We start from the raw sequence: 49,446 nt of genomic DNA, 5'->3' as shown, positions 1-49,446 counted from the left end.
TGGTCACTTCATCAGACATTGATATCAAAAATTGTTTTTGATGCTCGATGCTGTGAGTGCCCACACAGATTGCTTGATTCAAATTGTTAAAGAGCATCACGCTTATCGCGTTGAGGTGGCGCATCTTACGCTCCTCACTTCGAAAGTCAAGCGGTTGTTTTCGCTTTTCTTTCGGCGCTGACTTCACGAGGAAGCTGGCTCATCAGGTTGGCGTGGTCCGCCGTGCTGGTAGGGGCGCATTATAGGGAGCCGCGCAGCGATGACAAGGGATTTTTGCAAAAATGCGTTAGTTTGCTGAAAAAGCAGGCTCAAGCCTCTAAAACAAGGGCTTCAGCCTGCTTTCACGCCGCTTTTTTGCTCAATTCTTCGCTTTGCGCCTGGATATAGTTGACCCAGCTGGTCGCTCGCTGCTGCCAGTTATCCTGTTGTTGCAGTTCACGGGCCAGTTCCAGCGCCTGGGCATACTGCTCTTTATTGAGGTGCGCCTGCACCAGCAGCGCCTTGGCCCTGTTGCCTTGCTCTCCCTTCACCGACTTGATGGCCGCGAGCTGGGTCATGGCCGCATCCGTTCTACCTTGTTGCAACAACAGTTCGGCGGCGCGCATGGCCGCCTTGGGGTGAGCATGTTCCCGGGCAAGCAGTTGCCAGCTGTCGACGGCCTTCGGCCACTCGCGCGCCCCTTCCCACAATTGGGCCAGCAGTTGGCGGTTCTCGGCGTTCGGCCTCATCTGCCCCTTGGCCATGGCAGACTCCAGCAGACGGGCACCGCGATAGGGCAGTCCCTGCCAGGCATAAAGACGGATCAGCTGGTTGCGGGCAGCGGCATCGTCCATCAGTTGACGGTCGATGGCGGTTTGCAGCAGTGCCAGCGCCTGATCGCCGCGCTTGGCGGAGAGGTTGAGCGACACAGCCTGCTGCCACCACTTGCTCTCTTTCGGCTCGTAGCTGATCAGCTCTTCGGCCTGATCGGCCGCCACACCGTAGCGCTGCAGTGCGGTAAGGGCGGAGAGACGAATGATAGCGGCCTGCTTCTGCCAGCTCTTCTTCAACAGTTGTTCACTCTGACTGGCCGCCTCACCATACTGCTTGTTGTGGTAATAGAGGCCGGCCAGACGCAGGCGCAAGGCATCGTCAGCCTGGATGGCCAAAGCCGCCTTGTAGCTGGCGATGGCGCCGGCCCAGTTGGATTGCTGGGCCTGGATGTCGCCGCGCAGCCGCAGCAGTTGCAACTGTTGTTGCTCGGGCCACTCCTTATAGGCCAGGGCCTGCTCCACGTAGCGACTCGCCTGCGCGGTCTGCTGCAAGTTGGCGGCCAGGGATGCCTGCAACTGCGCCAGCCAGGCACGCTCAGCCTCGCTATTTGGTTTGAGGCCGGATGCCTTACTCTGGGCCTGTTGCCACTGGCCGGACTGATAGAGCTTCATCACGGGCTCCAGCTGGCGGGAGAAATGAGGGCTCACCTCCATCGCCAGACAGGCTTGGCTGACCAGGGCCAGCACACAGATCCAGATCCGCAACATGGTTATGACTCCAGTTTGAATTTGAGCGTGATGACTTGCACCAGCTTGTCGGTGGCGCCCGGTCTCGGCTGGTAGCGCCATTTGTTAATCGCCTGAATGGCCGCCCGCTCGAACTGACGCTTCGGCTTGGCCTCGACCACCTCCACATCCTGCACCCGGCCGTCTGCATCGACGCTGAAGCGCAAGGTCACCGACCCTTCGATGCCGGCCTGCTGGGCTCGATAGGGATAGACCGGCTCGATCCGCTGCAGCGGCATCAACATGTCGCCGGCACCGATCCCGACACCCTGCTGCTGGCCGTGGAAGTTGCCGCTCGCGACCGGGGTAGGGCTGGTCGCAACGCCAGGGGCATAGACCTGCACCGCACTGAGGCTGGAGACCAGATCCAGGCTCGGCTGCACCGAGGGCAGCGGGGCCGCCGCAGGCATAGGCAGCGGTGTCGAGGCCAGCGCGGCAGGCGGCTCCGGCAAGGGTTCCGGCTCCTGGGGTACCGGGCGCTCGCGCACCAGCACTTCAGTCACCTCGTTCTGCATATTGATGACGATGGATTTCTGCTCGGCGCTCGCCTTCTCCCCTCTGGGCGGCTCCACCAGGGTGGCCATGAACAGCAGGATCCCCAGACTGAGGGCAATCCCCAGTCCCAGGCTCATCAGCTTGTATTTCATTTCGTGGCCACCGCCACGGCGATGTTGGCGATGCCTGCCGCCTTGGCTTCATCCATCACCCGTACCACCTTGCCGTGGGGCACCCGCTCGTCGGCCTGGATCACCAGACTGGCATCAGGCTGTTCCGCCAGCAGGCGGGCGACGCTGGCCTGCACCCGCTCCACGTCGATCTGCTTGCGGTCGAGGAAGATCTGCCCCTGAGCGCCGATCGCCAGCATGATGCTGGAGGACTTCTGCGCCTTGGCCTGACTGGCCTGGGGCCTGTGCACCTCGAGCCCGGCTTCGCGCACGAAGGAGGTGGTGACAATAAAGAAGATCAACATGATGAAGACGATATCCAGCATGGGGGTCATGTCGATCTGCACTTCATCGCGCTGGCGTTTGGATTGCCGTCTCATTGCATTACCTTCTCTTCTCGCAGGCCGTCCCGGGTCTTGGCCAGCGCGCGCTTGGCCTGGCTCTCGAGTCGGCTGAGTAACAACACGCCGGAGAGAGCGACCACCATGCCAGCCATGGTAGGGATGGTGGCGCGGGAGATCCCACCCGCCATGCTCTCCGGGTTAAAGCGGTTGGCCGCGGCCAACGCATCGAATACGCCTATCATGCCGGTCACTGTACCCAGCAACCCCAGCATGGGGCAGAGCACCACCAGGGTGCGGATGAAGATCAGATGACGGTTGAGCTCAAGCTCGGCCTCGGCCAGCCAGCGCCCGCGAATCGCGCGAGCGTGCCAGCTGTGGCGCTCGCTGCGGGCCTGCCAGCGGCCAAGCAGCTGACGCTGCAACGGTGCAAACCCCAGGTTGAGGTAGAGCAGCCGCTCGATCATCAGAATCCACATCAGCACCAGCAAGGCCAGAATGACCCAGAGCACCGGGCCGCCACGGCCCATGAAACTCTGCAGCTGTTGCCAGATGTCGAGCATCATGCCACCCGCTCCATCCCGTCACGGTTGCTCTCGGCCCGCTCGGCCAAAATGCCGGCCACCTGCTGCTCCAGTACGTTGGAGAGTTCGGTGAAGCGGGATTGCAGCAGGCTGTGGGCCAGGATAAGCGGAATGGCCGCCACCAGACCCTGTACCGTGGTGACCAGCGCCATGGAGATGCCGCCCGCCATGATCTTGGGATCGCCGGTGCCGAACTGGGTGATGGCCTGGAAGGTGCCGATCATCCCGGTCACGGTACCGAGCAGGCCCAGCATGGGGGCAATGGCCGCGATCACCTTGACCATACCGATACCGCGCTCCATGCGAGGGGTCTCCTGCAGGATCGCCTCGTCGAGACGCAGCTCGAGGGTCTCCATACTCAGCTCGGGATGCTTGTCAGCCACCGTCAGCACCCGACCGAGGGCGTTGTCGGCATGATATTCGCCGCTCTTGAGCTGGCGACGAACCCGACCCAGTTCGCGGGAGAGGCTCCACAGCCGAACCCCGGCGATCCCCAGGCCGATGGCGGCCAGCAGCACGATAATGGCGCCAACCTGGCCGCCCTGCTGGACTTGCTGCCAGAAGGTGGGGGCTTGTGCCAGCATATCCAGCAGGGTGCCGTGGGAGGGATCCAGCGGCAGCGCTTCCCCCTCCTGACCCTGATAGGCGGCCGCAGCGGAGAGCACGCTGCCGGGCAGACCCAGCACCGGGCTCAGGCCTTCGGCGGTTGGCTGCAGGAACCCCTGCTCGCCAAACAGCACGAAGCTGCCGATCCGGGTCAACGTCTGCTCGCTGGCAGCCCCCTGGGCATCCAGCACCTTGCCGTCGAACTGGGCAACCCGGCCCGATTCACGGATCTCCTGCAGCAGGGTGGCGGGCAGCAGGGCGAGGGCGGCGCGATCCGGCACCTGCTTCTCCTGCGCCATGGCCTTGAGCGGGGCGAGGCGCTCGGGGTACTGGCCCTCGACGGCGGATTCGCTCAGCAGCTTGACCGCATCGCTGGCCCCCTGACGGGTCACCGCGAAGATCTCGTTCATGTCGCCGGAGGCCTGCTCCCACTGAGCATTGAGCTCCACCAGCTGCTTCTCGTTGCCGGCAAACTCGGCCGCCAGCTGCTTGCTCAGGCGCTGGGCCGCAGCCAGTTTGGCACGGGCACTGTTCAGCTCCTTGGAGACAGACGCCAGATCCTGCTGGGCCTGCTGCTCACGAGCCTGCTCCTGCTGCCGCCAGGCTTCATCGGCAACGGCAGTGGTGATGCCTAGGGAGAGGGCAATGGCGAGGGGGAACCACTTCATGGTGACGCTCATGACTGGGCCTCCTGACCACGGCTGACGGAAAGGGGGACATTCAACAACTGGGGAACCTTCTTGTCGGCAGCCATCTCCAGCGCCTCGGCAATGGGAGAGAGCCACTGGCTGTCGAGGGGCTGCCACTGCTTGCTCTGCGCAGACCAGCGCCAGGCCAGGGAGCGGTCGGCGGTCATCGCCAGCAGGGAGACCCGGCCCACCGCCAGCACATCGACCCGGCGCGGTGCGCCATCCAGCGCCAGCTCGGCAGAGTAGCTATCCAACCGGCTGCCGTATTCGGCTTCGATTTGGTAGGCCTGCAGCAGCTGGCGGAACTTCTCCGCCTCGCTCACGTCGGCTCGGGCCAGGGTCGCTTTCAACTGTTCAACCCGCGCCAGGCGATCTTCCTTGCGCAGCGGCATGTCATTTTGTACCAGCTGCTCCAGATCGGCCTGCATCTGCAGCATCAGCGGGATCAGGCCCTGCCGCGTCTCCTGTACCGCCTCCAGCTGCTGGCTCAGCTTGCCAAGCTCATTCTGCTGATCGGCCACCAGAGACTGCATGTAGCGGTTGTAGGCTTCCAGATCGCGCAGTTGCAGCTGGGCATTTTGCAGCTCCAGCCGGGCGGCAACGGCTGCATCGGCGGCTTTTTCCACGCGCTGCTGGGAGGCTTTCCCGGCGGCGATGCTGTTTTTCAGTGCCGGTGCGACCAACTCGTCGGCGCCAGCAGCGAAGTGGACTGACAGTGGCAACAAGGCCAAACCCCAAAACTTATTCATGATATAAATCTTAACAATGATAACTATTCTCATTGTCTCAAAGAGTCGGGCCAGTGGCAATCAGATGATTTTCTTGGCCTGTGGCCGAAAAAACAGGATACTTTTTAGACAAGCACGGGAATTACTGGCGTTGTTAGTCACAACACCATTCTAAATAACTAAAAAATGTCTTTTCGATCAGGATGATGAGTGGTCGAAAAAGGAGAGTTACATGTTTAACGATGCGATCTGGGAACACATAGATCGGTTCACCAAGGCCAAGAAAACGAGCGATATCCAGCAGCAACTGGAGCGCTTCAGCCATCAGATGGGCTTTGATTACTTCCGGCTGCTGATCATTTTTCCCATCAGCATGCAAAAGTCCCATGTGGCCTTGTTCAACAACTGTCCCACCAGCTGGTTTGACGCCTATTCGGAGCGCCACTACCTGACCCAGGATCCGGTCGTCTTCCTGGGGCTGAAGCAGACCCAGCCCATCTTCTGGAACAAGCTCGATTGCGATTCTCCCTGGTTGCCCAGTGCCAGCCGGGAGGTGATGAATCTGGCCGCCGACTTCGGGGTGAGAAACGGCGTCTCCTTCCCGCTCCACACCCCGCAGGGGGAGCACGGCATCCTCTCCTTCATCAGCAAGGAGAAGTCCAATTCTGAACTGATGTTTGAAAACGCTCCCACACTGTCGTTTTGCGCCAGTTATATCTTCGGTGCGGCGCTGCAGTTGATAAAGCGCAGACCCGAGCTGATGAAGCACCTTACCGAGCTGTCGGACCGGGAGAAGGAGTGCCTGTTCTGGGCCAGCGAGGGCAAGACCTCCTGGGAGATCGCCACCATCCTCGGCATCAGCGAGCGTACCGTGAACTTCCACCTCAATCAGGTCACCAACAAGACTGACTCCAAGAACCGCAACCAGGCGATCGCCAAGAGCATCTCCAGCGGCATCATAGTGCCCTCTCTGGACGACGTGACCATCACCAACCTGCGGCTGTCATAACGGCCACTCGATCAGACAAACAAAAAGAGCCGCAATGCGGCTCTTCTTCATTTCCGGCGACGGCTTATTCCACGGTCACGGATTTTGCCAGGTTGCGCGGCTGATCCACGTCGGTGCCCTTGATGAGGGCGACATGGTAGGAAAGCAGTTGCAACGGCACGGTGTAGACGATGGGCGCGATCACCTCTTCCACGTGGTTAAGGCTCATCACCCGCATGGTCTCGTCGCTCTTGAAGCCGGCATCCGCATCGGCGAACACATAGAGGATACCGCCACGGGCGCGCACCTCTTCCACGTTGGACTTGAGCTTCTCCAGCAGGTCGTTGTTCGGCGCCACGACTATGATGGGCATCTCGGCATCGATCAGCGCCAGCGGGCCGTGCTTGAGCTCACCGGCGGCATAGGCCTCGGCGTGGATATAGGAGATCTCTTTGAGCTTGAGCGCCCCCTCCATGGCGATGGGGTACTGGCTGCCGCGACCGAGGAACAGGCTGTGGTGCTTGTCGGCAAACTCTTCGGCCAGGGTCTCGATCTGCTTGGCCAGCGCCAGGCCTTCCTTGATGCGCAGCGGCAGGGCCTGCAACGCCTTGACCAGCTCGGCCTCGGCGGCGGCACTCAGGTTGCCACGGCAGTGACCGACCGAGGCCACCAGCATCAGCAGACCGGCCAGTTGGGTGGTGAACGCCTTGGTGGAGGCGACGCCTATCTCGGCACCGGCCCGGGTCATGAAGGCCAGGTCGGATTCGCGCACCAGGGAGGAACCCGGCACGTTGCAGATGGCCAGGGAGCTCATGTAGCCGGACTCCTTGGCTAGGCGCAGAGCCGCCAGGGTGTCGGCAGTCTCGCCGCTCTGGGACAGGGTCACCAGCAGGCTGTTGGGGCGCACCACGGACTTGCGATAGCGGAACTCGGAGGCGATCTCCACGTCGCAGGAGACACCGGCGATCTCCTCGAACCAGTAGCGGGCCACCATGCCGGAGTTGTAGGAGGTGCCGCAGGCCACGATCTGCACGTGCTCGACCTTGTCGAAGATGGCGCGGGCGCCGTTGCCGAAGGACTCGACCACCACGTGATCCGAACCCAGACGACCTTCCAGGGTATTGGTGATGGCCTTGGGCTGCTCGTAGATCTCTTTCAGCATGTAGTGGCGGTATTCGCCCTTGTCACCGGCATCGTGGGAGAGCTCGGACTCCAGCTCCTCACGCACCACGGCCTCGCCCTGGGTATCGAAGACATGCACGTCGCGACGGGTCACCTCGGCCACGTCCCCCTCTTCCAGGAAGATGAAGCGACGGGTCACCGGCAGCAACGCCATCTGGTCGGAGGCGATGAAGTTCTCGCCGATGCCGCGGCCGATCACCAGGGGGGAGCCGGATCGGGCCACCACCAGGCGGCTGTCGTCGCGGCTGTCCATCACGACGGTGCCGTAGGCGCCGCGCAGCTGCTTCACCGCAATCTGCATGGCGGCCAGCAGGCTAGGGGCGCTCTTCAGCTCGTGATGCACCAGATGGGCGATCACCTCGGTGTCGGTGTCGGAGCTGAACACATAGCCCAGCGCCTTCAACTCTTCCCGCAGCTCTTCGTGGTTCTCGATGATGCCGTTGTGTACCACCACGATATGCTCGGAGACGTGGGGGTGGGCGTTGCGCTCGGACGGCTCGCCGTGGGTCGCCCAGCGGGTGTGGGCGATGCCGGTGCCGCCGTGCACGGACTGCTCTTCGAGCGCCTTGGCCAGCTCGGCCACCTTGCCCAGACGGCGAACCCGCTGCAGCGGTCTATCGGCGCTGAACACGGCCACCCCGGCGGAGTCATAACCGCGGTATTCCAGACGGCGCAGGCCCTCTACCAGGATTTCAGCCACATCACGTTGGGCGACGGCCCCGACGATGCCACACATAGACTTCTCCTTGAGACGTAAGACGTTAATTCGATTGAATAATGGACGGTTCTGTTCACAGGGCCACGGGGGCGCAAATCAGCTGGATCCCCCTGGCCCGGATCTGTTCTCTGGCCGCACTGGCCAGCCCCTCGTCGGTCACCAGGGTATGGATACCGGACCAGGGCAGTTCGAGGTTCGGGATCTTGCGGCCGATCTTCTCCGACTCCACCATGACGATGACCTCCCGCGACACCTCGGCCATGACCCGGGAGAGACCCACCAGCTCGTTGAAGGTGGTGGTGCCTCGCTCAGGGTCTATGCCGTCGGCGCCGATGAACAGCTGGTCGAAGTCATAGGAGCGCAGCACCTGCTCCGCCACCTGGCCCTGGAAGGATTCGGAGTGGGGATCCCAGGTGCCGCCGGTCATCAGCAGGGTGGGTTCGTTCTCCAGCTCCCGCAGGGCGCCAGCCACGTTGAGGGAGTTGGTCATGACGATAAGGCCGCGCTTGCTGCCCAGCATGGGGATCATGGCGCTGGTGGTGCTGCCGCTGTCGATGATGATGCGATTGTGATCGCGGATCCGCTCGGCGGCGGCGCGGGCAATGGCCAGCTTTCGTTTCGAAACCTGATCCGGGTTGCTGTCCACCACCATCTCGCTGGGCAGGGGAACGGCACCGCCGTAGCGACGCAGCAACAGGCCACCGGTCTCCAGCACCGCCAGATCCTTGCGGATGGTCACTTCCGAGGTGGAGAAGTGTTTGGCCAGGGCGTCGACACTGACTTCACCCTGTTCCTGTACCAGGCTCACTATGGTGTGGCGACGCTGTTGAGTGTTGCGTTTGGTCATCATTAAGTTTCGATTCGAAAGAATGGCGAAATATTAATGCCTTTTCGGGAAAAATCAAACGGCAAATAGGATCCGATTTGCTTCGATGCCAGAATGGGCAAGCCGATTTGCGACGAGGACGCCATGCAAAAACGACTCATCTGGCTGGTGGAAGACGAGACCAGCATTGCCGACACCCTGATCTACGCCCTGCAGACCGACGGTTTCGAGGTGGAGTGGTTCCCCCTCGGACAGCCGTTGCTGGCGCGACTGGAACAGACGCAACCCGACTTCCTCATTCTGGATGTGGGACTGCCGGACATCAGCGGTTTCGAGCTGTGCAAGCAGGTGCGGACCCTGACCGACACGCCCCTGATGTTTCTCACCGCCCGCAGCGAGGAGATAGACAGGCTGATCGGGCTGGAAATAGGGGCAGACGACTATGTGGCCAAGCCCTTCTCGCCCCGCGAGGTGTGCGCCAGGGTGCGGGTGATACTGCGCCGCAGCCAGCCCAGCGCTCCCCAACCGAGCCAGCTGCTGGTGCTGGATGAGGAGCGGGCCCGCATCTGCTTCCATGGCCAGCCGCTGGCGCTCACTCGCTACGAATACCTGCTGCTCAAGACCCTGATGCTGGCGCCGGGCCGGGTCTATTCTCGCCAGCAGCTGATGGAGCTGGTGTGGAGCGGGGCGGAGGAGAGCCTGGATCGCACCGTGGACACCCATATCAAGACCATTCGCGCCAAGCTGCGGGAGCGGGACCCTGACGCCAACCTGATCCTGACCCACCGCGGGCTGGGCTACAGCCTGGAGCTGGCATGAACTCAGGGTGGCCGGGCACCGGCAGGGGGATGAGATGAGAATCGGATTGCAACTGCTGTGCGGCCTGGTGCTGATCTTCGCCCTGGCCGCCTGGTTCGTGCTGGAGATCTTCGTCGAGGAGATCAAACCAGGGGTGCGCAGCGCCACCGAAGATACCCTGGTCGACATGGCCCAGATGCTGGCGCCGCTGGCACTGGACGACATGCAGGAAGGGAAGATGGCGGATGGCAGGCTGGCCAGCGCCTTCGCCCGCCTCAACCAGAGCCCCATCAACGCCCTGATCGACGGTCACCTCAAGCAGCAGGCGGAGTACCGCATCTATGTGGTCGACCGCTGGGGCAAGGTGGTCTACGACTCGGACGGGGTGGATCTCGGCAAGGACTACTCGCGCTGGAACGACGTCTATCTGACCCTGCGGGGCGAATATGGCGCCCGCAGCACCCGCAGCGATCCCGACGACCCCGCCAGCTCGGTGATGCACGTGGCCGCCCCGCTGCGGGAAGGGGAGGTGATCCTCGGCTCCCTCACCGTCGCCAAACCCAACCGCACCCTGCTGCCCATGATAGAGCGCAGCGAACACCAGCTGCTGCAGGGGGCGGCCCTGCTGCTGTTCATCTCGCTGCTCATCGGCGCCCTGCTGGTGTGGTGGCTCAACCGCGCCATCGGCAAGCTGGTGCACTACGCCGATGCGGTCAGCCAGGGTCAGCCCGCCAGCCTGCCGCGCCTCTACAGCCCGGAGCTGGATCGACTCGGCCGCTCCCTGGAAACCATGCGTCGCCAGTTGGACGGCAAGGCCTATATCGAAGCCTATGTCCACAGCCTGACCCACGAACTCAAGAGCCCGCTGGCCGCCATTCGCGGGGCAGGGGAAATACTGACTGAGGCCCCGCCGCTAGACGTCGCAAAGCGCTTTATCGGCAACATCAATCTGGAGACGGCCCGCATGCAGCAGCTGATCGAGCGGATGCTGCAACTGGCCAGACTGGAATCTGGGCAGGGGCTGGACAGGCAGGCCATCGAGCCGGCCAAGCTGGGCAGACGGGTGCTCGACGCCCGCCAGATAGTCGCAGCCCGTCGCCATGTGGCCCTGACGGCAGAGCTAGCCGACGCCCCCAGGCAGAAGTGGGATCCCCTGCTGGTGGAGCAGGCCCTCGGCAACCTGCTGGACAACGCCCTCGACTTCTCACCCGCCGGGGGTCAGATCCGGCTGAGCGGCGCCATGGAGCAGGGGGGCTACTGCTTCCGGGTGCGGGATCAGGGACCAGGCATTCCCGACTTTGCGCTGCCCAGGATTTTCGAGCGCTTCTATTCGCTGCCCAGACCCGACAAGGGCAAGAGCAGCGGCCTCGGGCTCAGCTTCGCCACTGAGGTGGCGCGCCAGCACGGCGGCCGGCTGACCCTTGCCAACCAGCCGGACGGCGGCGTGCTGGCAGAGCTCTGGCTGCCCGGCAACTGAGGGCTCTTCACACTGAGCACACAGAGCCTGGCTAAGCTGCGCCTCCTCGATGACGACCTTCCCCGTCGATGCGCATTCCCATGAATCAAGGAGAGAGTGATGCCCCGTATGCTGTTGTCCGGCCTGCTTGCCGCCGGCCTCTTCTGTGCCCTGCCCGCCAGCGCCGCCTCTGGTTGCATGCTGTTTGCCGATGCCACCGGCAAACCCCTCAGCACCCAGGGGGAGTGTGCCGCCCAGTTGACCCCGGCCTCCACCTTCAAGATCCCGCTAGCCCTGATGGGCTATGACAGCGGCTTCCTGGTGGATGAGCAACTGCCGGCCCTGCCATTCAAACCCGGTGACCCTGACTTCCTGCCGGAGTGGAAGCAGACCATCACCCCAAGCAGCTGGATGCAATTCTCGGTCATCTGGTACTCACAGCGCCTCACCGAGTGGCTGGGAGAGGCGCGCTTCCAGCACTATGTCGACCGCTTCGACTACGGCAACCGGGATCTCTCGGGCAACCCGGGCAAGCACGACGGTCTGACCCAGGCCTGGCTCAGCTCCAGCCTCGCCATCAGCCCCCAAGAGCAGGCCCGCTTCCTCGGCAAGATGGTGAGCGGCAAGCTGCCGGTCTCCGCCCAGACCCTGCGCCACACCGCCAACCTGATGCGTCAGCCCGACATCGACGGTTGGCAGATCCACGGCAAGACCGGCATGGGTTACCCCAAGCTGCTGGATGGCAGTCTGGACAGGGAGCAGCAGATCGGCTGGTTCGTCGGCTGGGCCAGCAAGCAGGACAAGAAGCTCATCTTCGTCCACACCGTCATCCAGAAGCCGGGCAAACAGTTTGCCTCCCTGAAGGCCAGGGACGAGATATTTGCCGCCCTGCCGGTCGAGCTGAAGAAGTTGTAATGCCAACAAGAACCGGCGCCTGGCGCCGGTTTTTTTACCCCCTTCACCACCCCTTCACACAGCCCCATCTTCCCTTCACCCGACCCCGGCACACTCCTCTTCAACCACAAGGAGATGAGTCATGGTCAAACAGATTTTCAACCACAAGATCTTTCTGCTGCTGTTGCTCAGCCTGCTGCTGATGGTGCCGGTGCAATCCATCATGGAGCTGAACCGGGAGCGCCAGGCTTATCGCTCAGAAGCCATCCAGCAAATAATGGCCAGCACCAGCGGGCACCAGCGCCTGATAGGTCCCATCGTAGTACAGCCGTACACAAGCGGGCACATCCTGAACGATGGTAAGGAATCCCGGCGAGAAGTGGAAACCCTCTATCGCTACCTCCTACCGGAACAGCTGGATGCTACTGTCGACATGGAAGTTACTCCGCGCAAACTGGGGATTTACCAAGCCCAACCATATCAGGCCAACGTCACTCTGACCGGTCAATTACCTTCGCTCCCTGATTGGCAGCCTCCGCGCAACAGCCTACCCGGCCAACCCTATCTCAGCCTGGTCGTCTCCGATGCCCGCGGCATCACCCAGATCCCGGCCATCACCCTCGCCAACGAACCACTGGCCGTCATCCCAGGAGCCCGCCTTGGCACCTTGTCCGGCGTGCATGTCCCGCTGACGACCAAACAACAGCAAGGAGGGCGTTTCGAGGTAAGGTTTTCCCTGCAGGGCATGGAGAAATTCTCCCTGATCCCGATAGGCCGTGACAGCAAACTGACCCTCTCTGGTAACTGGCCTCATCCCAATTTTCTCGGTGACTTCCTGCCGACCAGCCGCAAGGTACAAGAGAAAGGATTCAACGCTCACTGGCAGACCAGCTGGTTTGCCACTGATATGGAAAACCAGTTCCACGACTCAATCTTCGGGCCCTCAGAAAAGCTGCCTAGTTTCAGCGTCAGCCTGGTGCAACCGGTGGATCACTATCAGCTTAACGAGCGGGCCGCCAAGTATGCCCTGCTGTTCATCGGCCTCACCTTCCTCAGCTTCTTCATGTTCGAGCTGCTCAGGGGGCTGCGGGTGCACCCGATTCAGTACGCCCTGGTGGGCATGGGGCTGGCCATCTTCTATCTGGTGCTGCTGGCCCTGACCGAGCATCTGGGCTTTGCCTGGGCCTATCTGATTGCCGCCCTGGCCAGCGTGGCCCTCAACGGCTTCTACCTGAGCTATGTCTTGGGCGGCCCGAAACAGGGCATGGGATTCTCAGCCCTGCTCGGGCTGGTCTACGCCATCCTGTTCGGCTTGCTGCAGGCCGAGGAGACAGCCCTGCTGCTCGGCGCCCTGCTGCTGTTCGCCATACTGGCGCTTGTCATGGTGCTGACCCGCAAGCTGGACTGGTACCGGGTGATGAGCCGCCCGGACGACCAAATCCCCGCAGCTGAACAGGCAGACTGAAAACAAAACCGGCGCCCTCGGGCGCCGGTTTGCATTTCATTGATCGGGCATCACTTCTTCTTGACCGGGCGAGCCCAGTTCTGGATGTGACGCTGGGGCACCCGGGTGATCACCAGCTCGTTCTCCGCCACGTCCTTGGTGATGGTCGAACCCGCCCCCAGGGTCGCCCCCTTGCCGATGCGCACCGGCGCCACCAGCTGGGTATCGGAGCCGACAAAGACGTCGTCCTCGATGATGGTCTGGAACTTGTTCACCCCGTCGTAGTTGCAGGTGATGGTGCCGGCACCGATATTCACCTTGGCACCGATCTCCGCATCCCCCAGATAGGTGAGGTGACCGCACTTGGAGCCCACCCCGAGGCGCGCCTTCTTCATCTCGACGAAGTTGCCGACGTGGGCATCCTGCTCCAGCACGGCGCCCGGGCGCAGACGGGTGAAGGGACCGACCGAGCACTGATCCGCGATCTGTGCCCCTTCGATGACGGAGTAGGGTTTCACCTCGGTGTGGTCGCCGATCACGCAATCCTTCAGCACGGCTCCGGCCCCGATGCGCACATGGTTGCCGAGCTTGACCTTGCCTTCGATGATGACGTTGACGTCGATCACCACCTCTTCCCCGATCTCCAGGGTGCCCCGCAGATCGAAACGGGCGGGGTCGATCAGGGTGGCGCCGGCGATCATCAGCTTCTCGGCCTGCATCTGCTGGTAGCTGCGTTCGAGCTGGGCCAGCTGCACCCGGTTGTTGGCCCCTTCCACTTCCATGGCGCTGTCCGGGTGGACGGCGGCGATGGGGCAGCCATCTCCATGGGCCATGGCAATCACGTCAGTCAGATAGAACTCCCCCTGGGCATTCTTGTTGTCTAGGCGCGACAGCCAGCTGCGCAGCTGGCCGCCGTTCGCCACCAGCACGCCGGTGTTCACCTCGCGGATGGCGAGCTGCTCGGCGTTGGCATCCTTCTGCTCGACAATGCCGACCACCTGACCATGTTCCCGCACGATGCGGCCATAGCCGGTGGGGTTGTCCAGCACCACGGTCAGCAGCGCCATGCCGTCGTCGGCCTTGGCGGCCAGCAACCGTTGCAGGGTCTCGGGCTGGATCAGCGGAGTATCGCCGTAGAGCACCAGCACGTCGTCTTGGTCATGCCAGAACGGGATGGCTTGGGCGACGGCATGGCCGGTCCCCAGCTGCTGTGCCTGCAGTACCCAGTTCAGGTCGGATGCCTGGATCCGCTCCTTCAGCAGCTCGGCACCGTGGCCATAGACCAGATGCAGCTGTTCGGCGCCGATCTGGCGAGCGGTATCGATCACATGGGAGACCATGGGCTTGTTGGCCACGGGGTGCAGCACCTTGGGGAGAACAGAACGCATACGAGTACCTTTACCCGCAGCCAGGATCACGACATTGAGAGACATAGCTAGCCTTTGAAACAGGTGGAAATGCTGGGCGGAGTCTATCCAACGGGCAAAAAAAAAGCGACCCGAAGGTCGCTTTTTGCATCACCGTGATTAGCGGTAATTCTTTTTGACGATATCGATAACCCGCAGCTGGGCCATTGCTTTGGCCAGCTCGGCAGATGCCTGAGCGTAGTCGATATCACCATGGGAGCTGTTGATCCGCTCTTCGGCGCGACGCTTGGCTTCCTGGGCTTTCGCCTCATCCAGGTCGTCGGCGCGAATGGCGGTATCGGCCAGCACGGTCACGGCTTCGGGTTGTACTTCCAGCATGCCGCCGGAGATGTACAGCACCTCTTCGCTACCATTTTGCTTGATCAAGCGGACCAGGCCCGGCTTGATGGCAGTCAGCAACGGAGCATGACCGTGGCGGAGACCCAGCTCACCTTCGGAGCCTGATACCTGGGCAGATTGCACCCGACCGGAAAACAGTTTCCCTTCGGCGCTCACCACATCCAGGTGAAAGGAGATCATCTCAGCCATGGGCCCTCCTATCGAGGCTTACAGTTTCTTGGACTTCTCGACGACTTCGTCGATGCCGCCAACCATGTAGAACGCCTGCTCGGGCAGATCGTCGTACTCGCCCTTCAGGATGCCCTGGAAGCCACGGATGGTTTCCTTCAGCGGCACGTACTTGCCCGGAGAACCGGTAAATACTTCGGCCACGAAGAACGGCTGGGACAGGAAACGCTCGATCTTACGGGCACGGGCTACGGTCAGTTTGTCTTCTTCTGACAGTTCATCCATACCCAGGATGGCGATGATGTCCTTCAGCTCCTTGTAGCGCTGCAGCACGGTCTGAACGCCACGAGCGGTCTCGTAGTGCTCCTTGCCTACCACCAGCGGATCCAGCTGACGGGAGGTGGAGTCCAGCGGGTCAACGGCCGGGTAGATACCCAATGCCGCGATCTGACGGGACAGTACGACGGTCGCATCCAGGTGGGCGAAGGTGGTCGCCGGAGACGGGTCGGTCAAGTCATCCGCAGGGACGTAAACGGCCTGTACGGAGGTGATGGAACCGGTCTTGGTGGAGGTGATGCGCTCTTGCAGAACACCCATCTCCTCGGCCAGGGTCGGCTGGTAACCTACTGCGGAAGGCATACGGCCCAGCAGTGCGGATACTTCGGTACCGGCCAGGGTGTAACGGTAGATGTTGTCCACGAAGAACAGCACGTCACGACCTTCGTCACGGAACTTCTCGGCCATGGTCAGGCCGGTCAGCGCCACGCGCAGACGGTTTCCGGGCGGCTCGTTCATCTGACCGTAAACCAGAGATACCTTGTCCAGTACGTTGGACTCCATCATCTCGTGGTAGAAGTCGTTACCCTCACGGGTACGCTCACCTACACCGGCGAACACGGAGTAACCGCTGTGCTCGATCGCGATGTTACGGATCAGCTCCATCATGTTGACGGTCTTGCCTACACCGGCGCCGCCGAACAGACCAACCTTACCACCCTTGGCGAACGGACATACCAGGTCGATAACCTTGATGCCGGTCTCCAGCAGCTCGGTGCTGTTGGACTGATCTTCGTAGCTGGGGGCTTCACGGTGGATGGACCAACGCTCTTCTTCGCCGATCGGGCCCTTCTCGTCGATGGGATCGCCCAGTACGTTCATGATACGGCCCAGGGTCGAGGTACCGACCGGTACCTGGATGGCCTTGCCGCTGTTAACTACTTCCAACCCACGACGCAGACCGTCGGAGGAACCCATGGTGATGCAACGCACGACGCCGCCGCCGATCTGTTGCTGAACTTCCAGTACCAGACCCTGGCCTTGGCCTTCGCTGACAACCTTCAGTGCATCGTACACCTGGGGCACGGCATTCTGCGGGAACTCGATGTCCACCACAGCGCCGATGATTTGGACGATGAAACCGTTACTCATGTCAAATCCTCTAAACCTTTGATAACCCTTGCCTTACACCGCGGCAGCACCGGAAACGATCTCAGTGAGCTCCTGGGTAATACTGGCCTGACGGGCCTTGTTGTATACCAGTTGCAGATCGTTAATCAGGTTGCCGGCGTTGTCAGTCGCGGCTTGCATGGCAACCATTCGGGCTGCCTGTTCACTTGCCAAGTTTTCAACCACACCCTGGTAGACCTGGGACTCGACGTAGCGAATCAGCAGGGTATCCAGCAGTTGCTTGGGATCCGGCTCATAGAGGTAATCCCAGTGGTGTTTCTTGGCGAGCTTGCTGTCTTCAGTTACGGGCAAAGGCAGCAGTTGATCGACTTTTGGTTGCTGAACCATGGTGTTGACGAACTTGTTGTACACCAGATACAGCCTGTCAATCTCACCGTTGTCGTAAGCCTTCAGCATGACCTTGACTGAACCAATCAGGTCATTGACGCTCGGGTTGTCACCCAGTCCGGAGACATGGGCTTTCACCTTGGCGCCGTGCCGTTCAAAGAAGTTGGAGGCCTTGTTACCGATCAGTGCCAGGTCAACCTTGGCACCGTTCGCGCTCCATTGCTTCATATCGTTGAGGGCAGCCTTGAACAGGTTGATGTTCAAACCACCACACAGGCCACGGTCGGTGGAGACGACGATGTAACCCACTCGCTTCACCTCACGTTCCATGAGGTAGGGGTGCTTGTATTCCAAGTTCCCCTGGGCGATATGGCCGATCACCTTGCGCATGGTTTCAGCGTACGGACGGCTGGCAGACATGCGTTCCTGCGCACGGCGCATCTTGCTCGCTGCCACCATTTCCATAGCGCTGGTGATCTTCTGAGTGTTCTTCACACTCCCGATCTTGTTACGTATCTCTTTTGCGCCGGCCATCTCTTCTCTCCATCAGGTGGCAGCTTGCGCTGCCACACACGCTTACCAGGTCTGGGTTGCCTTGAAGTCATCCAGCAACGCAGTCAGCTTGCCAACGATCGCATCGTTGTAGTCAGCCTTGGCATTGATTTCAGCCATCAGCTCACCATGCTGGGTATTGGCGTAAGAGAGCAGAGCGGCTTCGAAGTCGACGATCTTGCTCAGTTCGACATCGGCGAGATAACCCTTCTCGGCGGCGAACAGCACCAGGGATTGCTGGGCCACGCTCATCGGAGAGTACTGCTTCTGCTTCATCAGCTCGGTCACTTTCTGACCGTGATCCAGCTGCTTGCGGGTCGCATCGTCCAGATCGGAGGAGAACTGGGCGAAGGCCGCCAGCTCGCGGTACTGGGCCAGCGCGGTACGGATACCACCGGACAGCTTCTTGACGATCTTGGTCTGAGCCGCACCACCCACACGGGATACGGAAATACCCGGGTCAACCGCCGGACGGATGCCGGAGTTGAACAGCTGGGAGGTCAGGAAGATCTGGCCGTCGGTGATGGAGATCACGTTGGTCGGAACGAACGCGGAGACGTCGCCGGCCTGGGTTTCGATGATCGGCAGGGCGGTCAGAGAACCGGTCTGGCCTTTCACGGCACCCTTGGTGAACTTCTCGACGTACTCGGCGTTCACGCGAGCGGCACGCTCGAGCAGACGGGAGTGCAGATAGAAGACGTCGCCCGGGTAGGCTTCGCGTCCTGGCGGACGGCGCAGCAGCAGGGAGATCTGGCGATAGGCAACGGCCTGCTTGGACAGGTCATCATAGATGATCAGTGCGTCTTCGCCGCGGTCACGGAAGTACTCACCCATGGAGCAACCGGCATAGGGAGCCAGGTACTGCAGGGCGGCGGCTTCGGAGGCAGAGGCGACGACGACGATGGTGTTGGCCAGGGCACCGTGCTCTTCCAGCTTGCGCACCACGTTGGCGATGGTGGAGGCCTTCTGGCCGATCGCAACGTAGACGCACTTAATGCCGGAGTCTTTCTGGTTGATGATGGTGTCGATGGCGATGGCGGTCTTACCTACCTGACGGTCACCGATGATCAGCTCACGCTGGCCACGACCGATGGGGATCATGGCATCGATGGCTTTCAGACCGGTCTGGACTGGCTGGTCAACAGACTTACGCTCGATAACGCCCGGGGCGATCACTTCGATCGGCGAGTAGCCGTCGTGTTCTACCGGACCCTTACCGTCGATCGGCTGACCCAGGGTGTTGACCACCCGGCCCAACAGACCACGACCGACCGGCACTTCCAGAATACGGCCGGTCCCCTTTACCTTCATCCCTTCCGCCAGGTTGGCATAGGGACCCATGACAACGGCACCAACGGAGTCACGCTCCAGGTTCAATGCCAGAGCGAAGCGGTTGCCCGGCAGCTCGATCATCTCACCCTGCATGGCATCGGCCAGACCGTGGATACGAATGATACCGTCACTCACAGAGACGATGGTACCCTCGTTACGCGCTTCGCTTTTGACATCAAACTGCGCAATGCGCTGCTTGATCAGCTCGGCGATTTCAGTGGAATTCAGTTGCATGCTCTAATACCCCAATCAAGATTGCAGCGCATCGGCCATGCGATCCAGCTTACCGCGGACCGTGCCGTCGATAACGAGATCACCGGCCTTGATGAGCACCCCGGCCATCAAGGACGCATCTGTGCTGCAATTCAGCTTCACTTTGCGCGCGAGACGTTGTTCCAGAGAAGCCTGAATATTGGCTTTCTGCTGGTCGGTCAGTTCGATCGCCGAAATCACGTCAGCCTGAACTTCTTTGTCCAGTTCAGCCTTGAGCGCGACGAATTCGGCAACGACCGCCGGCAGCACACCCAAGCGACCATTCTCGGCCATCACCCGGATCAGGTTCTGACCGTGCTCGTTGAGCTGCTCACCGCAGACACCGACAAACAGGTTTGCCAGTTCTTCGGCAGCCACGGAGCCGTTTACCAGGTTGTGGATGGTCTCGTTCTCTGCCACCTGAGCGGCGAAATCGAGCATCTCCAGCCATTGGTCAACCGCCTTGTGCTCAACGGCAAACTCGAAAGCAGCCTTGGCGTAGGGGCGAGCGATTGTAGTCAGTTCAGACATAGCCCCGTTCCCGTTACAGTTCTGCTACCAGTTTGTCGACGATGTCGCTGTTGGCAGCCTGGTCGATTTGGCGTGCCAGGATCTTCTCTGCACCCGCGATGGCAAGAGCAGCAACCTGCTTGCGCAGTTCTTCTTTGGCACGATGACGTTCAGCTTCGATCTCTGCACGGCCCTGAGCCAGGATTTTTTCCCGCTCTGCTTGAGCTCCGACAGCGGCCTCGTCAATGATCTGGGCTTTGCGTTTGTTGGCCTGATCGATGATTTCAGCAGCCTGAAGCTTGGCTTCTTTCAGCTGATCGGTGGCGTTGGCCTTGGCCAGCTCCAGATCTTTCTTGGCACGCTCTGCAGAAGAGAGGCCGTCAGCGATTTCTTTCTGACGGGCTTCGATGGCAGCCATCAGCGGCGGCCATACGTACTTCATGCAAAACACTACGAAGATGAAAAAAGCAACTGCTTGGCCGAGGAGGGTGGCGTTGATATTCACAGCCGATGTCCTCTTTAGTTAGTTAATGGGTTCTGCGTGAGTCGAGACGACTTAGGCAACCGCAAACATCACGTACAGACCCAGACCAACGGCGATCATCGGGATCGCATCCACCAGACCCATCACGATGAAGAACTGGGTACGCAGAACAGGGATCAGGTCAGGTTGGCGAGCCGCACCTTCCAGGAACTTGCCACCCAGGATACCGATACCGATGGAGGCGCCGATAGCCGCCAGACCCATCATCATTGCAGCAGCGATGTACAGCAGGTCCATGTTCAAGTTTTCCATGAGGATCTCCATTTATTTAGATGTAATTGATTGTATAAAAAGGATTATTTGAGTTGCATCAACCATGGTCTTCCTGCGCCATCGACAGATAGACGATGGTCAGAACCATGAAGATAAACGCCTGCAAAGTGATGATCAGGATGTGGAAGATTGCCCAAGGCACGGACAGGATCCACTGTGACCACCAGGGTAACAAACCCGCAATCAGGATGAAGATCAGTTCGCCAGCATACATGTTGCCGAACAGTCGCAGACCCAATGAAACAGGCTTGGAAATCAACGTGACGGTTTCAAGGATGAAGTTAACCGGGATGGCAGCAGGGTGGTTGAAAGGCTGAAGCGTCAGCTCCTTCACGAACCCGCTGATACCCTTGACCTTGATGCTGTAGTACAGGATCAAGAAGAACACGCCCAAAGCCATGGACATGGTGATGTTAACGTCAGCAGAGGGAACCACACGCAGATAGGGAACACCCATCAACTGTGCAGCGTGAGGGATAAAGTCAACGGGGATCAGGTCCATGAAGTTCATCAGGAAGATCCACACGAACACCGTCAGAGCCAAAGGCGCGATGACCTTGTTGCGACCATGAAAGATGTCTTTGACGTTACCATTCACAAACTCGACCAGCATCTCCACAAAGCACTGAAGCTTACCGGGCACACCGCTGGTGGCCTTGACGGCAACCTTGCGGAACAACCAGATAAACAGGGCGCCTAGCACGACGGAAAATATCATGGAATCGATATTCACCGTCCAGAACCCGGACCCTACTTGCAGATGGGTCAGGTGGTGGGAGATATATCCCTGAGGAGTCAGGACTTCTCCGGTTGCAGACATGAGTTTTCCTAATAGTGGTTGTTAAGCGTGAATGAAACTATCCACTGTACAACGAGGGCGAGGATATAAGTGGCGAAGAACGAGACGGTGTCGACCTCGATCCCGGCGCCAAACATCAGGGCGAAAAGTCCTGTTGTAGTAATGAGCTTAATCCCTGCCCCACCATAAAAGTCCCGCAAGACCAGGCCCACGCTCTCTTTCGTCACCTTGCGGCGCAGAACCCAGAGCGTGAACAGGGCCTGAGGAACCCAGTACATCCCCCCTCCGTAGAGAGAGGATTGTCCGGCAAAGACCCCCTTCTGATAAAACCAGACGGAGCCGATTGCCAGGATCAGGATGAGCTGACAAACGAGCATAGCCAAGGCCAGCGTCAAACCTTCCAAGGCTATTTTCTGCTTCACCAACCTACCCCTGAACATTACAGAACTGTAAAAAATCGGGATCCGAAGACCCCAGGTTCACAGCTCGAAAAGCCGGTCAAATTATACCCGTGGAGACGGCTATTGCAACATGGCAAAAATCCTTAATTTTTGCGGCTTTCCGCGCGAAATTAAGGTTATGTTCATAACGAAAGGAATGGATGTTTTATTACTACAAAAAGCGTAAAAATCACGATTCTGACAGGCCAAAATAGCCCAATACCCGGTCCAAATCCGCTAAGTTATCGTAACTAATTACTAACTTGCCGCTATCTTTTTTGCCCGGCTGAAGTTGCACCTGATTGCCAATTTTTTCTGAAATCTGGCGCTCGAGATAACCAAACTGGGGATCGCGGACATGCTCGATCCTGGTTTTTGCCGGTTCCAGCGCTTTTTGCACCAGCTTCTCGGTATCTCGCACTGTCAGCCCCTTCTGGGACACCAGTTTGGCCAGCTCGGACTGGGCCGGGCCGCTCAGGGCCAGCAGGGCACGGGCATGGCCCATGTCGAGATCGCCATGCTCCACGAAGCGCTTCACGTCCTCGTTGAGCTGGTTGAGGCGCAACAGGTTGGTCACCGTGGTGCGGGACTTGCCCACCGCATCGGCCACCTGCTGATGGGTCAGTTCGAACTCGGTCAGCAGGCGCTGCAGGGCGACCGCCTCCTCGATGGCGTTGAGATCCTCGCGCTGGATGTTCTCGATCAGCGCGATGGCGACAGCCGCCTCGTCAGGCACCTCCTTGACCAGGCAGGGTACCACCTCGAGCCGGGCCAGCTGGGAGGCACGCCAGCGCCGTTCACCGGCGATGATCTCGAATCGGTTCTCGCCGATGGAGCGTACCACTATGGGCTGAATCACACCTTGCGCACGGATGGAGTTGGCCAGATCCTCCAGCGCATCCTGTGACATGTCCTTGCGGGGCTGGTACTTGCCGGACTGCAGCCACTCCACCGGAAGCTTGCGCAGCTCGCCCTGATTGGCGGGGGCCATGGCTTGTTCGGTACGCTGGTCGCTCATCACCTGTTTCTGGCGGGCGGCCGTGCTGGTGCTGAGCAGGGCGTCCAGCCCCTTGCCCAACCCACGTTTCTTCGGCGTCATAGGCTCTCTCGATCTGCGGTGATCGGCTGGAATTCCTGCTCCTGGCGACGCAGGATCTCGCCAGCCAGGGCCAGATAGGCCTTGGCTCCCACCGATGATTTGTCATAGTGCATGGCCGGAGCGCCAAAGCTCGGCGCCTCCGCCAGTCTTACGTTGCGGGGGATGATGGTGCGGTAGACCTTGTCCCCGAAATGCTGTTTCAGCTGATCGGACACATCATTGGCCAGCCGGTTGCGGTGATCGAACATGGTGCGCAGCACCCCCTCGATCTTCAGCTCCGGATTGACCACGGCTGCCAGCTTGCTGATGGTGTCCACCAGGGCGGTGAGCCCTTCCAGCGCATAGTATTCGCACTGCATGGGTACCAGCACGGAGTCGGCGGCGGCCATGGCGTTGACGGTCAGCATGTTGAGAGAGGGCGGACAGTCGATGAAGACGTAGTCGTACTTGTCCCGGACCGAGGCCAAGGCGTTGCGCAGGCGGATCTCGCGGGCAAAGAACTCCATCAGGCGGATTTCTGCCGCGGTCACGTCGGCGTTGGCGGCGATCAGGTGATAGCCTCCCGAGGTCTCGGGGATGATCACCTCGCCGATGGGGGCATCTTCGATCAGCAGTTCATAGGCGGTGCGTTCGACATCGTACTTGTCGACACCGCTGCCCATGGTGGCATTGCCCTGCGGATCCAGATCGATCACCAGCACCTTGCGCCGGGTGGCGGCCATGGAGGCGGCCAGATTCACACAGGTGGTGGTTTTACCCACTCCACCCTTCTGGTTGGCTATGGCAATGACTTTTCCCACACTGTCCCCTAAATGAATGCGGCGGCCCTATTCGGGCTGGATGGCTTTAAACTCCAGCAGATGGCGCTCGCCTTCCAGTTCCGGCACCACCAGCTTGTGGGTGGCGACCAGACGAATGCTGGCAGGCAACTGTGCCAGTTCCTGCTCGGGGTACTGTCCCTTGAGCGCCAGGAAGCTGCCCTCGGGTGACGGCAGATGATGGCACCAGCTCAGCATGTCCTCCAGGGAGGCGAAGGCCCGGCTCAGTACACCATCAAACCCCGTCTCGGGTTGATACTCCTCCACCCGAGATTTGACAGGGGTCACATTGGTCAACCCCAGCTCCAGGATCACCTGGCGGATGAAGTTGATCCGCTTGCCCAGGCTGTCGAGCAGCACGAACTGCTTGTCCGGATTGATGATGGCCAGCGGCAGGCCGGGCAGGCCCGGGCCGGTGCCCACATCGATGAAACGCTTACCCTGCAGGTGAGGGCTCACCACCAGGCTGTCGAGGATATGCTTGACCAGCATGGCGTCCGGATCTCGCACCGAGGTGAGATTGTAAGCCTTGTTCCACTTGTGCAGCAACTCGACCAACTGCACCAACTGGGTCTTCTGGGTATCGGTGATAACAATGCCGGCCTGCATGAGCAGGCCGTTCAATCTTTCCAGCTTGTTTTCCAACGGGGAATTCCTCAGGCGGTTTTACGCAGCAGGCCGTGTTTCTTCAGGTGTACCAGCAGGATGGAGATGGCGGCCGGGGTGATGCCGGAGATGCGGGAAGCCTGACCTATGGTTTCTGGCTTGGCATCGTTCAGCTTGGCAATCACCTCGTTGGAGAGACCGTTCACGTCGCGGTAGTTCATGTCCAGCGGCAGCAGGGTGTTCTCGTTGCGCAGCTGCTTCTCCACCTCGTCGTGCTGACGCTCGATGTAACCGGCGTACTTGATCTGGATCTCCACCTGGTCGGCGGCGGCGGCGTCTGCCAGGGCAGGGCCCACACCCTCGATGGCCATCAAGGCATCGTAAGTCACTTCGGGGCGACGCAGCAGCTCTTCCAGGCTCTGCTCCCGGGTCAGCGGGGTGTTGACCAGGGCGTTGACGGCCTCCAGAGACGGATGCTGCGGGTGGATCCAGGTCGAGCGCATGCGCTGACGCTCCTGCTCCACCTGTTCCACCTTGGCATTGAACAGGCTCCAGCGATGATCGTCCACCAGACCCAGCTCGCGACCGATGGCAGTCAGGCGCAGATCGGCGTTGTCTTCCCGCAGCAGCAGACGGTATTCGGCGCGGCTGGTGAACATGCGGTAAGGCTCGCGGGTTCCCAGGGTGGAGAGGTCGTCCATCATCACGCCCATGTAGGCCTGATCCCGGCGTGGGTGCCAGGCATCCTTGCCCTGGGCGCGCAGACCGGCGTTCAGACCGGCCATCAGCCCCTGGGCGGCAGCCTCTTCATAGCCTGTGGTGCCGTTGATCTGACCGGCGAAGAACAGGTTCTCGATGCACTTGCTCTCCATGTTGGCCTTGAGATCCCGCGGATCGAAGAAGTCGTACTCGATGGCGTAGCCAGGGCGGGTGATGTGGGCGTTCTCGAAGCCACGGATCGAGCGGACGATCTGCACCTGCACGTCGAACGGCAAGCTGGTGGAGATCCCGTTCGGGTAGAGCTCGTGGGTGGTGAGGCCTTCCGGCTCGACGAAGATCTGGTGCGCCGTCTTGTCGGCAAAGCGGGTGATCTTGTCCTCGATCGACGGACAGTAGCGCGGACCAATGCCTTCGATCACCCCGGCGTACATGGGGCTGCGATCCAGGTTGTTGCGGATCACCTCGTGGGTCTGCTCGTTGGTATGGGTCACGTAGCAGGGCACCTGGCGCGGATGCTGGCTGGCGTTGCCGATGAAGGAGAAAACAGGGCGAGGATCGTCGCCATGCTGCTCCTGCATCACGGAAAAATCGACGGTGCGGGCATCGATGCGCGGCGGCGTGCCCGTCTTGAGACGATCGATGCGCAGCGGCATTTCACGCAGGCGCTGGGCCAGGGCGATCGAGGGTGGATCCCCGGCGCGACCACCCTTGAAGTTTTCCATCCCGATGTGGATCAGGCCGTTCAGGAAGGTGCCGACGGTCAGCACCACAGTCTTGCCACCGATGCGGATCCCGCTCTGGGTAACGACACCGGCCACCCGATCCCCATCCATGATGAGATCGTCGCAGGCCTGCTGGAAGATCTTCAGGTTCGGGTAGTTCTCCAGCGTCTGGCGCACCACCGCCTTGTAGAGCAGGCGATCCGCCTGGGCACGGGTAGCCCGTACGGCAGGCCCCTTGGAAGAGTTGAGCGTGCGGAACTGGATCCCGCCGAGATCGATGGCCTGGGCCATGACTCCACCGAGGGCATCCACTTCCTTGACCAGGTGTCCCTTGCCGATCCCGCCGATCGCCGGATTGCAGGACATATGCCCCAGCGTGTCTATGTTGTGGGTCAGCAACAGGGTGTTGAGGCCCATACGGGCAGCTGCTGTCGCTGCTTCTGTGCCTGCGTGACCGCCACCGACGACGATCACATCAAATTGTTCATGGTATTGCATTGGGGATCACCTTGATCTGCACGCCTGAAGATCGTTGTTTGCCTGGTCTGAAGGGCGGATCATTCTATCTGTTTAGCATCCGGAGGGGAACGTCTACTTCAGGATCAGTATGGATCAGGGATCCGCTAAATAGATCTTAAGGATCTTTAGATCGATCTTTTATTGGATCTCTTATTAGGATCCGACACTTCTGTTGATAAGCCATTTTTGATCATAAAGATCATTCGCTTAAAGCCGATCGCTGCTTGTGGAAAAGCTTGGATCCTGGAGGGGCGAACGGGGGGATAACCCTGGTTTTTATACACAGGAGCACGTCACATGGGATCTAATACATGAATAACTATAGGTTTTGCAGAGCTTTGCACCGTAGTTATGCACATTTATCCGGAGTGTTGTGGGTGACGAGCCGGAACAACTTCTCCGGATCCCCCTGTTAATAACCTGGTGGATAGGGATCTGGGGATAAAGGGGAAGATCGGGGGGGGTGAGACCGGATCTCCCGCCCCCTGATCAGGCGATCGAGGCCATCCAGTCGTGGATCCAGGCTTCGGCGGCGTCTTCCGGGATCTCGTGCTGGGTCACGTCTATCTCCAGACGATCCCCGATCCGGCTTGCTCCGCACTCGGCCAGCAGCCGATCCAGCGTCTTGCCGCCCTGGCAGAAGGTGTCATAGCTGCGATCCCCCAGGGCGATCACCCCATATTTCAAGGCGCTGAGATCCGGGCGCTGGTCCGCAAGATCCTTAGCGAAGGGTTGCAGATTGTCGGGCACGTCGCCGGCACCGTGGGTGGAGGTGATCACCAGCAGTATGGCCTCGGGCTCGGCCAGGATCTCGGCCAGGCTGGCCGGGTTGTGGATTTCGGCTTGGTGGCCCGCCTGTTCCAGCAGGCTGGCCACATGATCTGCGACATATTCGGAGGCCCCCAGCATGGAGCCGACGACGAGGTTGAGTTTGGCCATGGAATGATCCTGATGTCATCGAAAGAGTGAAGAGCAGGGATCTTACCGCCAAAGCATGTGGATAAATATGGATAAAGCTTGGGGATAAGGATCCTTCACTATTTTTATGGCAGAGGCCGCCCTCACCATCTTTTTCATCTTCCCCTGTGTTCCCTTCTTTTGACCACCCTCCTGAATGAGTCTTTCTGCCGGAAAAGTCGTCCGTTGATACAGCAGGTAACAATAGAGATGCAAATGATTAGCAATTATTGAATCGATTCGATCATGGCTCCTGTAGTAGCATTGTGCCGCTTTATTCGCCTAAGGAGTCGGGCAGACCGGCCGCATTGGGCACCCATAATAAGAAACCAAAATATAACTCATTGATATTTGAGACACTTATATGATTGCGCAAAGAAATACCCAGAATGCAGTGATGCGAAAGAAGGGGGCCCAACTGTTGCCGCTCTCCTGCCTGCTGGCGAGCCTGCCGGTGCTGGCTGCCGAACCGGCGGACAAAGAGCTGCCCAAGGCGGCTGAAACCATGGTGGTCACCGGCACCGCCATGAAGGTCGAAGTGCCCATGGCCGAGACCCCGCGCGCCGTCTCCGTGGTCAATCGCGAGGAGCTGGATCAGCACGCCGTGCAGCAGCTCGACGAGTCCGTTCGCTATCGCTCCGGTGTGCTCACCGGCCTCTATGGCTCGGACAACAACACCGACTGGTTCAAGGTGCGTGGCTTCGATGCCGCCCAATACCTCGATGGCAACCGCCTGTTCGGCACCGGCTACTATGTCTGGACCCCGGAGCCTTTCGGTCTGGAAAGCGTGGAACTGCTGAAAGGCCCGGCCTCCATCCTCTACGGCGAGGCGCCTCCCGGCGGTGTGATCAACGCCATCAGCAAGCGTCCCACCGCGACCCCGCAAGGGTTGGTCAATCTGCAACTGGGCAACCGGGATCTGCGTCAGGTCGGGGTCGACTTCTCCGACGATCTGACCGACGACAGCCGCTATCGCATGGTTGCGCTCTATAAGGAGCGCGACGGCGTGCTCGATGGCACCTACAACGAGCGCGCCTACCTGGCGCCGAGCGTGACCCTGGACATCTCGGATCGCACCAGCCTCACCCTGCTGGCCAGCTTCCTGCACGACGAAGGGGTGCCCACCAACGGTTTCTTCCCCGTCTATGGCACCCTGAACACCTCGGGCGGCCAGATCGATCCCGGCACCAACCTGAGTCAGCCGGATTACGATCGCAACCGCAACACCCAGATCTCCACCGGTTACGAGCTGGCCCACCAGTTCAACCAGACCTGGGAGTTCAAACAGAACGTCCGCTTCAACTACAACGATCTGCTGCTGCGCCAGACCTATATCTTCCCGACTTACGAAGGCACCACCGCCTACCGTGGTCTGGTCTACCGTGACGGCGACACCAAGAGCGCCACCATGGACAACCAGATGGTGGGTTACTGGAACACGGATCGCACCGAGCAGACTCTGCTGCTGGGGATCGATCTGCAGCGTCACGTGAACGAAGGGGTCGAGGCCGACAACTACGGCATGGGAGCCATCGATACCATGAACCCGGATTACAGCGGCTTCCCCGGTTTCGACGAGTCCACCGCCACCTATCAGAAGAACACCAAGGGTCAGAGCGGCCTCTACGCCCAGCACCAGATCCGCTGGGACGATCGCTGGTTGCTGACCGCCGGCGGCCGCTTCGACTATGTGGAGACCCACAACATCAGCGAAGCCACCAGCAAGAACGAGAAACAGTACGATGACAACCTCTCGCTCTCCGGCAGCCTGATGTACCTGGCCGACAACGGCCTCTCCCCGTACTTTGCCTATGCCGAGTCGTTCGAGGTGTTGCCGGGCATAGACCCGAACACCAAGAACTCCTACAAGCCGCTGGAAGGCAAGCTGTATGAGACAGGCATCAAGTACGCACCCAGCTTCCTCGATGGTTACATCAACCTGGCGCTGTTCGATCTGGAGCAGACCAACTCGCTCGTCTCTACCGGCTCCGGCCAGCAGACCCAGGCTGGCGAAGTGACCTCCCAGGGCGTCGAACTGGAAGGGAGCGTGCAGGCCACCGAGGCGCTGCGTCTGACCGCGGCTTATACCTACACCGATGCCAAGACCAACGACACCGGCAACGGTGATCGTCGCGCCAGCCTGATCCCGCGTCACCAGGCCTCCTTCTGGGGCAACTACAAGGTGCAGCAGGGGCCTGTCTCCGGGCTGGAAGTCGGTACCGGGGTGCGTTACATCGGCTCCAGCGTCGGCATAGGTGCCGTGGATGCGGACTACAACCCCATCTACGGTTCGGCCCAGGTGCCGGCCCAGACGGTGTGGGATGCGATGATCGGGTATGACTTCGCCAAGAACTGGCGTGCCCAGGTCAACGTCAACAACCTGCTGAACGACACCTATGTGGCGAGCTGTGATTACTACTGCTACTACGGTGAGCCGCGCAGCATAGTCGGCTCCGTCAACTACCGCTGGTAAGATCCAGGCCGGGCGGGAGCCTCAAGCTCCCGCCCTCCTTCTTTTTGTATACAGGCCTGTCATGGAACTCTTGTCACTGGTTTACCGCCAATACCGTTGGCCCTTCATCGCCATTACCCTGCTCAGTCTGCTCAGTGCGGTGAGTGGGATAGGTGTTATCGCCTTTATCAATCAATCGCTTATAGAATCAGTTGGAGAGCCGTTGCCGGTGCTTGGCCAGCTGATCGGCCTCATTCTGCTGCTGCTGGTCATTACCCTGGGCTCCCAGCTGGCCCTGACCACCCTCGGCCACCACTTCGTCTATCACCTGCGCGGCCGCCTGCTCAAGCAGCTGCTGGACACCGACGTCGCCCGCATTCGCCAGATAGGGCAGGGGCCGCTGCTGGCCTCCCTCTCCAGCGACATCGGCCAGATCACCATCGCCTTCGTGCGCCTGCCGGAGCTGGTGCAGGGGCTGGTGCTGACTCTGGGCTCCATCATCTACCTCGGCATGCTCTCTCCCGCCCTGCTCGGTGTCACCGCGCTCTGGGTCACGGTGACCATGGTGGTGGGCTGGCTGCTGGTGAACCATGTCTATCGCCACCTGTCCCACATGCGTCAGGCCGAAGACCGGCTCTATCAGAACTACCAGTCCATCATCGCCGGCAGCAAGGAGCTGGCGCTCAACCGCGAGCGGGCCCATTTCGTCTACCACCGGCTCTATGAACAGAACGCTCAGGACTATCGCCAGCACATCATTCGTGCCGATACCTATCACCTGAGCGCGGTGAACTGGTCGAACATCATGATGCTGGGGGCCATTGGTCTGGTGTTCTTCCTGGCCAATGGGCTGGGCTGGGCCAACACCAATGTGGCCGCCACCTTCGCCCTGACCCTGCTGTTCCTGCGCACTCCGCTGCTGCAGGGCATCGGCGCCCTGCCGACCCTGATCGCCGCCCAGGTGGCGTTCGACAAGATAGCGACCCTGACATTGGCCTCGCCGGATCCCGCCTTCCCGCTGCCGCCGGCCCCCCGTGCCTGGCAGCGGATCCAGCTGGAGGAGGTGAGCTTTCACTATCAGGGGGAGGGCGGCTTCGCCGTGGGGCCGATCAACCTCACCATCGAGAAGGGGGAGCAGATCTTCATCATCGGGGGCAACGGCTCCGGCAAGTCGACCCTGGCCATGCTGTTGACCGGCCTCTATCAGCCGGTCTCTGGTCGGATCCTGCTGGATGGTGAACCCCTCGCCGATCGCAACGCCTACCTAGCGCTGTTCTCCGCCATCTTCACCGACTATCACCTGTTCCAGCACCTGCTGGGGCCTGAGCCGAAAGAAGCCCTGATTGAAGAGTGGCTGGAGCGGTTGCAGATGGGTAGCAAGCTCGCCATCGAGGAGGGCTTCATCGCCGACATCGATCTCTCCCAGGGGCAGCGCAAGCGGGTCGCCCTGCTGCTGGCGCTGGCGGAGCAGCGGGAGGTGATGCTGTTTGACGAGTGGGCGGCGGATCAGGATCCCCAGTTCCGCCGCATCTTCTATCAGGTGCTGTTGCCGCGCCTGAAGGAGATGGGCAAGACGGTGATCGCCATCAGCCACGACGATCTCTACTTCTCCCTGGCGGATCGCCTGCTGGAGATGCGTCAGGGCCGGCTCACCGAGCTGACCGGCGAGCGGCGCGAGCAGGTGAGCCGGGATGCGGTCGCCCATCTGGATACGGATTTGAATGCAGAGGTGCCGGTCTGAATCCGGCCAACAGGAACCCTTTATGTTTGAGATGAAAGCCGCCAGTTTCACGGTCAACGACCGTCAGCTGCTGCACCCCACCAGCCTGCGCTTCGAGCAGGGTCAGGTCTATGGTCTCATCGGCCACAACGGCTCGGGCAAGTCCACCCTGCTCAAGCTGCTGGCCCGCCAGCAGCCCCTGAGCGATGGGGAGATCCGGTTCGACGACAAGCCGCTGCAGGAGTGGGGCAACCGGGACTTCGCCCGCCAGGTGGCCTATCTGCCTCAGCATCTGCCAAGCGCCGAGAACCTGCTCGGCCGCGAGCTGGTGGAGATGGGGCGCTACCCCTGGCGCGGCCTGTTGGGCCGGATGGGAGCGGAAGATCACCGCCAGGTTGAACGGGCCATCGCGCTGACCCATACCGAACGCTTTGCCGACCGGCTGGTGGATACCCTCTCCGGCGGCGAGCGGGGGAGGGTCTGGCTCGCCATGCTGCTGGCCCAGGGGAGTCGCTTCATCCTGCTGGACGAGCCGCTGGCCGCCCTGGACGTGGCCCATCAGGTGGAGGTGCTCACCCTCGTCAAGCAGTTGAGTCGCCAGCTCAACCTGGGGGTCATCATCGTCATCCACGACATCAACATGGCCTCCCGCTTCTGCGACAGGCTGGTGGCGCTGCACGGCGGCCGCCTGCTGACCCACGGCGTGCCAGACGACATCATGACCGGCGAAACCCTGCACGCCATCTACGGCATCCCCATGGAGGTCATTCGCCACCCGGCCCATGACCATGCCATCGCCATCGTCTAGCGGGGCCACCTCGATGCGTTTATTGAAGAAGACGGGCTGGTTCTGCTGCCTGCTGACCCCCCTGCTGTTGCAGGCCGAGCCAGCGCAGCCTGCCGCTGCAGACCTCCCTCAAGCCGAAGTTGTGAAGTCGGTACCCCGCATTGCCACCATCGACTGGACGGTGGCGGAGATCTTGCTGGCCCTGGGCGTGGCGCCGCTGGCCATGGGGGATGTGGAGTCTTATCGCGCCTGGGTGGGGGAGCCGACGCTGCCGGCGGAGGTGGTGGATATCGGCCTGCGGATGCAACCCAATCGCGAGCTGCTGGCGGAGCTCAAACCCGACCTCATCCTCATCTCGCCGCTGATGGCATCCCTTGAATCCACCCTGTCCCGCATCGCCCCGGTGCAATCCATCGCACTCTACGAGCCGGATGCGGATCTGTGGCAGCGGCTGTACGAGGCGACCCTGACCATAGCCGCCCTGGTGAACAAAACCGCCGAGGCCGAGCGACAGCTCGCCGCGCTGGAGCGGGATCTGGCACGGATGAAGGGACAACTGCCGACCGATCTTCCCCCCTTGTTGGTGGTGCAGTTTATCGACGAGCGCCATGTGCGGGTATTTGGCCGCCACAGCCTGTTCGAGGCGGTGATGGAGCGGCTCGGCCTGCGCAACGCCTGGCTGGGGGAGACCAACGCCTGGGGCTTCGCCGTAGTCAGCCTGGAGCAGTTCCTGGCCCTGCCAGAGGCCCGGCTGGTGGTGGTCGACCCCATCCCGGTGGGGGTGAGCGAGCGGCTGCAGGAGCCGGGTCTCTGGCAGCATCTGCCGTTGGTGAAGCAGGGCAAGGTGCTGCACCTGCCCGCCGTCTGGAGTTTCGGCGGTCTGCTCGCCGCCCGCCGTTTCGCGGATCTGCTGAGCGGGGCCCTGCAAGGGGAGATACCCTCCGATCCGGCAAGCCATGTGACCGCCGAGGGGGCCACCCGATGAACCAGCTTCTTCCCGCCTCCCTGCTGCGCCCCGGCCTGGCCCTGTTGTTGCTCATCGGCGTGCTGGCCGGCCGGGATCTGGCCCACCAGCTACCGGACGTCTCCTGGTGGCAGGCCCTGTTCTCGCCGCAACTGGAGGATGCCCGTCAGGCGGTGATCCACTTCAGCTGGTTGCCGCGTCTCGCCATCTGCCTGCTGGCCGGTGCCGCCCTCGGCCTTGCCGGTACCCTGCTGCAGCAGGTGCTGCGCAACCCCCTCGCGTCCCCCACAACCCTGGGGGTGGCCTCTGGCGCCCAGTTGGCGCTGATGGTGGTGACCCTGTTTGTCCCCTCCTGGCTGCTGATCGGGCGGGAGTGGATCGCCATGGCGGGGGGGAGCCTCGCCATGGGGCTGGTGTTCGCCCTGGCCTGGCGCCGTCAGCTCAACCCGGTGGTCATCGTGTTCGCGGGCCTGGTGATCAACCTCTATCTGGCGGCCATCAGCCTGGGGCTCTTGCTGTTCTTCCAGGAGGAGCTCAAGGGCCTGCTGGTATGGGGCAGCGGCTCATTGGCTCAGACCAGCTGGAGCGGGGTCGGCTACCTGTTGCCACGGCTGCTGGTGGCCAGCGTACTGGCGGCGCTGCTGGCCCGTCCCCTGGCAGTGCTGGAGCTGGACGATGCCAGCGCCCGCAGCCTGGGGGTCTCCCTCAAGCACCTGAGATTCGCCGGCCTCGGCCTCGCGGTCTTCGTCACCGCCTGCGTGGTGAGCGTAGTGGGGCTGGTCGGTTTCATCGGCCTGGCGGCCCCCGTCATGGTGCGCATGCTGGGGGTGAGGCGGCTCGGCCTACGCCTGCTGTGGGCACCGGTGCTGGGGGCCCTGCTGCTGGCGGCCACCGATCTGCTGCTGCAATCCCTGACCCGCTTCTGGCCCGTGCTGATCCCGACCGGTGCCATGACGGCCCTGCTGGGGGCGCCGCTGCTGCTCTGGCTGATCCCGCGCCTCACCCTCAAGTCCACTCCCAGGGCGTCCGCCGGGCTGGTGGTGGCACGTCACCCTGCGCCTGCACGCCTTGTCGGCCTGATGTTGATGGGGCTGGTATTGGCGGTAGTTGCGTCCCTGCTGTTCGGGCAGGGGATGCACGGCTGGGGCTGGCCGAGTTGGCTCAGGTGGGAAGCCCAGCTGGAGTGGCGATTGCCGCGCACCCTGGCGGCAGGGGCGGCCGGCGTGCTGCTGGCGCTGGCGGGCACCCTGCTGCAGCGGGTCAGCAACAACCCCATGGCGAGCCCTGAGCTGCTGGGGGTGAGCGGTGGCACCTTTATGGGGGTCATTGCCGCCGCATTATTGCTGCCTGCGCTGCCGCTGCCCATGATGCTGCTGGGAGGCGTGCTGGGGGCCTTTGGCTGCCTGCTGCTCTTGGTGCTGATCAACCGCAAGCACGGTTTTCAGCCGGAGCGGATCCTGCTGTCCGGCATCGCCATCACGGCGCTGTTCGAGCCGCTGCAGGCCATAGCGCTGGCCAACGGCGATCCGCGGGTGCAGCAGCTGCTCTCCTGGATGTCCGGCTCCACCTATTACGTTACCCAGCCGGTGGCCATGGCGCTGGCTGTGCTGGCGCTGCTGATGCTGGCGGCCTGTCTGCTGGTGAGCCGCTGGCTGGATCTGATGCCCATGGGGCCGGCGGTGGCGACGGCGCTCGGCATCCGCCTGAGCCGCGCCCAGCTCGTCATCCTGCTGCTGGTGGCCGTGCTCACCGCCAGCGCCACCATGGTGATAGGGCCGCTCTCCTTCGCCGGCCTGCTGGCGCCCCACATGGCCAAGCTGATGGGGCTAGTGCGGGCGCGCTGGCACCTGCTCGGGGCGGCCGGTTGCGGCGCCCTGCTGATGGTGCTGGCGGACTGGGTAGGCCAGCAAGTGCTGTTCCCGCAGGAGGTGCCGGTCGGCCTAGTCTCCACCCTGTTAGGGGGCGCTTACTTCATGTGGTGCCTGCGCCGGCTGTAGCTTTCAGATCGAAAAATGCGCAATGAAAAGCCCGGGATCATCCCGGGCTTTTCATTGCCTGCCGTGCGGCGTTACTTGCCGATGCAGAAGCTGGAGAAGATCCGGCCCAGCAGATCGTCGGAGCTGAACTCGCCGGTGATCTCGGAGAGGGACTCCTGCGCCAGGCGCAGCTCCTCGGCCACCAGTTCACCGGCCACATAGACCTCGAGTTGCTCTTTGGCCACCAGCAGCCGCTCGGCGGCGCGCTCCAGCGCGTCCAGGTGGCGGCGGCGGGCCATAAAGCCCCCCTCGGTGTTGCCCTGGAAGCCCATGCACGCCTTGAGGTGCTCGCGCAGGGCGGGCAGCCCCAGCTCGGTCTTGGCGGAGATGCGGTAGACGGCGTGGCCCAGCTCCTCACTCGGCGCCAGATCCTCGCCGGTCAGGTCCGCCTTGTTGCGCACCACGGTGAGGCCGATGTTCTTCGGCAGGCGATCGACAAATTCCGGCCAGATCTCGTGGGGATCGACCGCATCCGTGGTGGTCCCATCCACCATGAACAGCACCCGATCGGCCTGCTCTATCTCGGCCCAGGCGCGCTCTATGCCGATCTGCTCCACCTTGTCCTGGGTGTCCCGCAGGCCCGCGGTGTCGATGATGTGCAGCGGCATGCCGTCCAGGTGGATGTGCTCGCGCAGCACGTCTCGGGTGGTGCCGGCAATCTCGGTGACGATGGCGGACTCGCGGCCGGCCAGGGCGTTGAGCAGGCTCGACTTGCCGGCGTTGGGGCGACCGGCGATCACCACCTTCATCCCTTCCCGCAGCAGGGCGCCCTGCTTGGCCTCGCCGCGCACGGCATCCAGCTCGTCCATGATGGCGTACAGATCCCCCGCCACCTTGCCGTCGGAGAGAAAATCGATCTCCTCGTCCGGGAAGTCGATGGCGGCCTCCACATAGATGCGCAACCGGGTGAGGCTCTCCACCAGCTGCTGTACCTTGCCGGAAAACTGGCCCTGCAGGGAGTGCATGGCGCTGCGGGCGGCCTGCTCGCTGGAGGCCTCGATGAGATCGGCGATGGCTTCGGCCTGGGCCAGATCCAGCTTGTCGTTGAGGAAGGCGCGCTCGCTGAACTCGCCGGGGCGGGCGGGGCGGATGCCCTCGATCTGCAGGATGCGGCGCACCAGCATGTCGAGGATGACGGGGCCGCCATGGCCCTGCAGCTCCAGCACGTCTTCGCCGGTGAAGCTGTTGGGGGCCTTGAACAGCAGGGCTATGCCCTGATCCAGCGGCTGGCCCTGCTCGTCCCTGAATGGCAGGTATTCGGCATAGCGCACCCTGGGCAGCCTGCCGAGCACGGTTTCGGCGACCCGCTCGGCGGCGGGGCCTGAGACCCGGACTATGCCGACGCCGCCACGGCCGGGGGCGGTGGCCTGTGCCACTATGGTGTCTGTTGTCATCTTGCTTGACTCGTCTGTTCGGTGATTGCGGACATTGTAATAAAAAAGGCGGCCCGAAGGCCGCCTCTTTTGTCATCAGGGAAGATTAGCTGCGGGAATGCAGGCCCTTCTTCTCCAGCTGACGATAGATGATGGTCTGCTGGATGATGGAGATGACGTTGCTCACCAGCCAGTACAGGGTCAGACCGGCCGGGAACCAGAGGAACATGAAGGTGAAGATGATCGGCATGAACTGCATCACCTTCTGCTGCATCGGGTCCGTGATGGTGGTCGGGCTCATCTTCTGCAGGTACCACATGGAGGCACCCATGAGGATCGGCAGCACGAAGAAGGGGTCCTTCACCGACAGGTCGGTGATCCACAGGGCGAACGGCGCGTGGCGCAGTTCGACGGATTCCATCAGAGCCCAGTACAGGGCGATGAAGATGGGCATCTGCACCAGGATGGGCAGACAGCCGCCCAGCGGGTTGACCTTCTCCTTCTTGTACAGCTCCATCATGCCCTGGGACATCTTCTGGCGATCGTCGCCGAAGCGTTCCTTGAGCGCCGCCAGCTTGGGCTGGAGCATGCGCATCTTGGCCATGGAGGTGTACTGGGCCTTGGTCAGCGGGAACATGATGCCGCGCACCAGCAGGGTCAGCATGATGATGGCCAGACCCCAGTTCTGGACGAAGCCGTGGAACACGGTCAGCAGCCAGTGCAGCGGCTGGGCGATGAACCAGAGCCAGCCGTAGTCGACGGTCAGATCCAGGTGGTTGGCCACCTTGGCCATCTGATCCTGCAGCTTGGGACCGATCCACAGCTTGCCGCTCACCTCGGCCTGCTGGCCGGCGGCGACGTCAACCAGCGGCGCCTTGTAGCCGATGATGGCCTGGTCCTTGCCCGGGATCACGCGGCTGTAGAAGCTGTTGGTGTCCTCGGAATTCGGCGCCCAGGCGGAGACGAAGTAGTGTTGCAGCATGGCGACCCAGCCACCCTTGGTGGTCTTGTTCAGGTCGGCATCCTTCATCTCGTCGAAGGTGTACTTCTTGTAGCGGTTGTCGTCGCTGGAGAAGGCACCACCACGGTAGGCGCTGGCCACCATGGCATGGCCTTCCTGATCCTTCGGCGTGGTCATGGTCTGCTTCAGCTGACCGTAGAACTGCACCTGGACCGGCTCGGCAGACTTGTTGTCGATCTTGTAGTCGACACCCACGGCGTAATCGCCGCGCTTGAGGACGAACTCCTTGGTGAAGACCACGCCCTTGCTGTCGGTCCAGGTCATGGGGACCACGACCTGATCCTGACCGTCGGCCAGCTGATAGCTGGTCTGGGCCACATCATAGGTGGGACGGCCCTCGGCCTGACTGTCCGGGCCGTTGCGACCGACCAGGCCGCTCTGGGCGACATAGAGGTGCGCCGGCTGGCTGGTCAGCAGGGTAAACGGCTGTTCCTTGCCTTCTTCCAGCTTGTGGGCCAGCAGTTCGGCAGAGACGATGTCACCGCCCTGGGTATCCAGGGTCAACTTGAGCACGTCGGAGGAAACGGTGATCAGCTTGCGCGCGGCGTTACCATTTGCTTGCTCGGAAACCTGGGGAATATCACCGGTCTGACCGGCTTCAGGTACGAAATGTTCGGTTTGGGCCACGGTCGTCGGGGCCGGCTTCGGAGCCTTGTCGGACTCCCACTGTTGCCAGAGCAAGAAGCTCACGAACAGCAAACCGATCAGGAGTAAATTGCGTTGTGATTCCATAGTCTTCAGTTTCTTCGCTTTGGTTGCGGAACCGGGTCATAACCACCCTCGGATAAGGGATGGCATTTTAATAGACGTTTGCTGGCTAACCAAACGCCTTTTATGAAACCGTGAAGTCGGATTGCTTCTATCGCAAATTGGGAACAAGTCGGGGTGAAACGGCAGCGCGGCCCGAGCAGGGGACTAAGGATTAGCTGATACAGGCGTATCAGTTTGATGGCTACCCATTGCAACGGCGTGACAGAGTGCGCCATAGCTTTTCCAGTAACTTGAACAGCGCTTCGTTGTCCATCTCCTTCACGCCACCCTTGGCGATCACGACGATGTCGATAGCGGGCAGATTGGCTTGATTGAGGCGAAAACTTTCCCGAACCACTCGTTTGACACGGTTGCGCCAGACGGCACGCTTGAGCGCCTTTTTGGGCACGGCGAGACCAAGACGGGGGTGTTCGAGGGAATTGGGGCAAGCAAGAAGCGTAATTTGCGGAGAAGCGGCCCGGACAGGCTCGGCGAAAACGCGTTTGAAGTGTTCGGGAGTTAACAGACGTAACTCCCGAGAGAAGGTGTGCTGGGTAGGCATTAGACTACCAGGCGGGCACGACCCTTGGCACGACGAGCGGCCAGAACTTTGCGACCGTTGGCGGTAGCCATGCGGGCGCGGAAACCGTGAGAGCGCTTGCGCTTCAGGTTGGACGGTTGAAAAGTACGTTTCATGATTCGATTCCGTATTTCTGTACAGTTTTGATTGTCACACTTAGCCGACGCGCCAGCTATAGCGTGTGACGACTAGCAAAAGAGGCCGAATTCTAAACAGAGTTCGGCTTCTCGTCAATCCGCCGTTCCCTCCCGTCTCGCCCTACTCGTCAAACAAGAGCAGGAGAAGCTGGCAGGATCCGGAGGATCAAGGGCCCCGAATTATACTGGCAACCCTGGGTTAAACAAGGATCCGCCAAGAAAAAAGGCGGCAGAGCCGCCAAAGAGAGAGCTATTTCAGCACTTTGCGCAGGAATTCCCGGGTACGGGGATCCTGCGGATCGACCAATATCTGGCTCGGCGGGCCCTGCTCCACGATCCGGCCTCCCTCCATGAAGATCACCCGATCGGCGACATCACGGGCGAACTCGATCTCGTGGGTCACCACCACCATGGTCTGGTGCTGGCGGGCGAGCTGCTTCATCAGGCCCAGCACCTCGTCGACCCATTCGGGATCCAGGGCCGAGGTGGGCTCGTCGAACAGGATCACCTTGGAGTGGGCCGCCATGGCACGGCCGATGCCGACCCGCTGCTGCTGGCCGCCGGAGAGGGAGGCCGGGTAGGCATCCTGCTTCTCGGCGAGGCCGATGTCCTTGAGGATGCCGAGGGCGGTGGCGCGGGCCTCCGCCTTCGGCTGTTTCCAGACGGTGATGAGCCCCTCGGCGATGTTGTCCAGCGCCGTCTTGTTGGCGAACAGGGCATAGTTCTGGAACACGAAGGAGGCGCGCTTGCGCAGCTCGATGGCCTGCTGGTCGCTGGCCCTGGCTAGGTCCAGCTGCAGATCATCGATGGCGAGCCGGCCGGCGTCCGGGGTCTCCAGCAGGTTCAGGCAGCGCAGCAGGGTCGACTTGCCGGTGCCGGAGGGACCGATGATGACGACGATTTCCCCCTTTTTCACCTCAAGATCGATGCCGTTGAGCACCTGATTTCCGTCATAGGCCTTGGAAAGACCCGTTAGCTTGATCATGACAGGTCTCCTTTAATAGGCGCGGTTCAGGCGCACTTCCAGCAGGTGCTGCAAGCGGGTGAAGAAGATGACGACGACCCAGTAGACCAGGGCTACCGCCATGAAGCTCTCGAAGAACTTGAAGGAGGAGGAGGCCTCCATCTGCGCCTTGCCCATGATCTCGGCCACCCCCAGGGTAAACGCCAGCGAGGTGCTCTTGATCATGTCGATGAAGTAGTTCATCAGGGACGGCGTCGCGATGCGGGCGGCCTGGGGCAGGATGATCCGCTGCATCGCCTGCAGCCGGCTCATGCCGATGCTGAGGGCAGCCTCCATCTGGCTCTTGTGGATGCCGAGGATGGCGGCCCGGATCGACTCGGCCATGTAGGCGGCAAAGTGCAGGGTCAGGCCTATGATGGCGGCGGTGAAGGCATCCATCCCCACGAAGATGGGGAAGAGCTGCGGCAGCCCGTAGTAGAGCAGGAACAGCTGGACGAGCAGCGGGGTACCCCGGAAGAACGAGATATACAGCATCGCCAGCCAGTGAATTGCGGGAACGCGAAAGACCCGTACTATCGCCAGGATCAGCGACAGTACGAGTGCCAATACGAATCCCCACAGGGCCATTTCCATCGTGGTGCCCAGGTATTTGAGCAGGATGGGGAACAGCCCTAGTGTGTACTCGAGATCAAATTCCATCATTTATTTGCTGGTGATGTCCGCAGAGAACCATTTTTCCGAGATCTTGGTCAGGGAGCCGTCTTTGCGCATGGCGGTCAGGGCCTCGTCGACCTTCTTCAGCAGTGCCTGCTTCTCCGGAGTCTTCAGGAAGGGCAGGGCGTTCTCGATGGTTTCGAACGGTGCGCCAGCCTGTTGCAGCGGCAGCTTGGATTCCTTGATCAGCTGGGCGGTGGAGACGCGGTCCATCACGAAGGCATCGATGCGACCCAGGGCGACATCCTGCTCGAAGGCGGAGTCATAGGTGCGGATGTCGATCTTCTTGTTCGGGTCGTTCTTGCGCAGCAGCTCTTCGAAGTTGGAGCCCAGGTTCACCGCAACGGTCTTGCCTTCCAGATCCTTGAGACCCTGGATGCTGTTGTTGCCCTTGCGCACCACGATCTGTGCGCCGTCATAGACGTAGGGCTGGGAGAAGTCGTATTTGGCCTTGCGCTCGTCGGTGATGGTGATCTGGTTGGAGATGGTATCGACGCGGCCGGTTTCCAGCATGCCGAACAGGCCGGAGAAGCTGGCGGTCACGAACTCGACCTTGTAGCCGGTGCGCTCACCGATCTGGTTCCACATGTCCACCTCGAAGCCTTGCAGCTTGTCCTGCTTGACGAAGGTGAACGGGAAATACTTGCCGGACATGCCGACCTTGATGGTTTCCTGGGCGATGGCTTGACCGGACAGGCTGGCCAGCAGAATGGCGGCGCCGGAAATCAGTTTGATGGTGGATTTCATGGGGATTCCTCTCTCTGTAGTGCTGTATTTTTAGTTGTAATCACGGGACGGCGCTGATGTTATTGGAATAAAATATAAAAAATAAATGATATTTGGTTATATAAAATAACTGTGGTCGCAGAGTTCCATTCTGTCCACATCGCCGGTTGGCGGCTGTGGGTAACTTTGGGGATGAAATGAGATCCTGGGGCGTTGGATCCTTGAAAGTCAAGGATCTTATTTGCTGGATCCGTGCGGCGGCAACTGGAGATCCGGCCACTAAAAACGTAGAATAGCCGGTCTTTACTTAATCAATTGACGGGAGTCTAGAGTGACTGCTTCGCTATGGCAGCAGTGCCTTAACCGGCTGCAAGATGAGTTGCCCTCGGCAGAATTCAGCATGTGGATCCGGCCGCTTCAAGCGGAGTTGAGTGACAATACTCTGACCCTGTATGCACCGAACCGCTTCGTTCTGGACTGGGTGCGCGACAAGTACCTGCTCCGGGTCAACGGCATCATCAACGAGCTGTGCGGGGCCGATGCTCCCACCCTGCGTTTTGACATCGGCAATCGCCCCCATCCCGTCGCGGTCGCCAGGGCGCCGGCACGCGGTGTCGAGCCTGTGAATAACTCTCCCAAGAGCTGGGAGAACAAGGCCGAAGCCAAGCCCGAGCCGAATCACAAGAGCAACACCAACGTGAACTACACCTTCGAGAATTTCGTCGAGGGTAAGTCCAACCAGCTGGCCCGTGCGGCTGCCCGTCAGGTAGCAGACAATCCGGGTGGCGCCTACAACCCGCTGTTCCTCTACGGTGGCACCGGTCTGGGCAAGACCCACCTGCTGCACGCCGTTGGCAATGCCATCAAGGATCGCAAGAAAGACGCCAAGGTCATCTACATGCACTCCGAGCGGTTCGTGCAGGACATGGTGAAGGCGCTGCAGAATAACGCCATTGAAGAGTTCAAGCGTTATTACCGTAGCGTCGATGCCCTGCTCATCGATGACATCCAGTTCTTCGCGAACAAGGAGCGCTCTCAGGAGGAGTTCTTCCACACCTTCAACGCCCTGCTCGAAGGCAACCAGCAGATCATCCTGACCTCGGATCGCTATCCGAAGGAGATCAACGGGGTGGAGGATCGTCTCAAGTCCCGCTTCGGCTGGGGTCTGACGGTGGCGATCGAGCCGCCCGAGCTGGAGACCCGGGTTGCCATCCTGATGCGCAAGGCGGACGAGAACCAGATTCACCTGCCGGACGAAGTGGCCTTCTTCATCGCCAAGCGGCTTCGCTCCAACGTCCGTGAACTGGAAGGCGCCCTCAACCGGGTGATCGCCAACGCCAACTTCACCGGCCGCGCCATCAACATCGACTTCGTGCGCGAGGCGCTGCGCGATCTCCTGGCCTTGCAGGAGAAGCTGGTCACCATCGACAACATCCAGAAGACGGTGGCGGAGTACTACAAGATCAAGCTGGCGGATCTGCTCTCCAAGCGCCGCTCCCGTTCCGTTGCCCGCCCGCGCCAGCTGGCGATGGCGCTGGCCAAGGAGCTGACGAACCACAGCTTGCCTGAGATAGGGGATGCCTTTGGTGGCCGTGACCACACCACGGTTCTTCATGCCTGCCGCAAGATCGAGCAGCTGAAGGAAGAGAGTCACGACATCAAGGAAGACTATTCCAACCTGATCCGTACCCTTTCTTCCTGATAACGGAACGGAGTGCACAGATGCAGATTGCATGTTCCAGCCTGATCCGAATCCTTTCCTCCCAATAACAACGGAGAGCACAGATGCAGCTCGAAATTAGCCGTGAGGCCCTGTTACGTCCCCTGCAACTGGTGTCCGGTGCCCTGGGTGGCCGGCCGACCCTGCCTATCCTCGGCAACGTCCTGCTCGATGTCAGCAATGGCCTGCTGTCGCTGACCGGGACCGATCTCGAGGTGGAGATGATCGGACAGGTCTATCTCAACAGCGACAGCCAGGATGGCCGCACCACGGTGCCGGCGCGCAAGCTGCTGGACATCTGTCGCGGTCTGCCGGAAGGGGCGGAGATCCGCCTCAGTACCGAGGGAGAGCGCCTCATCATCCGTTCCGGCCGCTCCCGCTTCAACCTGTCGACCCTGCCGGCGACCGAATACCCGAACATCGAGGATTGGGAATCCGTGCTCGAGTTCGACATCAGCCAGCTGGAGCTGAAAAAACTCATCGACGCGACCCAGTTCTCCATGGCGAGCCAGGATGTGCGCTACTACCTGAACGGCATGCTGTTCGAGAGCGAAGGTCACGGCCTGCGTACCGTGGCGACGGACGGCCACCGGCTGGCCACCTGCCGCCGCGAAGTGGTGCAGGAATCGCTGCCCGATCATCAGGTCATCCTGCCCCGCAAGGGGGTGCTGGAGCTGGTGCGCCTGCTGGAAGCGGAAGACAAGCCGGTACGGCTGCAAGTGGGCCGCAGCAACCTGCGCGCCGCCCTGGATGGCTTTATCTTTACCTCCAAGCTGGTGGATGGCCGTTTCCCGGACTGGCGCCGCGTCATCCCGAGAGGGAGCGACAAGGCCCTGATTGCCGGTCGCGAGGATCTGCGCCAGGCCTTTGCCCGTGCCGCCATCCTCTCCAACGAGAAATTCCGTGGGGTGCGTCTCAATCTGCAGGAAAACCTGCTGCGCATCACCGCCAACAACCCGGAACAGGAAGAAGCCGAAGAGCTGCTTGACGTACAATACGCCGCTGGCGAGATGGAGATCGGCTTCAACGTCTCCTATGTGCTGGACGTGTTGAATACGTTAAAATGTGACCAAATCCGGATCAGCCTGAGCGATTCCATCAGCAGCGCCATTATTGAGGATTTTGAGAACCAAGATGCCCAGTACGTGGTGATGCCGATGCGGATCTAGTCGTGTCCCTGGTCAAACTCCAGCTCAGCGACTTTCGCAACATCCAGCACGCCAGTCTCGCGCTGTCTCCCGGCCTCAATATCCTGGTCGGGAGCAACGGCAGCGGCAAGACCAGCGTGCTGGAAGCCATTCATTATCTTGGTCTCGGCCGCTCGTTTCGTACCCATTTGACCGGGCGGGTCATCCGCCAGGGCGAGCGGGCCTTTACCCTGTTTGCCCAGTGCGAGCTGGAGGGGCGTCAGGTGCCCATCGGGCTTGCCAAGGACAAGGGGGGCGAAACCCAGCTCAAGATCGCCGGTGCCCAGGCCCAGCGCCTGGCCGATCTGGCGGAGCTGTTGCCGGTACAGTTGATCCACCCCGATGGTTTCAGCCTGCTGACCGGTGGGCCCCAGGCTCGCCGGGCCTGGCTCGACTGGGGTGTTTTCCATCAGGAGCCGACCTTCTTCTCCCTCTGGGGGCGGGTGCGTCGGCTGTTGAAGCAGCGCAATGCCTTGCTGCGCCAGAGCACCCAGTATCGTCAACTGGCGTTCTGGGATCAGGAACTGGTGCGACTGGGTGGCGAGTTGGCGGAGTTTCGCGCCAGTTATTGTCAGGCCATTACGCCCCTGATCAAGGAGATGACGGCGGATTTTCTGCCGGAGTTCGACATCAGTCTTGGATTCTATCGAGGCTGGGAAAAAGACACTCCCCTCGATGCATTGCTGGAGGCGGGGTTCGAACGGGATCGTTCGCTGGGGTACACTGGGGTCGGTCCGCAGAAGGCGGACGTACGGCTCAAGGCGAACGGCGTGCCCGCGCAGGATATTTTGTCCAGGGGTCAGCTGAAGTTGCTGGTCTGTGCCATGCGGCTGGCCCAAGGGCTCTATTTGAATCAACATAGCAGCCGCGGCTGTATTTTTTTAATTGATGATTTTGCCTCTGAACTGGATGTCGACAAACGTCGTCTGCTGGCCGCAAGGCTGAAGCAGTGCGCGTCCCAGGTGTTCATCACCGCCATCGATACCGGTCAGCTCGCAGACATGATGGATGCGAGTGACTGCAAGCTGTTCCACGTGGAACAAGGCAAGATCTCCGAAACGTTAGAGAAGGCAGAGAGTAAGCTATGAGTGAAAATACTTACGACTCCTCGAATATCAAGGTGCTCAAGGGCCTGGATGCGGTCCGCAAGCGCCCGGGGATGTATATCGGCGATACGGACGATGGATCGGGCCTGCACCACATGGTGTTCGAGGTCGTCGACAACTCCATCGACGAGGCTCTGGCTGGCTACTGCTCCGATATCCAGGTCAAGATCCATTCCGACGGCTCCGTCTCCGTGCGCGACAACGGTCGCGGCATTCCGGTGGACATCCACCCGGAAGAGGGTCGTTCCGCCGCCGAAGTCATCATGACGGTGCTGCACGCCGGCGGCAAATTCGATGACAACTCCTACAAGGTGTCCGGCGGTCTGCACGGTGTGGGTGTCTCCGTGGTGAACGCGCTTTCCGACAAGCTGCTGCTGACCATTCGCCGCAACGGTCATGTCTACGAGCAGACCTATCATCTGGGCGAGCCGCAGGCACCCCTCAAGCAGATTGGTGACAGCACCGGCACCGGGACCGAAGTCCGCTTCTGGCCGAGCCCGACCATCTTCAGCGACACCCTGTTCCACTACGAGATCCTGGCCAAGCGTCTGCGCGAGCTCTCCTTCCTCAACTCCGGCGTCTCCATCCGCCTGATGGACGAGCGTGACGGCCGCGAGGCGCACTTCTGCTACGAAGGGGGCATCAAGGCCTTCGTCGAGTACCTGAACCAGAACAAGACCCCGATCCACCCGAAGGTGTTCCACTTCACCACAGAGCAGGACGGCATCGGTGTCGAAGTCGCCATGCAGTGGAACGACGCCTATCAGGAAGGGGTCTACTGCTTCACCAACAACATTCCGCAGCGGGATGGTGGTACCCACCTAGTGGGCTTCCGTACCGCGCTGACCCGGACGCTGAACAACTACATGGACAAGGAGGACTACAGCAAGAAGGCCAAGTCCGCCGCCAGTGGTGACGACGTCCGTGAAGGTCTGATTGCCGTTATCTCCGTCAAGGTGCCGGATCCCAAGTTCTCCTCCCAGACCAAGGACAAGCTGGTCTCGTCCGAGGTGAAGACCGCCGTGGAACAGGCGATGGGCGAGAAGCTGGCAGACTTCCTGCTGGAGAACCCGGGCGACGCCAAGATCGTGGTCAACAAGATCATCGATGCGGCCCGTGCCCGCGAAGCGGCCCGCAAGGCCCGCGAACTGACCCGCCGCAAGGGCGCGCTGGATATCGCCGGTCTGCCCGGCAAGCTGGCCGACTGTCAGGAGAAAGACCCGGCGCTCTCCGAACTCTACATAGTGGAAGGGGACTCTGCGGGCGGTTCCGCCAAGCAGGGTCGCAACCGGAAGAACCAGGCCATACTGCCGCTCAAGGGCAAGATCCTGAACGTGGAGAAGGCCCGTTTCGACAAGATGATCTCCTCCCAGGAGGTGGGCACCCTGATCACCGCCCTGGGTTGTGGCATCGGTCGCGACGAGTACAACCCGGACAAGCTGCGCTATCACAACATCATCATCATGACGGATGCGGACGTCGATGGTGCGCACATCCGTACCCTGCTGCTGACCTTCTTCTATCGTCAGATGCCGGAAATCATCGAGCGTGGCTACGTCTTCATCGCCCAGCCGCCACTCTACAAGGTGAAGAAGGGCAAGCAGGAGCAGTACCTGAAAGACGAGGACGCGCTGCTGCAGTACCAGACCGCCATGGCGCTGGATGGTGCCACCCTGCACGTCAACGAGTCTGCCCCGGCCATCGGTGGCGAGGCGCTGGAGCGTCTGGTAAACCAGCACCGTGCAGTCTCTCACCTCATCACCCGCATGTCCCGCCGCGCGCCGGAAGCCGTGCTGACCCAGCTGATCTATCAGCCTGAGTTGGACGAAACCCTGCTGGCCAGCGAGAGCGATCTGCAGGCCTGGTGCCAGAGCATGGAGGCCGTGCTCAACGAGAGCAACCATGGCATCCAGTACCAGATGCAGGTGCGCCGCGACGAGGAGCGCAGCCTGTTCGTGCCCCACGCCGTGGTACGCCAGCACGGGGTCGACCGTGAATACCCGCTGAGCTACGACTTCCTGCAGTCCGCCGAGTACCGTCAGCTGGTCTCTCTGGGCAAGGAGATCGCCAACCTGATCGAGGAAGGCGGTTACATCAAGCGTGGCGAGAAGGTCAAACCGGTCGCGAACTTCGTGGAAGCGGTCGAGTGGCTGATGGGCGAAGGCAAGCGCGGCATCTACATCCAGCGCTATAAAGGGCTGGGGGAGATGAACCCGGAGCAGCTGTGGGAGACCACCATGGATCCGGAAGCCCGTCGCATGCTGCGCGTCACCATTGACGATGCGGTCGGCGCCGACCAGCTCTTCTCCACCCTGATGGGGGATGCCGTAGAGCCCCGTCGCGACTTCATCGAGACCAACGCCCTGCGGGTCGCCAACCTCGACGTCTGATCAGACGGTCTGACAACGATCAAAAGCCGCTCCTCGTGAGCGGCTTTTTGTTTTCTGGGTGAAAGGGACATGGCGCGTTCCACGTTAAACATGAGGGACCACCATCAGACTCTGTCACCGCGAAAGGTGCGACGCCACTCCCGCGGCGACACCCCGAAGCGGGCGCGAAAGTGTTTACGCAATATGGTGGCAGATCCGAGCCCCACCAGTTCGGCGATGCGTTCCACGGTGTGGGAGCTGGACTCCAGCAGCGTCTGGCTGCGGCGCAGGCGCTCCGCCAGCAGCCACTCCCCGAGGGAGAGACCGGTGGCGAGCTGGAAGCGGCGGGTAAAGGTGCGTCGGCTCATCATGCAATGTTCCGCCAGGCTGTCCAGGGTGTGGGGAGCGGCCAGGTGCAGGCGCAGGTGATCGAACAGCTGGTTGATCCTGGCATCCCGGGTGGAGGCGGGCACCGGCTGCTCGATGAACTGAGCCTGGCCACCCTCCCGATGGGGAGGCACCACCAGTCGCCTGGCCAGCTTGTTGGCAATCTGGCTGCCGTGATGCTGGCGAACCAGATAGAGGCAGCAGTCCAGGCTGGCGGCGGTGCCTGCCGAGGTGATGAGCCCGTCGTCGTCGACATAGAGGGCATTGGTATCGAGCCGCACCCGGGGGAAGCGCTGGACGAACTCCTGTTCAAACTCCCAGTGGGTGGCGGCACCGCGTCCGTCCAGCAGGCCGGCGTAGGCCAGCACATAGGTACCGAGACAGAGCCCCACTATCTGGGCTCCCCTGATCCGGGCGGCAACCAGGGCATCGAGCAGGGGTTGGGCAGGACGCTCGGCCGGATCGCGCCAGAAGGGGATGATGATGATATCCGCCTCCAGCAGCCCCTCCAGGCCATAGTCGGCCTCCATGCGAAAACCCTGGGAGGAGGCGGGTTGCCGCGTGTCATCCCCGGCGCAGAGCCTCAGCTCGAACAACGACTGGCCCGGCATCATCTTGTCGCCAAAGATGAGGCAGGGCACCGAGCAGTGAAAGGGGCTGAAGCGATCGAAGGTGATGACGGCGACGATGAGGGGACGGGGCATGGTGGCAGACTCCTTTGCACTCGGATCCCCATCATACGGGGCGGCAACAGAAAGCCGAAGGGCCATGTGGTACCAGGCCCCTCGATCAGAGCACCATGGATTCACCATCCTCGGGCACCCGTACCCGGTCTGCCATCCCCTGGCTGTCCAGGTAGTCGCGCAGCTCCCACCGGGACAGCAGGGCATGATTGACCGCCTCCATGTGGCTGGCGATCAGGGTGGCCTGCGGGGCGGCCTGATAGACGGCGGCCACATCCTCCTTGCCCATGATGATGGCGCCCAGACCCGTCACCTGGGCATCGCCGCAGTTGAGGATGACGACCTCGGGCTGGTACCGGTGCAGCGCTTGTTCAACCTGGGCATTCCAGACGGTGTCACCGGCCAGATAGAGGGTCTTCTCGGCCGGGTGGGAGAAGACCAC

Annotated in this window: 47 protein-coding genes (1 of these 47 running past the window's edge); 14 read left to right on the top strand and 33 right to left on the bottom strand. The window is 61.2% G+C overall.

The features are described 5' to 3' along the window. Positions 1-341: 341 nt before the first annotated feature. The 6 genes from AB5Y72_RS13485 to AB5Y72_RS13460 are packed head-to-tail and all read right to left on the bottom strand — an operon-like array spanning position 342 to position 5,172. Positions 342-1,520, bottom strand: a complete 1,179-nt coding sequence (locus tag AB5Y72_RS13485) for a hypothetical protein (RefSeq protein ID WP_216991357.1) — start codon at positions 1,518-1,520, stop codon at positions 342-344. Positions 1,521-1,522: 2 nt separating this feature from the next. Beyond that, positions 1,523-2,185, bottom strand: coding sequence for a TonB family protein (locus AB5Y72_RS13480; protein WP_325783272.1), 663 nt, complete (start codon positions 2,183-2,185; stop codon positions 1,523-1,525). Next, positions 2,182-2,583 (bottom strand): biopolymer transporter ExbD, encoded by a 402-nt coding sequence (locus tag AB5Y72_RS13475; protein WP_216991359.1) that lies wholly within the window; start codon positions 2,581-2,583, stop codon positions 2,182-2,184. The genes AB5Y72_RS13480 and AB5Y72_RS13475 overlap by 4 nt, the downstream gene beginning before the upstream one ends. Further along, positions 2,580-3,110, bottom strand: a complete 531-nt coding sequence (locus AB5Y72_RS13470; RefSeq protein ID WP_005307253.1) for a MotA/TolQ/ExbB proton channel family protein — start codon at positions 3,108-3,110, stop codon at positions 2,580-2,582. Before AB5Y72_RS13470 ends, AB5Y72_RS13475 begins: the two co-directional genes overlap by 4 nt. Beyond that, positions 3,107-4,414 carry a MotA/TolQ/ExbB proton channel family protein gene (locus tag AB5Y72_RS13465; protein WP_325783273.1) on the bottom strand — a complete coding sequence of 436 codons (1,308 nt, stop codon included), beginning with the start codon at positions 4,412-4,414 and terminating at the stop codon, positions 3,107-3,109. Before AB5Y72_RS13465 ends, AB5Y72_RS13470 begins: the two co-directional genes overlap by 4 nt. Continuing rightward, on the bottom strand, positions 4,411-5,172 hold the full coding sequence (locus AB5Y72_RS13460; RefSeq protein ID WP_042079093.1) for a DUF3450 domain-containing protein: 762 nt from the start codon (positions 5,170-5,172) through the stop codon (positions 4,411-4,413). The genes AB5Y72_RS13465 and AB5Y72_RS13460 overlap by 4 nt, the downstream gene beginning before the upstream one ends. 211 nt (positions 5,173-5,383) lie before the next feature. On the opposite strand from AB5Y72_RS13460, the gene AB5Y72_RS13455 reads away from it, so the two are divergent. Beyond that, positions 5,384-6,160, top strand: a complete 777-nt coding sequence (locus AB5Y72_RS13455; protein ID WP_042079092.1) for a LuxR family transcriptional regulator — start codon at positions 5,384-5,386, stop codon at positions 6,158-6,160. A 64-nt stretch (positions 6,161-6,224) separates the two neighbouring features. Here AB5Y72_RS13455 and glmS read toward each other — a convergent pair whose 3' ends face one another. Next, a complete protein-coding gene (gene glmS / locus AB5Y72_RS13450; RefSeq protein ID WP_042079090.1) occupies positions 6,225-8,057 on the bottom strand; it encodes a glutamine--fructose-6-phosphate transaminase (isomerizing) in 1,833 nt (610 codons plus the stop codon). 55 nt (positions 8,058-8,112) lie between these two features. After that, the gene (locus AB5Y72_RS13445; protein WP_042079089.1) at positions 8,113-8,886 is read right to left on the bottom strand and encodes a DeoR/GlpR family DNA-binding transcription regulator; all 774 of its coding nucleotides are present in this window, start codon (positions 8,884-8,886) and stop codon (positions 8,113-8,115) included. 123 nt (positions 8,887-9,009) lie between these two features. Here AB5Y72_RS13445 and blrA point away from each other — a divergent pair, with 123 nt between their 5' ends. The 4 genes from blrA to creD all read left to right on the top strand — a co-directional run bounded on the left by blrA (position 9,010) and on the right by creD (position 13,478). Then, entirely contained in the window at positions 9,010-9,684 is a 675-nt protein-coding gene (gene blrA, locus AB5Y72_RS13440) for a beta-lactam response regulator transcription factor BlrA (protein ID WP_042079106.1), read from the top strand. 34 nt (positions 9,685-9,718) lie between these two features. Continuing rightward, a complete protein-coding gene (blrB, locus tag AB5Y72_RS13435; RefSeq protein ID WP_209794772.1) occupies positions 9,719-11,140 on the top strand; it encodes a beta-lactam sensor histidine kinase BlrB in 1,422 nt (473 codons plus the stop codon). 99 nt (positions 11,141-11,239) lie between these two features. Continuing rightward, a complete protein-coding gene (blaOXA, locus tag AB5Y72_RS13430; RefSeq protein ID WP_209794773.1) occupies positions 11,240-12,034 on the top strand; it encodes a class D beta-lactamase in 795 nt (264 codons plus the stop codon). A 121-nt stretch (positions 12,035-12,155) separates the two neighbouring features. Next, positions 12,156-13,478 (top strand): cell envelope integrity protein CreD, encoded by a 1,323-nt coding sequence (creD, locus tag AB5Y72_RS13425; RefSeq protein ID WP_325783274.1) that lies wholly within the window; start codon positions 12,156-12,158, stop codon positions 13,476-13,478. Positions 13,479-13,528: 50 nt separating this feature from the next. On the opposite strand, the gene glmU is transcribed toward creD, so the two are convergent. The 15 genes from glmU to mioC all read right to left on the bottom strand — a co-directional run bounded on the left by glmU (position 13,529) and on the right by mioC (position 27,310). Further along, positions 13,529-14,890: a bifunctional UDP-N-acetylglucosamine diphosphorylase/glucosamine-1-phosphate N-acetyltransferase GlmU gene (gene glmU / locus AB5Y72_RS13420; protein ID WP_325783275.1), complete on the bottom strand. Its 1,362-nt coding sequence runs from the start codon at positions 14,888-14,890 to the stop codon at positions 13,529-13,531. Positions 14,891-14,983: 93 nt separating this feature from the next. After that, positions 14,984-15,412, bottom strand: coding sequence for a F0F1 ATP synthase subunit epsilon (locus tag AB5Y72_RS13415; RefSeq protein ID WP_010672259.1), 429 nt, complete (start codon positions 15,410-15,412; stop codon positions 14,984-14,986). 18 nt (positions 15,413-15,430) lie between these two features. Continuing rightward, complete coding sequence (atpD, locus tag AB5Y72_RS13410) at positions 15,431-16,819, bottom strand: F0F1 ATP synthase subunit beta (RefSeq protein ID WP_010672260.1); 1,389 nt, start codon at positions 16,817-16,819, stop codon at positions 15,431-15,433. 33 nt (positions 16,820-16,852) lie between these two features. Continuing rightward, on the bottom strand, positions 16,853-17,719 hold the full coding sequence (gene atpG, locus AB5Y72_RS13405) for a F0F1 ATP synthase subunit gamma (protein WP_042079084.1): 867 nt from the start codon (positions 17,717-17,719) through the stop codon (positions 16,853-16,855). A 42-nt stretch (positions 17,720-17,761) separates the two neighbouring features. Beyond that, on the bottom strand, positions 17,762-19,303 hold the full coding sequence (gene atpA, locus AB5Y72_RS13400; protein ID WP_042079083.1) for a F0F1 ATP synthase subunit alpha: 1,542 nt from the start codon (positions 19,301-19,303) through the stop codon (positions 17,762-17,764). 15 nt (positions 19,304-19,318) lie between these two features. After that, positions 19,319-19,852, bottom strand: a complete 534-nt coding sequence (gene atpH, locus AB5Y72_RS13395) for a F0F1 ATP synthase subunit delta (RefSeq protein WP_042079082.1) — start codon at positions 19,850-19,852, stop codon at positions 19,319-19,321. Between the two features lie 13 nt (positions 19,853-19,865). After that, positions 19,866-20,336, bottom strand: coding sequence for a F0F1 ATP synthase subunit B (gene atpF, locus AB5Y72_RS13390; protein WP_010672264.1), 471 nt, complete (start codon positions 20,334-20,336; stop codon positions 19,866-19,868). Positions 20,337-20,387: 51 nt separating this feature from the next. Beyond that, the gene (atpE, locus tag AB5Y72_RS13385; RefSeq protein ID WP_010672265.1) at positions 20,388-20,627 is read right to left on the bottom strand and encodes a F0F1 ATP synthase subunit C; all 240 of its coding nucleotides are present in this window, start codon (positions 20,625-20,627) and stop codon (positions 20,388-20,390) included. 58 nt (positions 20,628-20,685) lie between these two features. Next, positions 20,686-21,468, bottom strand: a complete 783-nt coding sequence (gene atpB / locus AB5Y72_RS13380; RefSeq protein WP_010672266.1) for a F0F1 ATP synthase subunit A — start codon at positions 21,466-21,468, stop codon at positions 20,686-20,688. An 8-nt stretch (positions 21,469-21,476) separates the two neighbouring features. Further along, positions 21,477-21,887: an ATP synthase subunit I gene (locus AB5Y72_RS13375; RefSeq protein WP_042079080.1), complete on the bottom strand. Its 411-nt coding sequence runs from the start codon at positions 21,885-21,887 to the stop codon at positions 21,477-21,479. 190 nt (positions 21,888-22,077) lie between these two features. Continuing rightward, positions 22,078-22,986: a ParB/RepB/Spo0J family partition protein gene (locus AB5Y72_RS13370; protein WP_325783276.1), complete on the bottom strand. Its 909-nt coding sequence runs from the start codon at positions 22,984-22,986 to the stop codon at positions 22,078-22,080. After that, the gene (locus tag AB5Y72_RS13365) at positions 22,983-23,786 is read right to left on the bottom strand and encodes a ParA family protein (protein WP_209794776.1); all 804 of its coding nucleotides are present in this window, start codon (positions 23,784-23,786) and stop codon (positions 22,983-22,985) included. The genes AB5Y72_RS13370 and AB5Y72_RS13365 overlap by 4 nt, the downstream gene beginning before the upstream one ends. Before the next feature lie 27 nt (positions 23,787-23,813). After that, positions 23,814-24,413 (bottom strand): 16S rRNA (guanine(527)-N(7))-methyltransferase RsmG, encoded by a 600-nt coding sequence (gene rsmG / locus AB5Y72_RS13360; RefSeq protein WP_245196095.1) that lies wholly within the window; start codon positions 24,411-24,413, stop codon positions 23,814-23,816. Positions 24,414-24,460: 47 nt separating this feature from the next. Beyond that, positions 24,461-26,350, bottom strand: coding sequence for a tRNA uridine-5-carboxymethylaminomethyl(34) synthesis enzyme MnmG (gene mnmG, locus AB5Y72_RS13355; protein WP_368199070.1), 1,890 nt, complete (start codon positions 26,348-26,350; stop codon positions 24,461-24,463). 510 nt (positions 26,351-26,860) lie between these two features. Beyond that, positions 26,861-27,310, bottom strand: a complete 450-nt coding sequence (mioC, locus tag AB5Y72_RS13350) for an FMN-binding protein MioC (protein WP_318162321.1) — start codon at positions 27,308-27,310, stop codon at positions 26,861-26,863. A 382-nt stretch (positions 27,311-27,692) separates the two neighbouring features. On the opposite strand from mioC, the gene AB5Y72_RS13345 reads away from it, so the two are divergent. The 5 genes from AB5Y72_RS13345 (at position 27,693) to fhuB (ending at position 35,248) form a co-directional block, all read left to right on the top strand. Continuing rightward, on the top strand, positions 27,693-29,801 hold the full coding sequence (locus tag AB5Y72_RS13345; protein ID WP_325783278.1) for a TonB-dependent siderophore receptor: 2,109 nt from the start codon (positions 27,693-27,695) through the stop codon (positions 29,799-29,801). Positions 29,802-29,862: 61 nt separating this feature from the next. Further along, positions 29,863-31,521: a multidrug ABC transporter permease/ATP-binding protein gene (locus AB5Y72_RS13340; RefSeq protein WP_325783279.1), complete on the top strand. Its 1,659-nt coding sequence runs from the start codon at positions 29,863-29,865 to the stop codon at positions 31,519-31,521. 22 nt (positions 31,522-31,543) lie between these two features. Next, positions 31,544-32,308, top strand: coding sequence for an ATP-binding cassette domain-containing protein (locus AB5Y72_RS13335; RefSeq protein WP_325783280.1), 765 nt, complete (start codon positions 31,544-31,546; stop codon positions 32,306-32,308). Between the two features lie 13 nt (positions 32,309-32,321). Further along, positions 32,322-33,272 carry an ABC transporter substrate-binding protein gene (locus tag AB5Y72_RS13330; protein WP_325783281.1) on the top strand — a complete coding sequence of 317 codons (951 nt, stop codon included), beginning with the start codon at positions 32,322-32,324 and terminating at the stop codon, positions 33,270-33,272. Continuing rightward, the gene (gene fhuB / locus AB5Y72_RS13325) at positions 33,269-35,248 is read left to right on the top strand and encodes a Fe(3+)-hydroxamate ABC transporter permease FhuB (RefSeq protein ID WP_325783282.1); all 1,980 of its coding nucleotides are present in this window, start codon (positions 33,269-33,271) and stop codon (positions 35,246-35,248) included. The genes AB5Y72_RS13330 and fhuB overlap by 4 nt, the downstream gene beginning before the upstream one ends. Before the next feature lie 71 nt (positions 35,249-35,319). Here fhuB and mnmE read toward each other — a convergent pair whose 3' ends face one another. The 8 genes from mnmE to AB5Y72_RS13285 all read right to left on the bottom strand — a co-directional run bounded on the left by mnmE (position 35,320) and on the right by AB5Y72_RS13285 (position 41,573). Next, entirely contained in the window at positions 35,320-36,681 is a 1,362-nt protein-coding gene (mnmE, locus tag AB5Y72_RS13320) for a tRNA uridine-5-carboxymethylaminomethyl(34) synthesis GTPase MnmE (RefSeq protein ID WP_219143213.1), read from the bottom strand. A gap of 85 nt (positions 36,682-36,766) precedes the next feature. Then, positions 36,767-38,413, bottom strand: a complete 1,647-nt coding sequence (yidC, locus tag AB5Y72_RS13315) for a membrane protein insertase YidC (protein WP_325783290.1) — start codon at positions 38,411-38,413, stop codon at positions 36,767-36,769. A 5-nt stretch (positions 38,414-38,418) separates the two neighbouring features. Beyond that, positions 38,419-38,667 carry a membrane protein insertion efficiency factor YidD gene (gene yidD, locus AB5Y72_RS13310; protein ID WP_084203073.1) on the bottom strand — a complete coding sequence of 83 codons (249 nt, stop codon included), beginning with the start codon at positions 38,665-38,667 and terminating at the stop codon, positions 38,419-38,421. Further along, entirely contained in the window at positions 38,634-38,993 is a 360-nt protein-coding gene (rnpA, locus tag AB5Y72_RS13305; protein ID WP_010672281.1) for a ribonuclease P protein component, read from the bottom strand. Before rnpA ends, yidD begins: the two co-directional genes overlap by 34 nt. Beyond that, positions 38,993-39,127 (bottom strand): 50S ribosomal protein L34, encoded by a 135-nt coding sequence (rpmH, locus tag AB5Y72_RS13300; protein WP_005307156.1) that lies wholly within the window; start codon positions 39,125-39,127, stop codon positions 38,993-38,995. The genes rnpA and rpmH overlap by 1 nt, the downstream gene beginning before the upstream one ends. A 271-nt stretch (positions 39,128-39,398) precedes the next feature. Further along, the gene (locus AB5Y72_RS13295; protein ID WP_042079068.1) at positions 39,399-40,133 is read right to left on the bottom strand and encodes an amino acid ABC transporter ATP-binding protein; all 735 of its coding nucleotides are present in this window, start codon (positions 40,131-40,133) and stop codon (positions 39,399-39,401) included. A 12-nt stretch (positions 40,134-40,145) separates the two neighbouring features. Further along, complete coding sequence (locus AB5Y72_RS13290) at positions 40,146-40,814, bottom strand: amino acid ABC transporter permease (RefSeq protein ID WP_081843891.1); 669 nt, start codon at positions 40,812-40,814, stop codon at positions 40,146-40,148. Beyond that, positions 40,815-41,573 carry an amino acid ABC transporter substrate-binding protein gene (locus AB5Y72_RS13285; RefSeq protein WP_042079067.1) on the bottom strand — a complete coding sequence of 253 codons (759 nt, stop codon included), beginning with the start codon at positions 41,571-41,573 and terminating at the stop codon, positions 40,815-40,817. It lies immediately after the preceding gene. 310 nt (positions 41,574-41,883) lie between these two features. On the opposite strand from AB5Y72_RS13285, the gene dnaA reads away from it, so the two are divergent. The 4 genes from dnaA to gyrB all read left to right on the top strand — a co-directional run bounded on the left by dnaA (position 41,884) and on the right by gyrB (position 47,955). After that, positions 41,884-43,254, top strand: a complete 1,371-nt coding sequence (gene dnaA / locus AB5Y72_RS13280) for a chromosomal replication initiator protein DnaA (protein WP_325783292.1) — start codon at positions 41,884-41,886, stop codon at positions 43,252-43,254. Positions 43,255-43,337: 83 nt separating this feature from the next. After that, a complete protein-coding gene (gene dnaN / locus AB5Y72_RS13275; RefSeq protein WP_053287949.1) occupies positions 43,338-44,441 on the top strand; it encodes a DNA polymerase III subunit beta in 1,104 nt (367 codons plus the stop codon). Between the two features lie 2 nt (positions 44,442-44,443). Further along, entirely contained in the window at positions 44,444-45,547 is a 1,104-nt protein-coding gene (gene recF, locus AB5Y72_RS13270) for a DNA replication/repair protein RecF (RefSeq protein ID WP_325783293.1), read from the top strand. Continuing rightward, positions 45,544-47,955, top strand: a complete 2,412-nt coding sequence (gene gyrB, locus AB5Y72_RS13265) for a DNA topoisomerase (ATP-hydrolyzing) subunit B (protein WP_368199069.1) — start codon at positions 45,544-45,546, stop codon at positions 47,953-47,955. Before recF ends, gyrB begins: the two co-directional genes overlap by 4 nt. Before the next feature lie 104 nt (positions 47,956-48,059). On the opposite strand, the gene AB5Y72_RS13260 is transcribed toward gyrB, so the two are convergent. Beyond that, positions 48,060-49,025 carry a helix-turn-helix domain-containing protein gene (locus AB5Y72_RS13260; protein WP_323910118.1) on the bottom strand — a complete coding sequence of 322 codons (966 nt, stop codon included), beginning with the start codon at positions 49,023-49,025 and terminating at the stop codon, positions 48,060-48,062. A gap of 85 nt (positions 49,026-49,110) precedes the next feature. Continuing rightward, positions 49,111-49,446 carry the 3' portion of an MBL fold metallo-hydrolase gene (locus tag AB5Y72_RS13255; protein WP_325783295.1) on the bottom strand. The gene runs 435 nt beyond the window's last position, so the window shows 336 of its 771 coding nt (coding positions 436-771); its start codon lies beyond the right edge, outside the window; its stop codon occupies positions 49,111-49,113.

It is taken from the genome of Aeromonas sp. R7-4 (assembly GCF_040908055.1).
GTDB classification, from domain to species: Bacteria; Pseudomonadota; Gammaproteobacteria; order Enterobacterales; family Aeromonadaceae; genus Aeromonas; species Aeromonas sanarellii.
This window is presented reverse-complemented; position numbering and strand designations above follow the sequence as displayed.

Bases quoted from the DNA above. Each gene is read 5' to 3' on its own strand.
- AB5Y72_RS13485 (WP_216991357.1), bottom strand. From the start codon at position 1,520: ATGTTGCGGATCTGGATCTGTGTGCTGGCCCTGGTCAGCCAAGCCTGT.
- AB5Y72_RS13480 (WP_325783272.1), bottom strand. From the start codon at position 2,185: ATGAAATACAAGCTGATGAGCCTGGGACTGGGGATTGCCCTCAGTCTG.
- AB5Y72_RS13475 (WP_216991359.1), bottom strand. From the start codon at position 2,583: ATGAGACGGCAATCCAAACGCCAGCGCGATGAAGTGCAGATCGACATG.
- AB5Y72_RS13470 (WP_005307253.1), bottom strand. From the start codon at position 3,110: ATGATGCTCGACATCTGGCAACAGCTGCAGAGTTTCATGGGCCGTGGC.
- AB5Y72_RS13465 (WP_325783273.1), bottom strand. From the start codon at position 4,414: ATGAGCGTCACCATGAAGTGGTTCCCCCTCGCCATTGCCCTCTCCCTA.
- AB5Y72_RS13460 (WP_042079093.1), bottom strand. From the start codon at position 5,172: ATGAATAAGTTTTGGGGTTTGGCCTTGTTGCCACTGTCAGTCCACTTC.
- AB5Y72_RS13455 (WP_042079092.1), top strand. From the start codon at position 5,384: ATGTTTAACGATGCGATCTGGGAACACATAGATCGGTTCACCAAGGCC.
- glmS (WP_042079090.1), bottom strand. From the start codon at position 8,057: ATGTGTGGCATCGTCGGGGCCGTCGCCCAACGTGATGTGGCTGAAATC.
- AB5Y72_RS13445 (WP_042079089.1), bottom strand. From the start codon at position 8,886: ATGACCAAACGCAACACTCAACAGCGTCGCCACACCATAGTGAGCCTG.
- blrA (WP_042079106.1), top strand. From the start codon at position 9,010: ATGCAAAAACGACTCATCTGGCTGGTGGAAGACGAGACCAGCATTGCC.
- blrB (WP_209794772.1), top strand. From the start codon at position 9,719: ATGAGAATCGGATTGCAACTGCTGTGCGGCCTGGTGCTGATCTTCGCC.
- blaOXA (WP_209794773.1), top strand. From the start codon at position 11,240: ATGCCCCGTATGCTGTTGTCCGGCCTGCTTGCCGCCGGCCTCTTCTGT.
- creD (WP_325783274.1), top strand. From the start codon at position 12,156: ATGGTCAAACAGATTTTCAACCACAAGATCTTTCTGCTGCTGTTGCTC.
- glmU (WP_325783275.1), bottom strand. From the start codon at position 14,890: ATGTCTCTCAATGTCGTGATCCTGGCTGCGGGTAAAGGTACTCGTATG.
- AB5Y72_RS13415 (WP_010672259.1), bottom strand. From the start codon at position 15,412: ATGGCTGAGATGATCTCCTTTCACCTGGATGTGGTGAGCGCCGAAGGG.
- atpD (WP_010672260.1), bottom strand. From the start codon at position 16,819: ATGAGTAACGGTTTCATCGTCCAAATCATCGGCGCTGTGGTGGACATC.
- atpG (WP_042079084.1), bottom strand. From the start codon at position 17,719: ATGGCCGGCGCAAAAGAGATACGTAACAAGATCGGGAGTGTGAAGAAC.
- atpA (WP_042079083.1), bottom strand. From the start codon at position 19,303: ATGCAACTGAATTCCACTGAAATCGCCGAGCTGATCAAGCAGCGCATT.
- atpH (WP_042079082.1), bottom strand. From the start codon at position 19,852: ATGTCTGAACTGACTACAATCGCTCGCCCCTACGCCAAGGCTGCTTTC.
- atpE (WP_010672265.1), bottom strand. From the start codon at position 20,627: ATGGAAAACTTGAACATGGACCTGCTGTACATCGCTGCTGCAATGATG.
- atpB (WP_010672266.1), bottom strand. From the start codon at position 21,468: ATGTCTGCAACCGGAGAAGTCCTGACTCCTCAGGGATATATCTCCCAC.
- AB5Y72_RS13375 (WP_042079080.1), bottom strand. From the start codon at position 21,887: ATGTTCAGGGGTAGGTTGGTGAAGCAGAAAATAGCCTTGGAAGGTTTG.
- AB5Y72_RS13370 (WP_325783276.1), bottom strand. From the start codon at position 22,986: ATGACGCCGAAGAAACGTGGGTTGGGCAAGGGGCTGGACGCCCTGCTC.
- rsmG (WP_245196095.1), bottom strand. From the start codon at position 24,413: ATGCAGGCCGGCATTGTTATCACCGATACCCAGAAGACCCAGTTGGTG.
- mnmG (WP_368199070.1), bottom strand. From the start codon at position 26,350: ATGCAATACCATGAACAATTTGATGTGATCGTCGTCGGTGGCGGTCAC.
- mioC (WP_318162321.1), bottom strand. From the start codon at position 27,310: ATGGCCAAACTCAACCTCGTCGTCGGCTCCATGCTGGGGGCCTCCGAA.
- AB5Y72_RS13345 (WP_325783278.1), top strand. From the start codon at position 27,693: ATGATTGCGCAAAGAAATACCCAGAATGCAGTGATGCGAAAGAAGGGG.
- AB5Y72_RS13340 (WP_325783279.1), top strand. From the start codon at position 29,863: ATGGAACTCTTGTCACTGGTTTACCGCCAATACCGTTGGCCCTTCATC.
- AB5Y72_RS13335 (WP_325783280.1), top strand. From the start codon at position 31,544: ATGTTTGAGATGAAAGCCGCCAGTTTCACGGTCAACGACCGTCAGCTG.
- AB5Y72_RS13330 (WP_325783281.1), top strand. From the start codon at position 32,322: ATGCGTTTATTGAAGAAGACGGGCTGGTTCTGCTGCCTGCTGACCCCC.
- fhuB (WP_325783282.1), top strand. From the start codon at position 33,269: ATGAACCAGCTTCTTCCCGCCTCCCTGCTGCGCCCCGGCCTGGCCCTG.
- mnmE (WP_219143213.1), bottom strand. From the start codon at position 36,681: ATGACAACAGACACCATAGTGGCACAGGCCACCGCCCCCGGCCGTGGC.
- yidC (WP_325783290.1), bottom strand. From the start codon at position 38,413: ATGGAATCACAACGCAATTTACTCCTGATCGGTTTGCTGTTCGTGAGC.
- yidD (WP_084203073.1), bottom strand. From the start codon at position 38,667: ATGGCGCACTCTGTCACGCCGTTGCAATGGGTAGCCATCAAACTGATA.
- rnpA (WP_010672281.1), bottom strand. From the start codon at position 38,993: ATGCCTACCCAGCACACCTTCTCTCGGGAGTTACGTCTGTTAACTCCC.
- rpmH (WP_005307156.1), bottom strand. From the start codon at position 39,127: ATGAAACGTACTTTTCAACCGTCCAACCTGAAGCGCAAGCGCTCTCAC.
- AB5Y72_RS13295 (WP_042079068.1), bottom strand. From the start codon at position 40,133: ATGATCAAGCTAACGGGTCTTTCCAAGGCCTATGACGGAAATCAGGTG.
- AB5Y72_RS13290 (WP_081843891.1), bottom strand. From the start codon at position 40,814: ATGATGGAATTTGATCTCGAGTACACACTAGGGCTGTTCCCCATCCTG.
- AB5Y72_RS13285 (WP_042079067.1), bottom strand. From the start codon at position 41,573: ATGAAATCCACCATCAAACTGATTTCCGGCGCCGCCATTCTGCTGGCC.
- dnaN (WP_053287949.1), top strand. From the start codon at position 43,338: ATGCAGCTCGAAATTAGCCGTGAGGCCCTGTTACGTCCCCTGCAACTG.
- gyrB (WP_368199069.1), top strand. From the start codon at position 45,544: ATGAGTGAAAATACTTACGACTCCTCGAATATCAAGGTGCTCAAGGGC.
- AB5Y72_RS13260 (WP_323910118.1), bottom strand. From the start codon at position 49,025: ATGCCCCGTCCCCTCATCGTCGCCGTCATCACCTTCGATCGCTTCAGC.